The sequence below is a fragment of the Streptomyces sp. NPDC059861 genome (assembly GCF_042731435.1).
GTDB lineage: Bacteria > Actinomycetota > Actinomycetes > Streptomycetales > Streptomycetaceae > Streptomyces.
The window spans coordinates 150,489-206,660 of record NZ_JBHWJQ010000001.1 but is presented as its reverse complement, the minus strand read 5'-3'; the positions used below and the strand labels follow the sequence as shown (position 1 = coordinate 206,660).

At 72.5% G+C, this 56,172-nt stretch carries 50 protein-coding genes and 3 pseudogenes (2 of these 53 running past the window's edge); 23 read left to right on the top strand and 30 right to left on the bottom strand.

Translation table 11 applies throughout. From position 1 onward, the window contains the following. Positions 1-469, top strand: the final stretch of a protein-coding gene (locus ACFV6X_RS00905; RefSeq protein ID WP_385375661.1) for an XdhC family protein. The gene continues 686 nt to the left of window position 1, outside the view; 469 of the gene's 1,155 nt are visible here — the last part of the coding sequence; its start codon lies off the left edge, out of view; it ends in the stop codon at positions 467-469. A 165-nt stretch (positions 470-634) separates the two neighbouring features. Here ACFV6X_RS00905 and ACFV6X_RS00900 read toward each other — a convergent pair whose 3' ends face one another. Together ACFV6X_RS00900 and ACFV6X_RS00895 are read right to left on the bottom strand one after the other, a co-directional pair. After that, positions 635-1,075: an SRPBCC family protein gene (locus tag ACFV6X_RS00900; protein ID WP_385375658.1), complete on the bottom strand. Its 441-nt coding sequence runs from the start codon at positions 1,073-1,075 to the stop codon at positions 635-637. A 74-nt stretch (positions 1,076-1,149) separates the two neighbouring features. After that, on the bottom strand, positions 1,150-2,028 hold the full coding sequence (locus tag ACFV6X_RS00895; protein WP_385375655.1) for a polysaccharide deacetylase family protein: 879 nt from the start codon (positions 2,026-2,028) through the stop codon (positions 1,150-1,152). 107 nt (positions 2,029-2,135) lie between these two features. Here ACFV6X_RS00895 and ACFV6X_RS00890 point away from each other — a divergent pair, with 107 nt between their 5' ends. Both ACFV6X_RS00890 and ACFV6X_RS00885 read left to right on the top strand, forming a co-directional pair. Continuing rightward, a complete protein-coding gene (locus ACFV6X_RS00890) occupies positions 2,136-3,137 on the top strand; it encodes a glycosyltransferase family 2 protein (protein WP_385375652.1) in 1,002 nt (333 codons plus the stop codon). Next, a complete protein-coding gene (locus ACFV6X_RS00885; RefSeq protein ID WP_385375649.1) occupies positions 3,134-3,670 on the top strand; it encodes an HAD-IIIA family hydrolase in 537 nt (178 codons plus the stop codon). Before ACFV6X_RS00890 ends, ACFV6X_RS00885 begins: the two co-directional genes overlap by 4 nt. Here ACFV6X_RS00885 and ACFV6X_RS00880 read toward each other — a convergent pair whose 3' ends face one another. Then, positions 3,671-5,737 (bottom strand): SpoIIE family protein phosphatase, encoded by a 2,067-nt coding sequence (locus ACFV6X_RS00880; protein WP_385375646.1) that lies wholly within the window; start codon positions 5,735-5,737, stop codon positions 3,671-3,673. It lies immediately after the preceding gene. Positions 5,738-5,895: 158 nt separating this feature from the next. Here ACFV6X_RS00880 and ACFV6X_RS00875 point away from each other — a divergent pair, with 158 nt between their 5' ends. Together ACFV6X_RS00875 and ACFV6X_RS00870 are read left to right on the top strand one after the other, a co-directional pair. Continuing rightward, on the top strand, positions 5,896-8,946 hold the full coding sequence (locus ACFV6X_RS00875; RefSeq protein WP_385375643.1) for a SpoIIE family protein phosphatase: 3,051 nt from the start codon (positions 5,896-5,898) through the stop codon (positions 8,944-8,946). A gap of 195 nt (positions 8,947-9,141) precedes the next feature. After that, the gene (locus tag ACFV6X_RS00870; protein WP_385375641.1) at positions 9,142-11,286 is read left to right on the top strand and encodes a SpoIIE family protein phosphatase; all 2,145 of its coding nucleotides are present in this window, start codon (positions 9,142-9,144) and stop codon (positions 11,284-11,286) included. Between the two features lie 9 nt (positions 11,287-11,295). Here ACFV6X_RS00870 and ACFV6X_RS00865 read toward each other — a convergent pair whose 3' ends face one another. Then, positions 11,296-11,430, bottom strand: a complete 135-nt coding sequence (locus tag ACFV6X_RS00865) for a hypothetical protein (protein ID WP_385375638.1) — start codon at positions 11,428-11,430, stop codon at positions 11,296-11,298. 159 nt (positions 11,431-11,589) lie between these two features. Continuing rightward, positions 11,590-13,209 carry an MFS transporter gene (locus tag ACFV6X_RS00860; RefSeq protein ID WP_385375635.1) on the bottom strand — a complete coding sequence of 540 codons (1,620 nt, stop codon included), beginning with the start codon at positions 13,207-13,209 and terminating at the stop codon, positions 11,590-11,592. Between the two features lie 459 nt (positions 13,210-13,668). Between ACFV6X_RS00860 and ACFV6X_RS00855 the strand changes: the two genes are divergently transcribed. Continuing rightward, complete coding sequence (locus ACFV6X_RS00855) at positions 13,669-14,316, top strand: DNA alkylation repair protein (protein WP_385376250.1); 648 nt, start codon at positions 13,669-13,671, stop codon at positions 14,314-14,316. Positions 14,317-14,371: 55 nt separating this feature from the next. Further along, entirely contained in the window at positions 14,372-14,965 is a 594-nt protein-coding gene (locus tag ACFV6X_RS00850) for a MarR family winged helix-turn-helix transcriptional regulator (RefSeq protein ID WP_385375632.1), read from the top strand. 48 nt (positions 14,966-15,013) lie between these two features. Here ACFV6X_RS00850 and ACFV6X_RS00845 read toward each other — a convergent pair whose 3' ends face one another. The 5 genes from ACFV6X_RS00845 to ACFV6X_RS00825 all read right to left on the bottom strand — a co-directional run bounded on the left by ACFV6X_RS00845 (position 15,014) and on the right by ACFV6X_RS00825 (position 20,188). Continuing rightward, complete coding sequence (locus ACFV6X_RS00845) at positions 15,014-15,916, bottom strand: LLM class flavin-dependent oxidoreductase (RefSeq protein WP_385375629.1); 903 nt, start codon at positions 15,914-15,916, stop codon at positions 15,014-15,016. 11 nt (positions 15,917-15,927) lie between these two features. Then, positions 15,928-17,805 (bottom strand): FAD-binding protein, encoded by a 1,878-nt coding sequence (locus ACFV6X_RS00840; protein WP_385375627.1) that lies wholly within the window; start codon positions 17,803-17,805, stop codon positions 15,928-15,930. Positions 17,806-18,051: 246 nt separating this feature from the next. Continuing rightward, complete coding sequence (locus ACFV6X_RS00835) at positions 18,052-18,429, bottom strand: acyl-CoA thioesterase domain-containing protein (protein ID WP_385375624.1); 378 nt, start codon at positions 18,427-18,429, stop codon at positions 18,052-18,054. A gap of 18 nt (positions 18,430-18,447) precedes the next feature. Continuing rightward, complete coding sequence (locus tag ACFV6X_RS00830; protein ID WP_385375621.1) at positions 18,448-19,191, bottom strand: SOS response-associated peptidase; 744 nt, start codon at positions 19,189-19,191, stop codon at positions 18,448-18,450. Positions 19,192-19,234: 43 nt separating this feature from the next. Beyond that, positions 19,235-20,188, bottom strand: a complete 954-nt coding sequence (locus tag ACFV6X_RS00825; protein WP_385375618.1) for an NAD(P)H-dependent flavin oxidoreductase — start codon at positions 20,186-20,188, stop codon at positions 19,235-19,237. A gap of 145 nt (positions 20,189-20,333) precedes the next feature. Between ACFV6X_RS00825 and ACFV6X_RS00820 the strand changes: the two are divergent. Continuing rightward, positions 20,334-20,477 (top strand): annotated as a pseudogene (locus tag ACFV6X_RS00820) (FAD-dependent monooxygenase); the annotation flags it as partial. A gap of 303 nt (positions 20,478-20,780) precedes the next feature. Next, positions 20,781-20,867 (top strand): annotated as a pseudogene (locus tag ACFV6X_RS00815) (hypothetical protein); the annotation flags it as partial. A 105-nt stretch (positions 20,868-20,972) separates the two neighbouring features. On the opposite strand, the gene ACFV6X_RS00810 reads toward ACFV6X_RS00815, so the two are convergent. Next, positions 20,973-21,395 carry a hypothetical protein gene (locus tag ACFV6X_RS00810; RefSeq protein ID WP_385375615.1) on the bottom strand — a complete coding sequence of 141 codons (423 nt, stop codon included), beginning with the start codon at positions 21,393-21,395 and terminating at the stop codon, positions 20,973-20,975. 112 nt (positions 21,396-21,507) lie between these two features. Beyond that, positions 21,508-22,521: a magnesium and cobalt transport protein CorA gene (locus ACFV6X_RS00805; protein ID WP_385375613.1), complete on the bottom strand. Its 1,014-nt coding sequence runs from the start codon at positions 22,519-22,521 to the stop codon at positions 21,508-21,510. A 263-nt stretch (positions 22,522-22,784) separates the two neighbouring features. Between ACFV6X_RS00805 and ACFV6X_RS00800 the strand changes: the two genes are divergently transcribed. Continuing rightward, complete coding sequence (locus ACFV6X_RS00800) at positions 22,785-23,879, top strand: winged helix DNA-binding domain-containing protein (protein ID WP_385375610.1); 1,095 nt, start codon at positions 22,785-22,787, stop codon at positions 23,877-23,879. A gap of 126 nt (positions 23,880-24,005) precedes the next feature. On the opposite strand, the gene ACFV6X_RS00795 is transcribed toward ACFV6X_RS00800, so the two are convergent. Next, on the bottom strand, positions 24,006-24,794 hold the full coding sequence (locus ACFV6X_RS00795; RefSeq protein ID WP_385375607.1) for a S1 family peptidase: 789 nt from the start codon (positions 24,792-24,794) through the stop codon (positions 24,006-24,008). A gap of 227 nt (positions 24,795-25,021) precedes the next feature. Then, a complete protein-coding gene (locus ACFV6X_RS00790) occupies positions 25,022-27,838 on the bottom strand; it encodes an AAA family ATPase (RefSeq protein WP_385375604.1) in 2,817 nt (938 codons plus the stop codon). A 303-nt stretch (positions 27,839-28,141) separates the two neighbouring features. Here ACFV6X_RS00790 and ACFV6X_RS00785 point away from each other — a divergent pair, with 303 nt between their 5' ends. Next, positions 28,142-29,812: an AMP-binding protein gene (locus tag ACFV6X_RS00785; RefSeq protein WP_385375601.1), complete on the top strand. Its 1,671-nt coding sequence runs from the start codon at positions 28,142-28,144 to the stop codon at positions 29,810-29,812. A gap of 37 nt (positions 29,813-29,849) precedes the next feature. Then, positions 29,850-29,984, top strand: a pseudogene (locus ACFV6X_RS00780) (SDR family oxidoreductase); the annotation flags it as partial. Between the two features lie 31 nt (positions 29,985-30,015). Here ACFV6X_RS00780 and ACFV6X_RS00775 read toward each other — a convergent pair. Beyond that, positions 30,016-30,663: a hypothetical protein gene (locus ACFV6X_RS00775; RefSeq protein WP_385375598.1), complete on the bottom strand. Its 648-nt coding sequence runs from the start codon at positions 30,661-30,663 to the stop codon at positions 30,016-30,018. A 167-nt stretch (positions 30,664-30,830) separates the two neighbouring features. On the opposite strand from ACFV6X_RS00775, the gene gcl reads away from it, so the two are divergent. After that, positions 30,831-32,615, top strand: a complete 1,785-nt coding sequence (gene gcl / locus ACFV6X_RS00770) for a glyoxylate carboligase (protein ID WP_385375596.1) — start codon at positions 30,831-30,833, stop codon at positions 32,613-32,615. A 73-nt stretch (positions 32,616-32,688) separates the two neighbouring features. Here gcl and ACFV6X_RS00765 read toward each other — a convergent pair whose 3' ends face one another. From ACFV6X_RS00765 to ACFV6X_RS00745, 5 genes are all read right to left on the bottom strand, one after another. Then, positions 32,689-33,348 (bottom strand): TIGR04222 domain-containing membrane protein, encoded by a 660-nt coding sequence (locus tag ACFV6X_RS00765; protein WP_385375593.1) that lies wholly within the window; start codon positions 33,346-33,348, stop codon positions 32,689-32,691. A 224-nt stretch (positions 33,349-33,572) separates the two neighbouring features. Then, positions 33,573-33,812 (bottom strand): hypothetical protein, encoded by a 240-nt coding sequence (locus ACFV6X_RS00760; RefSeq protein ID WP_365456983.1) that lies wholly within the window; start codon positions 33,810-33,812, stop codon positions 33,573-33,575. A 402-nt stretch (positions 33,813-34,214) separates the two neighbouring features. Beyond that, positions 34,215-35,672 carry a catalase gene (locus tag ACFV6X_RS00755; protein WP_385375590.1) on the bottom strand — a complete coding sequence of 486 codons (1,458 nt, stop codon included), beginning with the start codon at positions 35,670-35,672 and terminating at the stop codon, positions 34,215-34,217. A 191-nt stretch (positions 35,673-35,863) separates the two neighbouring features. Then, a complete protein-coding gene (locus ACFV6X_RS00750) occupies positions 35,864-36,754 on the bottom strand; it encodes a 2-hydroxy-3-oxopropionate reductase (RefSeq protein WP_385375587.1) in 891 nt (296 codons plus the stop codon). Positions 36,755-36,819: 65 nt separating this feature from the next. Then, positions 36,820-37,659, bottom strand: a complete 840-nt coding sequence (locus ACFV6X_RS00745) for a TIM barrel protein (protein ID WP_385375584.1) — start codon at positions 37,657-37,659, stop codon at positions 36,820-36,822. 198 nt (positions 37,660-37,857) lie between these two features. Here ACFV6X_RS00745 and ACFV6X_RS00740 point away from each other — a divergent pair, with 198 nt between their 5' ends. The 7 genes from ACFV6X_RS00740 to ACFV6X_RS00710 all read left to right on the top strand — a co-directional run bounded on the left by ACFV6X_RS00740 (position 37,858) and on the right by ACFV6X_RS00710 (position 43,698). After that, positions 37,858-38,109 carry a thiamine-binding protein gene (locus ACFV6X_RS00740; protein WP_385375581.1) on the top strand — a complete coding sequence of 84 codons (252 nt, stop codon included), beginning with the start codon at positions 37,858-37,860 and terminating at the stop codon, positions 38,107-38,109. After that, entirely contained in the window at positions 38,106-38,468 is a 363-nt protein-coding gene (locus ACFV6X_RS00735; protein WP_385375578.1) for a helix-turn-helix domain-containing protein, read from the top strand. Before ACFV6X_RS00740 ends, ACFV6X_RS00735 begins: the two co-directional genes overlap by 4 nt. Before the next feature lie 162 nt (positions 38,469-38,630). After that, positions 38,631-39,143, top strand: coding sequence for a 2-oxo-4-hydroxy-4-carboxy-5-ureidoimidazoline decarboxylase (uraD, locus tag ACFV6X_RS00730; RefSeq protein WP_385375575.1), 513 nt, complete (start codon positions 38,631-38,633; stop codon positions 39,141-39,143). Positions 39,144-39,147: 4 nt separating this feature from the next. Continuing rightward, complete coding sequence (gene uraH / locus ACFV6X_RS00725; protein WP_385375573.1) at positions 39,148-39,543, top strand: hydroxyisourate hydrolase; 396 nt, start codon at positions 39,148-39,150, stop codon at positions 39,541-39,543. Positions 39,544-39,548: 5 nt separating this feature from the next. Continuing rightward, positions 39,549-40,496 carry a factor-independent urate hydroxylase gene (pucL, locus tag ACFV6X_RS00720; protein WP_385375570.1) on the top strand — a complete coding sequence of 316 codons (948 nt, stop codon included), beginning with the start codon at positions 39,549-39,551 and terminating at the stop codon, positions 40,494-40,496. 129 nt (positions 40,497-40,625) lie between these two features. Further along, the gene (locus ACFV6X_RS00715; protein ID WP_385375567.1) at positions 40,626-42,005 is read left to right on the top strand and encodes an 8-oxoguanine deaminase; all 1,380 of its coding nucleotides are present in this window, start codon (positions 40,626-40,628) and stop codon (positions 42,003-42,005) included. A gap of 346 nt (positions 42,006-42,351) precedes the next feature. Next, positions 42,352-43,698, top strand: a complete 1,347-nt coding sequence (locus tag ACFV6X_RS00710) for a nucleobase:cation symporter-2 family protein (RefSeq protein ID WP_385376247.1) — start codon at positions 42,352-42,354, stop codon at positions 43,696-43,698. Between the two features lie 53 nt (positions 43,699-43,751). Here the strand turns inward: ACFV6X_RS00710 and ACFV6X_RS00705 are convergent, their stop codons facing one another. The 4 genes from ACFV6X_RS00705 to ACFV6X_RS00690 are packed head-to-tail and all read right to left on the bottom strand — an operon-like array spanning position 43,752 to position 46,724. Further along, on the bottom strand, positions 43,752-44,174 hold the full coding sequence (locus ACFV6X_RS00705; RefSeq protein ID WP_385375564.1) for an acyl-CoA thioesterase: 423 nt from the start codon (positions 44,172-44,174) through the stop codon (positions 43,752-43,754). 52 nt (positions 44,175-44,226) lie between these two features. After that, positions 44,227-44,844, bottom strand: a complete 618-nt coding sequence (locus ACFV6X_RS00700; protein ID WP_385375562.1) for a hypothetical protein — start codon at positions 44,842-44,844, stop codon at positions 44,227-44,229. 47 nt (positions 44,845-44,891) lie between these two features. Further along, a complete protein-coding gene (locus tag ACFV6X_RS00695; protein WP_385375559.1) occupies positions 44,892-45,494 on the bottom strand; it encodes a histidine phosphatase family protein in 603 nt (200 codons plus the stop codon). 21 nt (positions 45,495-45,515) lie between these two features. Then, positions 45,516-46,724: a pyridoxal phosphate-dependent aminotransferase gene (locus ACFV6X_RS00690; protein ID WP_385375556.1), complete on the bottom strand. Its 1,209-nt coding sequence runs from the start codon at positions 46,722-46,724 to the stop codon at positions 45,516-45,518. 85 nt (positions 46,725-46,809) lie between these two features. Here ACFV6X_RS00690 and ACFV6X_RS00685 point away from each other — a divergent pair, with 85 nt between their 5' ends. After that, positions 46,810-47,436 (top strand): winged helix-turn-helix transcriptional regulator, encoded by a 627-nt coding sequence (locus ACFV6X_RS00685; protein WP_385375554.1) that lies wholly within the window; start codon positions 46,810-46,812, stop codon positions 47,434-47,436. 68 nt (positions 47,437-47,504) lie between these two features. Here the strand turns inward: ACFV6X_RS00685 and ACFV6X_RS00680 are convergent, their stop codons facing one another. From ACFV6X_RS00680 to ACFV6X_RS00670, 3 genes are all read right to left on the bottom strand, one after another. Further along, on the bottom strand, positions 47,505-48,284 hold the full coding sequence (locus ACFV6X_RS00680; RefSeq protein ID WP_385375551.1) for a hypothetical protein: 780 nt from the start codon (positions 48,282-48,284) through the stop codon (positions 47,505-47,507). Next, the gene (locus tag ACFV6X_RS00675) at positions 48,284-49,546 is read right to left on the bottom strand and encodes a VWA domain-containing protein (RefSeq protein ID WP_385375548.1); all 1,263 of its coding nucleotides are present in this window, start codon (positions 49,544-49,546) and stop codon (positions 48,284-48,286) included. Before ACFV6X_RS00675 ends, ACFV6X_RS00680 begins: the two co-directional genes overlap by 1 nt. 89 nt (positions 49,547-49,635) lie before the next feature. Continuing rightward, positions 49,636-51,129 carry an IucA/IucC family protein gene (locus tag ACFV6X_RS00670; RefSeq protein WP_385375545.1) on the bottom strand — a complete coding sequence of 498 codons (1,494 nt, stop codon included), beginning with the start codon at positions 51,127-51,129 and terminating at the stop codon, positions 49,636-49,638. 113 nt (positions 51,130-51,242) lie between these two features. Here ACFV6X_RS00670 and ACFV6X_RS00665 point away from each other — a divergent pair, with 113 nt between their 5' ends. Together ACFV6X_RS00665 and ACFV6X_RS00660 are read left to right on the top strand one after the other, a co-directional pair. Next, a complete protein-coding gene (locus tag ACFV6X_RS00665; RefSeq protein ID WP_385375542.1) occupies positions 51,243-52,757 on the top strand; it encodes an IucA/IucC family protein in 1,515 nt (504 codons plus the stop codon). 82 nt (positions 52,758-52,839) lie between these two features. Then, positions 52,840-53,841 carry a helix-turn-helix domain-containing protein gene (locus tag ACFV6X_RS00660; RefSeq protein ID WP_385375539.1) on the top strand — a complete coding sequence of 334 codons (1,002 nt, stop codon included), beginning with the start codon at positions 52,840-52,842 and terminating at the stop codon, positions 53,839-53,841. 56 nt (positions 53,842-53,897) lie between these two features. Here the strand turns inward: ACFV6X_RS00660 and ACFV6X_RS00655 are convergent, their stop codons facing one another. The 3 genes in view from ACFV6X_RS00655 to ACFV6X_RS00645 are tightly spaced (at most 37 nt apart) and all read right to left on the bottom strand, a layout consistent with a single transcriptional unit that may run on beyond the window. Further along, positions 53,898-54,656, bottom strand: coding sequence for an SDR family NAD(P)-dependent oxidoreductase (locus ACFV6X_RS00655; RefSeq protein WP_385375536.1), 759 nt, complete (start codon positions 54,654-54,656; stop codon positions 53,898-53,900). 37 nt (positions 54,657-54,693) lie between these two features. Continuing rightward, entirely contained in the window at positions 54,694-55,320 is a 627-nt protein-coding gene (locus tag ACFV6X_RS00650) for an SDR family oxidoreductase (RefSeq protein ID WP_385375533.1), read from the bottom strand. Between the two features lie 23 nt (positions 55,321-55,343). Next, positions 55,344-56,172, bottom strand: partial view of a thiolase family protein gene (locus ACFV6X_RS00645; protein WP_385375530.1) — the 3' portion only. It continues 314 nt past the right edge of the window; the window shows 829 of its 1,143 coding nt (coding positions 315-1,143); its start codon lies off the right edge, out of view; the stop codon is at positions 55,344-55,346.

Sequence of the window (56,172 nt, the reverse complement as noted above, 5' to 3'; positions counted from 1 at the left end):
CGTCACGGTGTGTGACGCCCGCCCCGTCTTCGCGACACGGACCCGCTTCCCCGACGCCGACGAGATCGTCGTCGAGTGGCCGCACACGTACCTGGAGCGCACCGCCGTCGACGGCCGCACGGTCCTGTGCGTGCTGACCCACGACGCCAAGTTCGACGTCCCCCTGCTCCAGCTCGCGCTGCGGCTGCCGGTGGCGTACGTCGGTGCCATGGGCTCCCGCCGCACCCACCTCGACCGCAACAGGCGGCTGCGTGAGGTCGGCGTCACCGACCTGGAGCTGGCCCGCCTGCACTCACCCATCGGCCTCGATCTCGGCGCCCGGACGCCGGAGGAGACGGCGCTGTCCATCGCGGCCGAGATCGTCGCGGGCCGGCGCGGCGGCAGCGGGGTCTCGCTGACCGGCGCGCACACGCCGATCCACCACGACACCGCGTCGGCACCGGCGGGACGCATCGAGTCGGTCGCCTGAGGCAGCCGCTCCGCCGCGAACGGGGTCACGGGTCCGTACGGCGCGAGGGGCCGCACGGCTTCAGGGGGTCGTACGGCTTCAGGGGGCCGAACGACGTCACGGGGCGGGTGCCGCGCAACCGTGCCAGGGTCGTGCGCCGGAGTCCGCGCACCGCTGCGGCGCGGGTCACCGCCCCCGTAGCAGCCGGTTGGCCGCCCGGCCGAACACCAGGCGGGACGCCCGCTCCAGGGTGCCGTCGAGGAAGGCCGGCAGCATGCGTACGCGGAGTTCCTCACGCCAGACCACGTGCGCGCGTCCGCCCGGGCCGGGGCGGACCTCGATCTCCGCCCAGCCGCGCATCACCCGTCCGCGCTTCTCCAGCCGGCACCGGCCGGGGGCGTCGTCGCCCGGCGGCTGCCAGACGGTGACCTCCATCCGGTCGTCGAAGGTGAGCGGCCCGATGCCCGAACGGGCCACGAACTCCGTGCCCTCGTGCGTCGGTCCGGGGGTCAGCACGGTGACGCGGGTCAGCGGGACGACGTCACCGTGCCGGGGCCAGTCCGTGAGCCGGCGCCAGGCCTCGGGCGGGGAGAGGGGAGCCGTGCGTTCGAGCAGGAAGGTCGCCACGCAGGGATCCTAAGGGGGCGGCACCGCACCGGACCGGCAGATTTCGCGGGTGGCGGCGGTGATGTCGGGCGGTCCTAGCGGTAGACCCTGCCCGGTTCGACCTTTCCCGGGGCCAGCAGTTGAGGGACCGTCACGAACACGTACCCGCGCTCCTTCAGCGCGTCGATGATGCCCGGCACGGCCGGCACGGTGCCGTCGTAGATGTCGTGCAGCAGGATGATGCCGTCCCGCTCCGTCTGGTCCAGGACCCGCCGGCGGATCAGGTCGGAGTCCTCGGTCGCGTAGTCCTTGGCGGTCACGCTCCACAGGACCTCGGAGAGGCCGAGTTCGCGGCAGATCTCGTGCACGGTGCCGTCCGTACGGCCCTGGGGCGGGCGCATGAGGGTGGGGCGGCGGCCGGTGAGCCGCTCGATCTCCTCGTTGGGGCGCCGGAGTTCCTCGCGTATCTCGTCCGGCTCCAGCTCGGTGAGGATCTTGTGGTCCCAGGTGTGGCTGGCTGTCTCGTGGCCCTCGTCGGCCATCCGTCGCACCAGCTCAGGGAACTTCTCGATGTGCCGCGCGCCGAGCAGGAAGAAGGTCGCCGGGACCCGCTTCTCCTTGAGGATGTCGAGCAGGCGCGCGGAGTTCTCGCTGGGGCCCGCGTCGAAGGTCAGCGCGACGCACTTGGCGCGCCGGCAGTCGACACTGCCGAAGGCGGCGGTCTTCGCGTCGGACGCGGCCTGCGCGCGGACCGTGCTGGGGGCGGTGGTCTCCAGGGTCGTGCATCCCGACAGGACGGGCGGCAGACACAGGGCCGCCAGCAAAGTGGCGGCGGCACGGAACGCGGTCCCCCGTCTTCGCGTCTTCCCGGTCGGCTCGGTCGGCTCGGTCGGCTCGGTCGGCTCGGTCGGCTCGGTCGGCTCGGTCGGGGAGAGCCCAGGGGTTCCGCGACGTAGTGCAGGTCGTAGTGGCATGGCGAGACTGTACATTGAGTGTATAGACGGGGTTCATAGTGGGTCCCGAGGCCGCCCCGGGTGCCCCCGGGGGTTTGAGGTGGCCGCACACTGGCACCCGGCCATACATGACCACCGCCTACGCCGTGGTGATCCCCACGCTCGCCCATGACACCCTGGCCGACTGTCTCGGCGCGCTGGCCGCAGCCACCGGCCCCTGGCCGCACGAGATCGTCCTGGTCGACGACCGCCCCGACCCGGATCCGGGCACGCTGGAGCACCCGCTGAGCGTCCTCGGCGATCTGCGCGACCGCACGACCGTGCTGTACGGCGGCGGCCGCGGACCCGCCGCCGCCCGCAACACCGGCCTGCGCGCGGTCGCCTCGCCCTGGGTCGCCTTCCTCGACGACGACGCGCAGGTCGGCCCGCACTGGTACGAGCAGCTCACCCAGGACCTGGCCGCCGCGAGCCCCGACACGGCGGGAGTGCAGGGCGTGATCGCCGTACCGCTGCCCGGGTCGCGCCGCCCCACCGACGGGGAGCGCGAGACGGTGGCCCGGGCGCGGGCCCGCTGGGGCACCGTCGACATGGCCTACCGCACCGACGCGCTCAAGCAGGCCCGGGGCTTCGACGAACGCTTCCTGCGCGCCCACCGGGAGGACGTCGACCTGGCCCTGCGGCTCCTCGACGCCGGGTGGGGCATACGGCAGGGGCGGCGCACGACCCGGCACCCGGTGCCGCCGGCCGACCGCTGGGCCTCGCTGGCAGCCCAGCGCGGGCATGCCGACGACGCGCTCATGCTGCGGCTGCACGGCGCCGGGTGGTGGTACAAGGCGGTCGCGCCGCGCGGCCGGGTCCGCAGCCATCTCGCCGTGACGGCGGCGGGCGCGGCGGCCTGTGTGCTCGCGGCGGCCGGGCGGCGCACGGCGGCCGCCGTCGCGGCGTCGTTCTGGGCCGCGGGCACCGCCGAGTTCGCCTGGGCCCGCATCGCGCCCGGCCCGCGCACCCGGGACGAGGTGACCACCCTGGTGGTGACGAGCGTGCTCATCCCGCCGGCGGCCAGCTGGTTCTGGCTGAGCGGACTGTGGCGGCACCGGGGCGTCCGTCCCTGGCGTGAGGTGGCGCCGTGAGCCGGATCCGCGCCGTGCTCCTCGACCGCGACGGCGTCCTCGTCGAGGACCTCCCCGACAACGCCGACCCCGGCCGCGTCCGCCCCGTCGGCGGCGCCCACGAGGCGCTCGCCCTGCTGCGCCTGCACGGCGTCCGCACCGGCTTCCTCACCTTCCAGCCCGGCATCTCCCGCGGCCGGTTCACCGAGGCGGACGTGCGCCGGGTCGACGCCCGCGTCGAGGAACTGCTCGGCCCGTTCGACATCCGCGCGGTCTGCCCGCACGACCCCGTCGACGGTTGCCACTGCCGCCCGCCCGAGCCGGGCCTGGTCCTCTGGGCCGCCGGGCGTATCTGCACGGCCCCCGCCGACTGCGCGGTCATCGGCGACACCGGTGCCCATGTCGAGGCCGCCCGCCGGGCGGGCGCCCGGGGCATCCTCGTGGCGACCGCCCGTGCAGGGCCGCGGGACAGCGCCGGGGACGACGTCCCCGACCTGCGTACGGTGGCGCGGTCACTGGTGTCCGGCAGGACGGTGTCCCGTCCGGCGAGCTGACTACAGGGCGCGCGCCACGAGCAGGGCGACGTCGTCGTGGTCCTCGGGGTGGCGCAGCCCGTACAGCAGGAGGTCGCAGGTCTCCTCGAGAGGCCGGCGGGGTTCGTCGAGGAACGTGAGCAGGGCGTCGAGGCGCTCGTCGATGGGGTGGTGGCGGGTCTCGACGAGGCCGTCGGTGTAGAGGACCAGCAGGTCGCCGGGGGCCAGCTGGACCGTGGTGGCCTCGAAGGGGATGCCACCGATGCCGAGCGGGGCTCCCGCCGGCAGGTCGAGCAGATCAGGGGCGCGGCCGGGGCGGGCCAGCGCGGGCGGCATGTGTCCCGCGTTCGCGATGCGGCACTGGCCGGTGCGGGGGTCGTACACGGCGTACAGGCACGTGACGATGTAGTGCTCCAGATCGCAGGTGATCTTGTCGAGGTGCTGGAGCACCGCCTCGGGGGCCAGGTCGAGGTCCGCGTAGGCGCAGGTCGCCGTCCGCAGTCGGCCCATGGTCGCGGCGGCGTCGATGCCGTTGCCCATGACGTCGCCGACGACCAGGGCGGTCTTGTCGTCGGTCAGGCCGATCACGTCGTACCAGTCGCCGCCCACCTCGCTGGTGGACTGGGCCGGCTGGTAGCGGGAGGCCAGCTCCAGGCCGGTGTGGTGCGGCGCGTGGTCGGGCAGCAGGCTGCGCTGGAGGGTGAGGGCGGTGTTGCGCACGCTCTGGAACCAGCGGGCGTTGTCGATGGCCACCGCGGCACGGCTGGCCAGCTCACCGGCCAGCACGACGTCGTCCTGGTCGAACGGCAGCGGATTGCCGGTGCGCTTGAGGTCGAGGGCGCCGAGCACCTCGCCGTGCGCGATCAGCGGCACGGCGAGATACGAGTGGACGCCGGCTTGCGCCAGCAGCGCGACGGCCTCCGCGTCCCGGGCGATCCGCGGCAGGTCGCGCTCGCCGACATGCCGGACCAGCACCGGTCGGCCGGTGTGCACGCACAGGGTGACCAGGCGGTCCCCCTCGTAGGAGGCCAGATCACCGGGAGGGTCGGCGGCGCGCAGCGCCACCGTCGGGCGGGCCGCCTTGAGGGCGAGGGCGCGGAACAGCTCCGGGCCGTTGTCGGGCGCCCGGGTACGGCGGCAGGCCAGCGCCGAGTCCAGCACGTCGACGGCGACGATGTCGGCCAGCTCGGAGGCGGCGATCTCGGCCAGTTCGCGCGCGGTCCGCTCCACCTCCAGCGTGGTGCCGACCCGGGTGGAGGCGTCGGCGATGAGCGCCAGCCGCCGCCGGGCCCGGTCGGCCTCGGCTGCCGCGCGATGCCGTTCGGTGACGTCGACGACCGAGGTGGCCGCGCCGAGGACCCGGCCGCCGGGGTCCTCCAGCCGGTAGAACGACAGTGACCAGGCGTGCTCGTGCTCGGGGTCGGTCGGCGGGCGGCCCACGTGGTACTGGTCGAGCAGCGGCGTGCCGGTGGTGAGCACCTGACGCAGGCAGGCCTCGATGGTGTCGATGTCCGGCAGGTCCATGATCTCCTTGAGGTGCCGGCCGATGTGGTCCTCGGCGGGCACCCCGTCGATCCGCTCCAGCGCCGGGTTGACGAGCATGTACCGCAGGTCGGGGTCCATGAGGGCGAGACCGATGGGGGACTGGTTGATCAGCCGCTCGCACAGGGCGAGATCGGTCTCCACGCGCTGGAGCAGGTTGTGGTCGGCGGCGAGGCCCAGGGCGTAGACGTCGCCGAGGTCGTCCAGCAGCCGCATGTTGCGGAACTCCGTCAGCCGGCTGCTGCCGTCCTTGTGCCGGATCGGGAAGGCACCCGCCCAGCTCCGGCCGGTCTCCAGCACCTCCATGAACAGCTTCGCCACAGCGGGCAGGTGCTCGGGGTGGACGAACAGCCGTGCCGCGTACGTGCCGAGCGCCTCCTCCGCGGTGTAGCCGAAGAGTTCCTGCGCCTGCGGGGTCCAGAACACGATGCGCCCGTCGGCGTCGACCACCACCGCGCCCACGCTCAGCACGTCCAGCAGGCCGATCGGCCCGGGCGGCGCCGAGCCGTACTCGGCCTCCTCGGACGGGAAGGATTCGGCTGTCATCCCTGATCCTCCTCCACCGGCCGGCGGAAGTGACGATGTGCCCTTCCATGCTGCCCCCGGGCCACTGCCTTGCCCAGTCCGGGGGCCGACGGTGCCCGCCGGGACCGTGCACATCGGACCGACTAGCAGGAACATGGTCGTGTAGAGGATGGGGAGCCATGGACTCTGCGCGACACGGTTCCGAACCGCCGGCGCCCCCCGGTGCGCGCGACCATCTCGACGCGTCCACCGACGCGGCGGCGGTGCTCTCCGGCACCGGCGAGGTGATCGGCTGGACCTGTGCCGCCGAGCAACTCCTCGGGCTCCCGGCGCGTGACGTGGTCGGAGGCTCCGCCGCCCGGCTGCTGGCGGGGGCCGTGGACCCGCTCCGTGCCGGCGGCGTCGCCGAGCGGTGCCGCGCCGGAATGGGGTGGAGCGGTCGCATCCCGCTGCGGCACCGCGACGGCCGCCGGATCGACACCGACCTGCGGGTCTCCGCCTGCTTCCGGATCGGCTCGCAGGAGTGCTTCCTGGTCTCGGCGCGGCAGCAGCGCCGGCAGTGGGCGGTCGGCCAGACCGTCCTCGACGGCTTCCTGACCCGCTCGCCGGTCGGCATGGCGGTGCTGGACCTGGACCTGCGCTACGTGTGGATGAACGACACCCTCGAACGCTTCGGCGGAATCCCCCGGGAGCAGCGCCTGGGCCGCCGGATGAGCGAGCTGCTGCCCGGGCTCCAGGCGGAGACCCTCGAAGGGCTGATGCGCAAGGTGCTGGTCACCGGAGTGCCCGTCACCGACTACGAGTACGTCGGCTGGAGCTGGGCCGACCCGCACCGCCAGCACGCGTACTCCACGTCCTTCTTCCCGCTCGTGGACGGCGGCGACTCCGTCACCGGCGTCTGCTACATGGTCCTCGACGTCACCGAACGCTGGAACGCACGCCAGTTGCTGTCGCTGGTCAACGACGCCGGGACCAGCATCGGCCGGACGCTCGACGTGATGCGCACGGCGCAGGAGCTCGCCGACTTCGCCGTGCCGCGCTTCGCGGACTTCGTCGTCGTCGACCTCCTGGAACCGGTGCTCAGCAGCGAGGGGCACGGGGCGTGGCTGACCGACGCGGGACCGGCGTCCGTCCGGCCGGTGATGCGCCGCGCCGGCATGAAGTCGGTGCGCGCGGGCTGCCCCGAGGCCGTGGCACGGGTCGGGGAGCGGGTGGACTTCCTTCCGCCTCCGCACAACGCGAACGTGCTCATCGAGGGCGAGCCGATCCTCATCCCGGTGCTCGACCCGGCCGACGCCCTGTGGGTCGCCGAGCAGCCCGCCCGCGTGGAGTCCATCCGCGACTTCGGGCTGCACTCCCTCCTCTCCGTGCCGATGCGGGCACGGAACACCGCCCTCGGCCTCACCACGTTCCTCCGGTCGCTCAATCCCGTCCCGTTCCAGCCCGACGACGTCCTGCTGGCCCGGGAACTGGTGGCGCGGGCGGCCCTGTGCGTCGACAACGCCCGCCGCTACACCCGGGAGCACACGGCGGCGATCACCCTCCAGCGCAGCCTGCTGCCACAGGCCCTGACGGGCGGTACGGCGCTGGACGTGGCCTCCTACTACCTGCCGGCCGACCCGAGCGGCGGGGTCGGCGGCGACTGGTTCGACGTGATCCCGCTGTCCGGGGGTCGCGTGGGCCTAGCCGTCGGGGACGTCGTCGGCCACGGGATCACCGCCGCGGCGGCGATGGGACGGCTGCGCACGGCGGTGCAGACCCTCGCCGACATGGAGATGCCGCCGGCCGATCTGCTGGCCCACCTCGACGACCTCGTGCTGCGGCTGAGCGAGGAGAAGACCGACGAGAGCACGACGGCCTTTCTCGGGGCGACCTGTCTGTACGCCGTGTACGACCCGGTCAGCAGGCTCTGCACGATGGCCCGCGCCGGGCATCCGCCTCCCGTCGTCGTGGCGCCCGACGGCCAGGTCTCCTTCCCGGAGCCCCCGGCCGGGCCGCCGCTCGGGCTGGGCGGCATGGGGTTCGAGTCCACCGAGATCGAACTCGCCGAGAACAGTCTCTTCGGCCTCTACACCGACGGCCTCGTCTCCGGAGCCGACCGCGACATGGAACTCGGCATGTCCCGCCTCGGCGATGTACTGGCAGGCCCCGCCACCACCACGGACGAGCCATCCGCCGCCCGCGAGGACCTCCGTCCGCACGCTAATGAGGGTGCTCATGCGGGCGAGGGCGAAGCCGGGGACGAGGGCAGCCGACCGGGCGGGGACGAGGCCCGGAGCGACGACGCCCGTCCGGGCCCGAGCGAGGTGGAGGCCGAGGGCGTTGGCGCGGGCGCGGGTGCCGCGGAGGGCGAGGGCGGTGACGCGGGCGCGGGTGCCGCGCGGAGTGAGGGCGGTCGCTGGGGTGCGAGCGGGGCGGAGGGCGGGCGCGGTCTCGCGAACGGCGGGGGCGATGGTGCGGACGCCGGTCTCGTGGAGGGTGCGGACGCTCGTGGCGCCGAGGGCGAGGACGGTGCGGTCGCTCGTGGCGCCGAGGGCGAGGGCGGGCGCGGTCTCGCGGACGGCGGGGGCGATGGTGCGGACGCCGGTCTTGTGGAGGGTGCGGTCGCTCGTGGCGCCGAGGGCGAGGGCGGTGCGGTCGCTCGTGGCGCGGGGGACAGTTGCCGCGTGGATGCGAGCCCGGCAGGGCCCGGTGGTGGGCATGCGCACGCGAGTGTGGCCGGCGACAGCGGCGCGCGCGCCGGCCGGGCGCCGGGCGGCGACCTCGCGGCCCTGTGCGCGTCCGTGGTGCAGCGGCTCGTGCCCGTGTCCCAGCCCGACGACATCGCGCTGCTCCTGACCCGCACCCACGTCCTGGGCGCCGACCACGTCGTCTCCTGGGACGTCCCCGCCGACCCGGCGGCCGTCGCCGACGTCCGGGCCCGTGCGACCCGCCAGGTCGCGGCCTGGGGCCTGGAGGAGCTGGCCATGACCACGGAGCTGATAGTGAGCGAACTGGTCACCAACGCGGTCCGCTACGCCGAACCCCCCATCCATCTGCGCATGCTCCGCGACTCCCGGCTGACCTGCGAGGTCGCCGACGCCAGCAGTACCGCGCCGCGTCTGCGGCACGCCCGCAGCACGGACGAGGGCGGCCGGGGCCTGTTCCTCGTGGCCCAGCTCGCCCACCGGTGGGGCGCCCGCCACACCCCCGGCGGGAAGATCATCTGGGCGGAGCAGGAGATCCCGTGAGACCTCGGAGCAGGAGCCTCCTCACGGTGCGTGAGACCCGGGCGGAGGCGCTCGACCGGCGGGGTGCCGAGTGCTCCTCGGGGGCGTAACGTCCTCATATGGGCGATTTCGGGCGCGTCCGAGCGTGCGGATGCCGAGCCCTCGGGGGACTGCGCGGCCGGCCACGAGGCCGCCCTCCGTCACTGGAGGTGCCAGGTGACCGGCAGCCGTGACGCGGCCGCCGACGTGCAGGAACTGGACGCCGCGTTCGCGGACGTGGTGCGCGGGACCGGCGCGTCCATCGGCGCCCTCTACCTGCTCGCGGCGGACCAGCAGGTGCTGTGCCTGGACGTGCTGTGCGGTGCGCCGGCCGAGTTCGCCGCACCGTGGGTGCGGGTCCCGCTCGCCACCCCGGCGCCGGTGTCCGTCGCGGTCCGGGAGGAACGCCTGGTCTGGGTGGGCAGCCAGGAGGAGATGTCCCGCACCTATCCGCGGACCGCGATGGTGCTGCCGTACCCGCTCGCCCTGGTCGCCGCGCCGGTCACCGGCGCCCAGCGGTGGGGCGTGCTGCTGCTGATGTGGCCGGCCACCCGCCCGCCGTACATGACCGGACGGGAGCGGGGGAACATCGCGTCCAGTTGCCTGCGTCTGGCCCGCCTGCTGGAGGACGCGGCTCAGTCCGGCAGCTGCCGCGCCGCGGGAGACCGCCCGCGCGTCGTCCCCACCGGGACCGGCCGCCGGTCCACGAGCCCGGCGATGGCGGCCGCCGACTTCGTGGCGCGCCTGCCCGGCGGCAGTTGCGCCCTGGACCTGGAGGGCCGCTTCACCTACCTCAGCGACGGTGCCTGCGAACTGCTGGGCGCCGAGGCGGGCCGGCTGCTGGGCACCGTGCCGTGGCAGTCGCTGCGCTGGCTCGACGACCCGACCTACGAGGACCGCTACCGCGCCGCGGTCCTCACCCGCGAGCCCGTCTCCTTCACCGCGTGCCGCCCGCCGGACCGGTGGCTGGACATCCATCTCTACCCGGACGCCAGTGGCATCAGCGTCCGGATCGTGCCCACCGGTGCGCGGCCCCCACCCGCACCGGCGCCCCGCCACTCCACGCGCCCCGCCACACCGGCCCGCGCGGGCCACCTCTACCAGCTGACGCATCTGGCCGCGGGGCTGACCGAGGTCGTCGGCGTCCAGGACGTCATAGAGCTGGTCGCCGAGCAGATCATGCCCGCCTTCGGCGCCCAGGGCCTGGTCCTGTCCACCGCCGAGGCCGGCCGGCTGCGGATCACCGGGTACCGCGGCTACACCGCGTCCGTCGTCGAGCGCCTCGACGGCCTGCCCCTCGACACCGGCCTCACCCCGGCCGGCAGTGCTCTGACCAGCGGCATCGCCGCCTTCTTCGCCGATCCTGACGAGATGCGGCGGGTGTACCCCGAGGTGCTGCTGATCAGCGGGAAACAGGCCTGGGCCTTCCTGCCGCTGATCGTCTCCGGCCGGCCCGTCGGGATCTGCATCCTGTCCTACGACCAGCCCCACACGTTCCCGGCCGAGGAACGCGCCGTCATGACCTCGCTCGCCGGCCTCATCGCCCAGGCCCTCGACCGCGCCCGCCTCTACGACACCAAGCACGACCTCGCCCACGGCCTCCAGCAGGCGCTGCTGCCTCGCACCCTCCCCGCGATCGACGGCCTCAGGGTCGCCGCCCGCTACCTGCCCGCCACCTGGGGCATGGACATCGGCGGTGACTTCTACGACCTGATCCGGCTCGGCGACACGGCCGCCGCCGCCGTCATCGGAGACGTCCAGGGCCACAACGTCGCCGCCGCCGCTCTGATGGGGCAGGTGCGCACCGGCGTCCACGCCCACGCCACCCTCGGCGCGACTCCCGACCAGGTCCTGCGCGGCACCAACCGGCTCCTCATCGATCTCGCCCCCGACCTGTTCACCAGCTGCCTCTACGCCCACCTCGACCTCGCCCGCCGACGCGTGACCCTGGCCAGCGCCGGTCACCCGCCCCCGCTGCTGCGCCTGCCCGGACGGGACGCCCGGCCCGTCGAGGTGCCGCCCGGACCGCTGCTGGGGATCGACCCTGACGCCGTCTTCCCCGTCACCGAGATCCCGTTCACACCCGGGCTGATGCTCGTCTTCTACACCGACGGCCTCGTCGAGAGGCCGGACGTCGACCTCGACGACTCGATCGCCGGGCTCACGCGGCATCTCGCCGCCGCCGACGACCGTGACCTGGATCTGCTGGTCGACACCCTGCTGCGGCAGTGCGGGACCGCAGCGCAGCGCACCGACGACATCGCCCTGCTCGTGCTGCACGACCGCCCGACCGCGGCCGGTGGGGGTGGCCCGGCGACGTAGCCGGGGGCGTCAGCCCAGGTCGGGCAGCGGACGCCGGGCGCCCTCGCGAGCGTCGTCCGGCGCCGGGCCCAGCATGCGCAGGGTCATCTCGGTCTCGGCGCGGCGTCGGGCGAAGCGGTTGGCGGGCGGGGCTGACGTCGACATGCGCGACTACTACGTCCACCTCGGCGCCGCCCGCCGTGCGGGGCGGACGGGCTGAACGCGGCGCCGGAGCCGGCCGGGGCGGCCGGGGCGGTCGGCGGCGCGGCCGGTCCGCAACGCCGCAGGGCGACGTCTGGCTGACGTCGCCCGGTCGTGCCCTGCTCAGACGGACTCGGCGTGCTCCTTGTCGCGGTCGGCCTGCGTCGCCGCCGGTGTCCCCGTGCGGTGCTTGCCGCTCGCGTGGCGGCCGGGGAGGACGGCCATGACGATCAGCGTTCCGGCGGCCATGATGACGCCGCCGGCCAGGCTGGTCTGCGCGACGCTGTGGGCGAAGGCCTCGTGCACCGCGTCGACCAGGGCCTGCGCCTGCTGCGCGCCGCCGCCCGGGGACTTCGCGACCTCCTCGGCCACCGCCAGCCCGGCGCCCACCGAGTCCTGGGCCGTCTCCAGCGCGGCGGCCGGGAGGTGCCCGCCGACCAGGTCGGTCAGCTCGTCCCGGTACGCCGTGCCCAGGAGGGAGCCCAGCAACGCGATGCCGAGGGAGCCGCCCAGTTCCACCGAGGTGTCGTTGGCGCCGCCGCCGACGCCCAGCTCGGACTCGGGGAAGGTACCCATGATGGTGTCGGTGGCGGGGGAGACGCTCAGTCCGATCGCGAGGCCCAGCATCGTCAACGCGGGCAAGAAGTCGGTGTACGTGGAACCCGTGTCGACCGGGGTGAGCAGGAGGACGCCGATCGTGCCGCTCACCATGCCGGTCACCACCATCGGCTTCATGCCCAGCCTCGGCGTCAGGCGCCCGGTGACCGCGGCGCCCACCACGACGGCACCGGCCAGCGGCAGCAGCCGTACGCCGGTCTCCAGCGGACCGTGGCCGAGGACGAACTGCAGGTACTGGGTGGAGTAGTAGAGCGCGCCGAAGGCGCCGAAGAAGAAGAACAGCACCGCGAGCATCGAGCCGGTGAACGGGCGCTGCGCGAACTTGCGCACGTCCAGCATGGGGTTGGGATGGCGCAGCTCCCAGGCCACGAAGGCGGCCAGGCCGACGCCGGCGACGACGGCCGCGGCGACCGGTCCGGCGCCCCAGCCGAAGTGCGGGCCCTCGATGGTCGCGTACACCAGGGAGCCGATGGAGACGATGGACAGCAGTCCGCCGACGTAGTCGATCCGGCCAGCGCCCGCCGCCTTGGACGGCGGCACCAGTGTCAGCGCGCCGACGACGGCGACGACGGCGATCGGCACGTTGATCAGGAACGTCGAGCCCCAGGCGTGGTCCTCCAGCAGCCATCCGGCCAGCAGCGGGCCGACGGCGACGGCGAGACCGGTGGTGGCGGTCCAGGCCGTGATGGCCTTCGCGCGTTCGCCCCTGGGGAAGATCGCCACCAGCAGGGACAGCGTGGCCGGCATGACCACGGCGGCACCGACGCCCATGATTGCCCGCGCGGCGATGACGAGTTCGGTCCGGTCGACGAGGCTGCCCGTCACCGCGCCGCCCGCGAAGAGCAGCAGGCCGACGACCAGGGCACCGCGACGGCTGTACTTGTCGCCGATCGCGCCCAGGACGAGCATCAGTGCGGCGTACGGGACGGTGTAGCCGTCGATGACCCACTGCAGGTCACTGCTGCTGAGGTCCAGGTCCCAGGTCATGTCGGGCGCGGCCACGATCAGTGACGTGTTCGCCATGACGACGATCAGCAGGCTCAGGCAGAGCACGAGCAGTGCCCACCAGCGCCGGGCGTACGGCCCGGACATCTTCTCGACGGGGGTGGTGGCAAGGAAGGGCACGGGGGACTCCTGGTGGTGCGAAGAGTTATTTGCACATCCATGAGCAGACTAGGTTCTTGCTCGTCCATGTGCAAATATCGCGGTGAGTGCGAGGCGAGCAGCCCGACCACCCCGCCGCCGGTACGTCGACGGCGGGCGACGCGCGCCCACCCGCGCCCGCATCCTGGGCGCGGCCCGCCCGGGGTCCGCCAGGTGATCACCTTGCCGTTGCTGAGCACCTTGACGTGGGCGACGTTCGAACCGTCGAAGGTCTCGTAGTTTCGGCGGGCGCCGGAAGCGGGGCCGGCAGCCGAGGGCGGCCGGCGCGTCCAGGCCTCGCTGCCTCTCGGGCGCCCCTCCGCCTGCAGCTCCTGAGCGCCTCGGTACGGTCGAGGCGGACCGGCCGCCACCCCCCGTAGGCTGGATTTCGTGCGTGACGGACAGGAGGCTGCGGTGACCGAGACGACAGTGGCGCAGGTCATGGCCGATCTTGCCGTGCTCGAGGACCCGAAGATGCGCGCGGTGAACGAGAAGCACGGTGACGATCACGGTGTGAACCTCGGCAAGCTGCGCGCGCTCGCGAAGCAGCTCAAGACGCAGCAGGACCTCGCGCGCGAGCTGTGGGGGACGGGGGACACCGCGGCGAGGCTCCTGGCCCTGCTGATCTGCCGTCCGAAGGCGTTCCAGCGCGACGAACTGGACACCATGCTGCGCGAGGCACGCGCGCCCAAGGCGCACGACTGGCTCGTGAACTACGTGGTCAAGAAGAGCCCGCACTCCGAAGAACTGCGCCTGGCCTGGTTCGGGGACCCGGATCCGGTGGTCGCGAGCGCCGGCTGGGCGCTGACCGCCGAGCGCGTGGTGAAGAAGCCCGAGGGCCTTGACCTCGCCGGACTGCTCGACGCCGTCGAGGCGGAGATGAAGGACGCTCCGGACCGCCTGCAGTGGGCGATGAACCACTGCCTGGCCCAGATCGGGATCGAGCACGCCGAGTACCGCGACCGGGCGACGGACATCGGCGAGCGGCTGGAAGTGCTCAAGGACTACCCGACTCCCCGGAACTGCACGTCCCCCTTCGCCCCCACCTGGATCGCCGAGATGGTGCGCCGCCGGCAGGCGGGACAGTAGAACCCCCGATGCTCTGTCAGGCAGAGCATCTTGGGAATGGACTAAAGTGGGGTGTGTGACTGCGCACCGTGACTCCGGGGAAGAGACCGAGGCCGTGGCGACCGTGACCGGGGACTCCCGCGACGGGTACGGCAACGGATACGACTTCGGGATGGCCGTCGGTGTAGTTTTCCGCGCCTACGCGAAGGCGACGGAAGCCGCGGTCGGGGACCTCCCCGGTGGGCCGCGGGGTTACTTCGTGCTCACGGCCGCGGTGCAGGGTGAGGCGAGCAGTCAGCGTTCCCTGGCCGATCGGTTCGGTGTGGACCGGACGGTGATGACGTACCTCCTGGACGATCTGGAGCGGGCCGGCCTGGTCGAGCGCAGGCCGGATCCGTCCGACCGCAGGAGTCGGCACATCGTCGCCACCGAGCACGGCCGGGAGCGGTGGGCAGAGCTGTCCCGCCGGGTCTCGCTCGTGGAGCAGCACATCCTCGCGCCGCTGCCCGAGGAGTCACGGGCGGGTTTCCAGTCCATGCTGTGCGCACTCGCCGGACACCTGGACGCACACGGTCCCGCAGTCGATCTCTGCCAGGTCGCCGCCGACTTCGACATCACCGGAGAAGGGGACCGCGCACCGCGCCGAGGCCGACGGCGCACCACCGGCTGACACCGACGCGGAACGGCCGACACGTCCGCCCGCGACCGGCCCACCGCATCAGCGCCCCCGTTCCCGCGCCACCAGTTCCCGCGCGGCGGGCGCCACTTCCGCGCCGAAGCGCTCGATCGTGGCCGGGTCGTCGCCGCCGATGACGAAGGCGCTGAGACCGTGCTCGAGGGCGAGGCCGGCGATCTGCTCCGACCATGCCTGCACGGGTCCGTCGAGCAACCCCTGCGAGGTGGGGGAGAACCGGACGTTCATGAAGTTCATCAGCCGGCGGACGGCCGACGGAGAACGCCCGGCAGCCTCGGCCGCCTCGTCGATGCGGGCGTTCATCTCCGGCAGCGACTCGGCTCCCCGCGGCAGGTACTCCACGGAGGGAAGCCAGCCGTCGCCCACGGCGCCGGTGAGGGCGAGCATCCTGGGCTTGTACGCGCCGACCCAGACGGCGATGTCGTGCGCCGGCCGGGGGCCGCGTTTCGCCCCGTCGACCTCGTAGTACCGGCCGTGGTGGCGGACCCCGCCGCGCGTGTCGGTGTCCCAGATGTCGCGGATGACGGCGATCCCCTCGCGCAGCGCCTCGACAGCCTCTCCGGCCGTGAGACGACGGCCTCCCATCGCTTCGATGCCGTCCCAGAAGGCGCCCGCTCCGATGCCGAGTTCGAAGCGTCCCCCGGAGAGGAGGTCCAAGGAGGCGGCCGCGCGCGCCAGGACGGCCGGCGGGCGGAGCGGGAGGCTGGTGACGTTGGCGCTGATGTGGACGTTCTCGGTGCGCGCGGCCACGTAGGCGAGCAGCGTGGAGGTGTCCAGGTACGAGGCCTGGTAGGGGTGGTCCTGGAAGGTGACCAGGTCCAGACCCGACCGGTCGGTGGTGACAGCCAGATCGACGGCCTGCTGGGGCCTGCCTGCGGCCGGTGTGACGAACGAGCCGAAGAGCAGGTCGTGTCCGTAGTCGGTCATGGGGGAGGTCCTTAGCTCGGGAGTGCGTCGGCCGAGGTGGTCCGCGCGTCCGGGTACGGGTCGATGTTGAAGTTGTCCCGGAAGAGGTTTCCCGGGTCGTAACGGCGCTTGATCTCCCGCAGCCGATTCAGGACGGCCGGCGGGAAGGCGTCGTGGAGCCGTTCGGGGCGGCGGTCGGTCTCGAAGCTGAGGTAGAGGCCGTCGAAGTGGTGCCGCAGCGGGTCCCAGAGGCCGTTGACGGTGTCGTGGCCGGCTCCCATCGCGGTGACCTGGAAGGCGGACGCCCGGTGGGGGAAGGCCGTGTCCCCGGCGGGGACGTCGGCGATGGCACCGCCCATCGCGCGGAGTTCGAAGAAGTACACCTTCCCCGTGCGCAGAAGGGCTGCGGCGTCCTGCGCGAACTCGGGGGTGAGCTTGGGGAGGAACGCCGAGCGGGAGACCGGATCGCCGAAGCCCTTTTGGCCCTCGGGCCCGACGTCGGCGGCGGAGGCCATGACCCCCATGTAGGGGGTGACGACGACCTGTTGCTGGGCGAGCAGGCCTGTCTGAGCGAAGGGGGTCAGGCGCTCCACGATGACGTCGGGGTCGGGGTTGTCCACGATGCCGAGGAGCTGGTAGCTCCACTGGCCCTGCCGTGGGCGCCCGGTGATGAAGAAGACGGTGGTGTCCCGGGGCGCCTCGGAGGCGACTCTGCCGAAGTCCGCCAGTGCCTTCGCGATGTCCGTGGTGAGGAACGTGAGATGGGCGTGGCCGACCTGGCCGACCCGGTCCGCCTGGAACTCGAAGGCCGTGCCGACGCCGAAGTTCGCTCCCGCGCCCCGTACCGCCCAGAACAGGTCGGGGTGCTCGTCGGCGCTGGCACGTACCTTGCTGCCGTCGGCGAGCACCAGCTCCACGGCGCGCAGGTGGTCGATGGTGAGACCGTGTGCGCGGCCGAGCAGGCCGATGCCCCCCGCGGTCGCGAGACCGCCGACGCCGACGCCGCCGTAGTCGCCCGAGCCGAGTGCCCAGCCGTGCGGGTGGAGGGCGGCCGCCACCTGCTTCCAGGTCGCACCCGGTCCGATGCGTACCAGGCGCCGCGCGGGGTCGAGCACCTCGATGCCGTTCATCCGCCGCAGGTCGACGACGAGCCCGCCCTTGTTGGTCGAGCGGCCGCTGATGCCGTGGCCGGCGCTGCGGATGCCGAGCGGCAGATGCCTGTGCCGCCGCGCGAATCCCAGTGCGTCGGCGACCTCGTCCGGGGTGCCGGGGCGCAGCACCAGGCCGGGGGACCCGCCGCGCAGGTAGGTGGACCTGACGCCGTCGTAGCCGGGGTCGCCCGGCTCGACCGCGTGGGCGGTCAGGGACTCCGGTACGGACGCGTAGTCGATGCCGGGGCGGCGACGGGAGCGTGCGGCGAGCGAACGCTGCGGGGGCCCGGTCCCGGACACGGCGCTCGCCAGGGCGGCGAGCCGCTGCACGTCCCGCGCCGAGTCCACGGGGACCACCACGGGGCGGCCCTGCTCGGCCAGCGTGGACAGCTCCTCGGCGGATGCCCCACGGGGAGCGGTCACCCAGGCGGAGGCATCGGTGACGAGCCTGCCCGGCGCCAGGGCGTCGAAGCTCTCCCTGGCCTTCGCCACGACCGTCGGCCAGGGCGCGGCGGCGTCCTTCGGTGACGACGCCGGCAGGTCCGGCAGGTCCACGCCGATGCTGATGCCGCGGGTCCGGCCCGCCAGCCAGGTGGCCGCGGTCCACGGGTCCAGACCGGCCGCGGGCCTCGCCGACCCGTCGGATGTCGCCACGACGACCAGAGCGAGACCTCGTTCGTCGGCCAGCACGGCCAGCTCGTCCCACCCGCCCGTGAGAGCCCCGGGGGCCGAAGGGTCGAGGGCGATTCCAAGCTCCATGCCCGTCTCACTCCTACTGTGCGCTTCCGCATATCATATGTGCAGCAAACACTCTGTGTCGCAGCGTATCCCTGATGGATCACTCGGGATGATTGAGCCTGCTCAATGCTCTGAAATCTATACTATCTCCGCAGGATACCAGTGGGCCGTCGGCGCCCCGCTGTGCCCGCCGATGCCCTCGGCGCACGGCGCGTGCCGGGCGGACAAGGGCGAGGAGCCGGGTGTCGGTGGACCAGATGCAGCAGGTCAGCTCGGCGGTGGGTACCGGGCGCGACACGGTCCATACGGCGAACAGGGCGGGCGGCAGCGCGTCGGCGAGGGCCACCAGACTTCTGTGCGGCCTGTGGCCTGCGGCCTGCGCAGCGCATCCACGCGAGGAGTTCGGCGCGTTCGCCGCCGCCCAGCAGGCGGGCGTCGGTGGCCGGGCGGATCTCGAGGTGGGCGGCCCTCGCGCAGGACCTCGGTCGTGAAGTGCAGCGGGCGCTGGTCCACCGGGGCGAGGAAGTGCGCGCCCAGGGTGCGGACCGGAGCGGGCTGCGCGGTCGCTCCCGCCATGCCCTCACGCCTGACCGCGAGGGCGAGAGCCGCGACGTCCGGCTCTGGAAGCTGGAGCTTGGCTCTCATGAACGCGGGATGCGAACGCTACAGGGTCACTTCTTCGAGGAGCTGCGGGCCGTTGTTGCGCACACTGTTGACCTCGGTGGAGACGGGCCGGGCGTCCAGGTGGCCGTCGGCGGGCCGGGTCAGCAGCGCCCGCAGCTCGTCGGGGTCCTGGTGGTGAGGGTCGAGCCAGGCTTCGTAGTGATCCGGGGTGAGAGCGAGCGGCATGCGGGGGTGGACGCGCCCGGCGGCATCGGTGGCCTCGGTGGTGATGATCGTGCAGGTCGTCAGCCATGCCGCGGGGTCGTCGTCCTGCTTGATGTCCGGGTTGCGCCAGTACTCGTACAGCCCGGCGAGCGCCATCACCTGGTCGTCCTCGGGGTGGATGAAGTACGGCTGCTTGCGAACCTTGCCCGTGGTGGGGTCCTTGGCCTGCTGCCACTCGTAGAAGCCGTCGGCCGGCAGCAGGCAGCGGTGTCTGGTGAAGGCCCGGCGGAAGGCGGGCTTCTCGTGCACGGTCTCCACGCGCGCGTTGATCATCCGCGCGCCGACCTTCACGTCCTTGGCCCACGACGGCACCAGGCCCCAGCGCAACGGCCGCAGCTCACGCCCTGCCGGCGCGGCTTCGCCCGCGCCGCGCGGAGCGCGTTCGAGGACGGCCCAGACCTGGTCCGTCGGCGCCACGTTCCAGCTCGGGGCGATCGTCTCCTCGGGGCGCCAGTCGGTGACCTCGAAGAGCTGGACCAGGTCCTCGGGGCTTCGGGTGGATGAGTAGCGGCCGCACATAACGCCACTCTCCCACCACGTCCGTCACCCGCGTCCGAGCCGCTCAGCGGTGTTGCCCGGCCAGGACGGCCTCCGCCTCGCGAACGATCCCGCGCACGATCTCGCCCGCCGGCTGAATGTCATGTACGAGCGCGGCCGACTGTCCGGCGAACGGCATGTACTCGTCGCCCCGGCCGGCGTGCAAGGCCTGCATCAACCGTGGCACGACCTCTTTCGGGTCGATGTCCTCGGGGCTGTCGCGCAACGTGTCCACGAAGGGAGTGCGCAGCGCCCGTGGCACCCCGAAACTGCCGGGGCGGTTGTACGGCGGAAGGATCCGCTCGCTGCCGGCCACCTTCACGGCGTCGGTCGCGGCGGCCGCGAGGATCCGCTGCTTCCACTCGTCGGACGCGGGCATCTCCTTCGACGCGAGGAAGCGGGTGCCCATGGAGACGCCCTGCGCGCCGAGGGCGAGCGCCGCGGCGAGGCCGCGCCCGTCGGCGATGCCGCCGGCCGCGATCACCGGGGTGTCCCCGGCCATGTCCACGACCTGGGGCACGATCACCAGGGTACTGACCTCGCCCCCGTGGCCGCCCGCCTCGCCACCCTGCGCGATGAGGACGTCCACGCCCGCGTCCAGGGCCTCGGCGGCCTGCCGGGCGTCCATCACCTGCTGGATCCAGAGGATGCCCGCGTCGTGTGCCCGGCTGATCAGGTCCTGAGGAACGGCCAGATGGAAGGAGATGACAGCCGGGTGTTCCTCGATCGTGGCCTGGAAGGCGTTCTCGTCCAGTGGCCGGGTCGTGTGGTTGATCGCGAACGGGCGGCTCGTCAGCCGGCGCATCTCGCCCCACTCGCGTTGGAGGTCGGAGACGGTACGGCCGGCCGTACCCAGGCTTCCGAGTCCGCCGGCCTCGCACACGGCGGCCGCCAGCGGGACCTCGCTCCAGGGGCCGAACGGCGCGCAGACGACGGGCAGTTCGATGCCGAGCAGCTCACAGACAGGGGTGCGGAGCACAAGGTGCCTCCCGCTCGATCCGCGGGGCTGTCACGGAACTCCGCCGTGGGCGGACGGTTGGATTCCGCTTCTTTCGTCAGTTTATCCGGGGCCCTGGCGGGAGGCAGAACGTCAGAACATCCCGTCCGTCGAGGGCGTGGCGGACGTGGTCGTTCTCGGTGCCGGGCCGGCTGGGCTGGTGCTCGGAAATCTCCTCCAGCAGAGCGGGATCGACCGCGTCATTCTGGAGCGTGCCAGTCGTGCGCACGTACGGACCCGGGCGCGTGCGGGGTTCCTCGCCGCCAACACCGCCTCTTCGGCGAGAACCACTTCGACCACTTCGCACGCCATCCGAACTCCGAACTCTTCGACCGGTCCATGGCCGCGAGCTCCCGGATGTTCGCACCCCTGCCGACGCACCCGGTCGTCACGGCCGCGAGCCGGGCGTCCGAGCCCGCGATCGTCGTCGACGTGGCGGGCGGCACCGGGGAACTGCTCGGCCGAATCCTCACCGCGAACCCGCGCCTGCGCGGTGTCCTGCTGGAACGTCCGCACGTCATCGAGGCCGGACGACGACCGCTGCCACGAGATTCCGAGCCACTGCGCCCGCGCGATGCCCGCCCACGCCGACCTGCTCGTCGTGGAACGCGTGCTGCCCGCCGACAGCTCGTTCTCGCCGGCCACCGCCTGGGACCTCCACATGTTGTGCAACGTCGGCGGCCGTGAACGAACCACCGCGCACTACGCCCACCTAGCCGCAGACCGTCACGGAGGGCTTCGGCCAGGTAGGGCTCGTCCTCCACGATCAGTACACGCATGTCCGAAGCCTAAGCAGCACCCATGCCGCCGACGTACGCGAGGACGTGTGCGCAGCGGACACCCGGCTCAGCCCGCCGGTGCCGGCGCCGGGCGCGGCCGGTCCGACGGCGCTGTCGCCGTGGTGCGCCACCAGCGGCGCGACGCGAGCGCGGCCAGCACGGCGCCGGCGGCACGCCGGCGCCCACACCACCAGCGCGGCCGACGGCAGCGCGACCAACGTCATGAGCACCACACCGTTGAACGTGTCGAAGCAGCCGTGCCCCCGTCCGGCCAGGCACGTCGGAGCGGACATCATGAGCGGCCGCCGCACGACGAACGCGACGCCCGCCAGGCCGAGGATCGCCAGGCCGAGGAGCACGCTCGCGCGCGTGCGGTGGGACGGTGCCGCCGGGGTTGCGTGATGGTTCATGCCCCCAGGAGAGCCGAAGGGCGGTTGCGGCGGCGTATGCGATTCTCGATACGCCCGCGATACACGAAATCCCCGGCAACGGCGCGACACGGCCCGCTTCTCCAGCGGCCCGCTAGAGCCAGTCCTTCCGTTTGAAGATGACGTACAGGCTCGTACAGACCACCGCCATCAGCACGATCGCGAAGGGATATCCGAACACCCAGTGCAACTCCGGCATGTGGTCGAAGTTCATGCCGTAGATCGTCCCGACCAGCGTCGGGGCGAACAGGATCGCCGCCCACGACGAGATCTTCTTGATCTCCTCGTTCTGCTCGAACCCCGCCTCCGCCAACGCCCGCATCTCCGCGTTCTGTTGCTGTGTCACCAGGGTGGCGTTCACCGTCAGGATGTCGGTCAGGGCCTGGCGGAAGCCGTCGACGCGTTCGCTGGTGTGGGTGACGTGGTCGGCGACGTCCCGGAGGTAGCGCTGGAGTTCCTCGTCCGTGCCGTACTTGGCGAAGCCCGCCATCAGGCCGTGCAGCATGCCGACCAGCGGGCGGGTGGCGCGCTGGAACTCGACCATCTCGCGCGAGAGTTCGTAGATGCGGCGAGAGACCTCCGGGTCGCCGCGGAACACCTCGGTCTCGATCTCGTCGATATCGGTCTGGACGCCCGCCACGACCGGCGCGTAACCGTCGACGACCGCGTCGAGGATGGCGTACAGGACCGCCTCCGGGCCCAGTTTCAGCAGCTCCGGCGTCTCCTCCATGCGGCGGCGGACGGCGGAGAGGTCGGGAGCCGCGCCATGGCGGACCGTGATGAGGAAGTCGGGACCGACGAACACGTGCAACTCGCCGAAGTCGACCTCCTCCGGCGCGTCGAGGTAGCGGGCCGCCCGCAGCACGACGAAGAGGGTCTCGCCGTACCGCTCCAGCTTCGGCCGCTGGTGTGCCTCCATCGCGTCCTCGACGGAGAGCGGGTGCAGGTCGAACTCCTCGGCCAGGGAGAGCAGCTCACGCTCCGTGGGGCGGGCCAGGCCGATCCAGGCCATGCCGGCCGGCTTCCCGTTCAGCTCGCGGTAGGTGTCCGCGAGGGTCGCGGGGGAGGAGACCCGGACGCCGTCCTCGTACAGCGCTGCCTCGACCACGCTGCCGGTCTCCGCCGGCCGCGCGGGTGGCGGTCCGGCCGCGGGTGGCGGTCCGGCCGGTGGCTGCGGCGGCAGGGCGCGGCGCCAGCCGGACCTCTTCGGCGAGTTCTTCCAGGCGATGGGGCACCTCCCTGGTCGGTCTGCGGCCGTGTGATCGTTCGCAAGGATATACGGGGCAAACGGCATCGGGTCGGGATGAGGCGCAGGAAGCCCATGGGAGATGCGGACCGAAGCTGTCCGCAAGCGGCGCTAGCGTGCGGAGCATGACCCAGACGACGGCCGTGCTCGGCACCCGCGCCCTCAACCGCGCCACCCTCGACCGCCAGCTGCTCCTGCGCCGCGCGCCGCTGTCCGCGAAGGCGGCGGTGGAGCACCTCGTCGGACTGCAGGCCCAGGAGGTCAAGCCGCCGTACTACGCGCTCGCCGCGCGCCTCGACGGCTTCCGTCCCGAAGAGCTGTCGGAGCTGCTGGCCGGCCGTGAGGCGGTCCGGATGGTCACCCTGCGCTCCACCATCCACCTGCACACCGCCGACGACTCCCTCACCCTGCGGCCGCTTGTGCAGCCCGCCCGCGACCGGGAGATCAGGATCTTCCGCCAGGGACTCACCGGCGTCGACCTGGAGCGGCTCGCCGGCATCGCCCGTGCGCTGGTCGAGGCCGAGCCGCGCACCATGCGGCAGCTGCGCGAGGCCCTGCTCGCCGAGTGGCCGGACGCCGATCCGCAGGCCCTCGCGATCGCCGCCCGCTGCGCGCTTCCGCTGGTCCAGGTCACCCCGCGCGGACTGTGGGGCCGGAGCGCGCAGGTCTGCCTCACCACCGCCGAGCACTGGCTGGGCCGCCCGAGCGAGCCGGCCGCCACCCCGGAGAGCGCCGTACTGCGCTACCTCGGCGCCTTCGGACCCGCCTCCGTCAAGGACATGCAGACCTGGTCCGGCCTGACCCGGATGCGCCCGGTGTTCGAACGGCTCCGCCCCAGGCTGGTCACCTTCCGGGACGAGACCGGCGCCGAGCTCTTCGACCTTCCGGACGCCCCCCGGCCCGACCCGGAGACTCCCGCGCCGCCCCGCTTCCTGCCCGAGTTCGACAACGCGCTGCTCTCGCACGCCGACCGCACCCGCGTGGTGCCGCCCGCGCACCACGGACGCACCTGGCAGGTGAACACCTCCCACTGCCCGCTCCTCGTCGACGGCTTCCTGGCCGGCGTCTGGCGGCTGCTCGACGGCGCCCTGGTCGTCGAGCCGTTCGGCACCCTCACCCGGGCCCAGCGCGACGAGGTGACCGAGGAGGGCGCGCGCGTGCTCCAGGTGCTGCACGAGGGGGCGTCGTACGACATCCGCTTCGGGACCGTCCTGCCGTGACCGTCCCGGCGCAAAGGAGGGTGACCGTCCCGGCGCATGGAGAGGGGGCGTTGCGGGCCGCTCGTGGAGGCCCGCAACGCCCCCTGGCCTACTCACCTGAGGGGTGCTCAGGAAATCTTGAGGGTGTTACGAGTTGACCTGCGCGGTGACCAGGCTGGAGAAGGTCGTCAGCCGGGTGTAGACGCCCGGGTACCCGGCCTGCGCGCAACCCTCGCCCCAGGAGGTGACCCCGGCGAGGACGCCCCCGATGAGCAGGGGACCGCCGCTGTCGCCCTGGCAGGTGTCGACGCCGCCGGAGGTGTATCCGGCGCACACCATGTCGCTTGCCACGAAGTCGGAGCCGTAGGAGGTGCGGCAGCTGGAGTCGGACACGGTCGGGACGGTCGCGGTCCGCAGCTGGTTGGAGGAGCCGCCGTTCTGGGAGGTGGTGCCCCAGCCGACGACGCGGGCCGTGGTGCCGGCCGCGTACACCGAGGTCTGCGAGGAGGAGACGTACTTCGCGGTGGTGTACGGCATCGACGTCGACAGCGTCAGGACGGCCACGTCGTCGCCGTTGGTGACGTCGGAGTAGCCGGGGTGGATCCAGATCTTGCTGACCCGGCTCACGGTGCCGTTGGTGCCGTTCAGGTACGTGCGGCCGCCGACGACGCGAACGCTGCCGGTGGTCTCACCGACCATGCAGTGGGCGGCGGTCACGACCTTCGTCGGCGAGACCAGCGTCCCGCCGCAGAACTGATTCTGCGAGGCGTCCGTGATCTGCATCATGAACGGGTACGCGGTCGTGGTGGTGGTCGTACCGCCGACGATGGGCTGGGGGGCGGCGACGGCGGCGGGGGAGGCGAGCAGCGCGGTCGCGGCGGCGGCGGTCGCCGCGACGAGGGCGGCGGTCTTTCTCGCACGGGTGAGCCCGAACATGAGTCTCCTCAAGGGGGTTGCCGGTGGGGGGTCGCGCGGGTGGGGGGTGGAGCACGAGGGACTCGGGTCCGGCCCCCGTGTGCCCGGCGAGCGGCACAAGCCCAAGCTAGGCCGGGGCACACGCACGTCCCAATGAGGGAACCCCCTAGCGGAGTCGGGGCAGGGAAAACCCTCGGTCCGGTGTACCTCGTCCGGCGCAGCCGTGGCGTAAAGGCCTGTGCAGGGCCCTACTTGACGTGCCGTCCCGCCGCGAGTCGGACGATGTCCACCCGGGATCGGATCCCCAGCTTGCGGTAGACCCGGGTGAGCGTCGCCTCGACCGTCTTCACGCTGATGAACAGCCGCCCGGCTATCTCCCGGTTGGTCGCGCCCTCCATCACCAGCTCCGCGACCTGACGCTCCATCGAGGCGAGCCCCTCCAGCACGGCCGTAGCGGGCGCCGGGGGCGGCTGCCGGTCCGGCGTCGCGCCCGCCGCCGCGGCCGCGTCGACCTGCCGCAGCCAGGGCAGCGCCCGGCACCGCCGGAACAGCCGCGCCGCCTCGTCGTACGACGTCGGACCCGGCCCGTGCCCGGCCCGCAGCAGTGCCAGTTCGAAGGCGGCACGTGCCTCTTCGAGACCGTAGCCCAGCTTGCCGAGCCGGTCCCGCACCGACGTCAACTGGCCCATCGCCACCTTGTGTTCGCCACCGGCCGCCCGCACCAGTGCCTCCGCCCGGTCGAGCACGGCCAGCACGCTCTCCCGTCCCAGCCGCAGCGCCTGCTCGCGCGTCACGTCGATGACGTCCTGGGCCTCCGCGAGCTCGCCGATCCGCACCAGCGCCTCCGCGAGGTCCCCGTGCCAGCGGCCGCGCGCCGGGTCGGTGACGCCGAGCCCGTGCTCCAGCTCCCGCACCCTGCGCAGCGACCGGACGGTGCCCTGCGCGTCCCCGGCGACCAGCTGGACGTATCCGAGGGCGGCCAGCGCGCGGGAGACGTAGATCTGGTCACCGTCCTCCTCGGCGTGCTGCACCGCCTCCCGGGCCAGCGTCAGCGCCTCGTCCACGCTGTCGCCGGAGGCCTCGGCGAGTGAGGTGAGCATCGCGGACGCCACTTCGCCGATGCCGGAGTCGCGGGCCAGCCGCAGGCTCTCGCGGGCCAGGTCGAGGGCGCGGCCGCAGTGTCCGGAGCGCAGTTCGGTCTCGGCCAGCAGCCGCAGGAAGTGCACCTCGCTCTCGACCATCCCGCGCCGCCGGACCTCACGCAGCAGCGCGGTGACCGTGTTGCGCGCCTCCGGCAGCTGGTCGCTCATCAGCAGCCAGCGGAAGCGGGTGGACCCGGCCCCGTTGTGGTGACACGCCACCTGCGGGTCCTGAGGCTCCTTCAGCGCCCGTTTGATGGTCGCGGGCGCGTCCGGATGGCCCATCAGGGTCTCGGCCTGGGCCTGGAAGGCGAGCGCCAGCAGTTCGGTACGCCGGTCCCCGGCCCGCGCCGCCAGGTCCGCGGCGTGCGCGGCCTCCTCGCGGCCCTCGGCGAAGTCGCCCTCGACGACCAGCGCCCGCCAGGCCAGCTGGTAGTGGACCAGGGCGAGCAGCCGCGGGTCGTCGCCCGCGTCGGCGAGCGCCTGCGGGAACACGGCGTCGACCTCACCGAGCGCCTGTCCGGCTGCCTCGATCACCACCATCCAGGCCCGCACCCGCTCCGTCGCGGCCGTGGCCCGGGTGAGCACCTCACGCGCGATGTCCCGGGCGAGGTCCACCTCGCCGGCGGTGATCGCGTCCTCGGCGGCCTGGAGCCGCCGCTCGTCCGGCCCCGGCACACTCTCGGCCGGGGCGTGCCGTGCCGCGAGCAGCCCGAGGGAGGCGGCCACCGATGGCGCGCCACGGTCCCGGGCCAGCATGGCGGCCCCGGCGAGCCGCGCCGCGACTTCCGGATCCGTCCCGGTCGTCGCCAGTGCCAGATGCCGGGCCCGCTCGATCGGATCGGAGGCCGCCGTGGACAGCGCGGCGTGCGCCGCCCGCCGCTGGTGCGCGGGCGCCTCCGCGTACAGCGCGGCCGAGACCAGCGGATGCGCGAAGCGTACGGCGGGGCCCTCCGGTTCCGTGGCCAGCAGACCGAGTTCGGCCGCGCGGGCGGTCTCGGCCTCGGCGTTCTCCCGGCCGGCGGCGTGCAGCAGGGAGAGCGTGGGCCGGGCGCCCGCGCTGGCCACGAGCAGCGTGTGCCGGGCTTGGGCGGAGAGCATCTCCAGCCGGCTGAGGACGAGGGCCCGCAGCGAGGTCGGCACCGGCAGCGGCTCGCCGGGGCGCGGCGGCGTCGGGTTCTCGGCGAGGGCGCGGCCCAGTTCCAGCGCGAAGAGCGGATTGCCGCCGCTGGTGCGGTGGATGTCCCGGACCGTGGAACGCGGCAGGCCGGTGTAGCCGCGGTGGTCGAGCAGGCTGGAGACCTGGGCGCGGGAGAGCGGGCCCAGCCGGACGGGGAGGGTGTCCGGGGGAGAGGTGCGCAGGTGGCGGTCGTACTCCTGGCCGTCGGTCCGTACCGCGCACAGCATCGTGACGGGCGTGTCGCCGAGGCGGCGGGCGGCGAAGCCGAGCAGCTCCGAGCTGGCCGAGTCCAGCCACTGCACATCGTCCGCGACGACCAGGACCGGGCCCTCGGCGGCGAGCGCGCGCAGCGCGGACAGCACGGCGAGGCGCAGCGCGAGGCCGTCGCGCTGAAGGGTGGACTCGCCGCGGCCGGTGAGCGCCGACTCCAGCGCCGTGCGCTGGGCGGCGGGCAGCTTGCCGGACACCTCGTCCAGCACCAGGCCGAGCAGGTCGGCGAGGGCCAGGAAGGGCAGATGCGATTCGGACTCCGTCGCCGAGCAGCGCAGCACGGTCCGTGCCGCCTCGGCGTAATCCGCGGCCAATGCCCGCAGCACGGTCGACTTTCCTATTCCCGCGGGCCCGTGGAGCAGCACGCTGCCCCCGCGGCCGAGCTGTTCACGCGCCGCCGTGAACAGCTGCTCCTGGCCGATGACCAGCTCGGGGCGGCTCCTGGCAGGCTCCTCGAAGTCCTGTCGCACGGTCACCGCTCCCTCCGTGTGTCGTGTCCGGGCCAAATTCTAGGCAACAACTCATTGAAATCCGGAGCGCCGAGATGGTGAGGGAAATAACAACAGGGATGCATGGGCAAATTCAGACGACGGTCAGGTGAATGGTCTGCCCGTACCGAGGGCCGCCTACGCGTGGGCGCCGGGGTGTCTGCGGCCCTGCGTGGGAGGAGCACCCTCGGCACGCGGCACACACCGCTGTCGCGGGGTGGTGACACCTGGGTCACGCGGTACACGATGTGAGCGAGCCGCCCGGCGACGGTCCGGCACCGAGGAGGACAGATGACGACGGCGACGGAGCAGTTCCGCGAGGCCCGGGACTTCCTGCTGCGACACCGCGAGGACTACGACACCGCCTGCGCGGGATTCCGCTGGCCGCGTCCGGAGCACTTCAACTGGGCGCTGGACTGGTTCGACGTCGTCGCGGACGGCAACGACCGCACGGCCCTGCACATCGTCGAGGAGGACGGCACCGAGCTGAAGCTCTCCTTCGCCGCCATGGCCGAGCGGTCGGCGCGTGCCGCCAACTGGCTGCGCGCCCGCGGCGTCGGCGCCGGTGACCGGATCCTCGTGATGCTGGGCAACCAGGTCGAGCTGTGGGAGACGGCCCTGGCCGCGGTGAAACTGCGCGCCGTGGTCATCCCGGCCACGCCGCTGCTCGGCCCGGCGGACCTGCGGGACCGGATGGAGCGCGGGCGCGTCCGGCACGTGCTGGTCCGCGCCGAGGACAGCGGCAAGTTCGCCGACGTGCCGGGCGACTGGACGCGCATCGCCGTCGGGGGCGCGCCCGAGGGCTGGCTGCGCTACGAGGACGCCTACGCGGCCCCCGCCGGCTTCACGCCCGACGGTCCCACCCACGCCGACGACACGCTGATGCTCTACTTCACCTCCGGGACGACGGCCCGCCCCAAGCTGGTCGAGCAGACCCACACGTCGTACCCGATCGGGCACTTGGCGACCATGTACTGGATCGGCCTCAAGCCCGGCGACGTGCATCTGAACATCTCCTCACCGGGCTGGGCCAAGCACGCCTGGTCCAACCTGTTCGCGCCGTGGAACGCCGAGGCGACCGTCTTCCTGCACAACTACGCCCGTTTCGACGCGCCTCGCCTGATGGCGGAGATGGACCGGGCGGGCGTGACCACCTTCTGCGCCCCGCCGACGGTGTGGCGGATGCTGATCCAGGCCGACCTGACCCAGCTGCGCACGGTGCCCCGGGAAGTGGTGGCCGCCGGGGAGCCGCTCAACCCCGAGGTCATCGAGCAGGTGCGGCGGGCGTGGGGGGTGACCATCCGGGACGGGTTCGGGCAGACGGAGACCGCGGTGCAGGTGTCCAACAGCCCGGGGCAACCGCTGAAGACGGGCTCCATGGGCCGTCCGAGCCCCGGCTACCACGTGACGCTGCTGGATCCGGTGACCGGTGCGCCGGGTGCCGCCGAGGGCGAGATCGCGCTCGACCTGTCCACCCGCCCGGTCGGCCTGATGACCGGCTACCACGGCGACGCGGACCGCACGGCGGAGGCGATGGCGGGCGGCTACTACCACACCGGCGACATCGGCTCCCGTGACGAGGACGGATACATCACCTACGTCGGCCGCGCCGACGACGTCTTCAAGGCCTCCGACTACAAGATCTCCCCGTTCGAGCTGGAGAGCGCCCTGCTGGAACACGAGGCGGTGGCCGAAGCGGCCGTCGTGCCCGCCCCCGACGAGCTGCGCCTCGCCGTCCCCAAGGCGTACGTCGTCCTCGCCGAGGGCTGGGAGCCGGGGCCCGACACGGCGAAGGTGCTGTTCGAGCACTCCCGTGACACCCTCGCGCCGTACAAGCGCATCCGCAGGCTGGAGTTCGGGAGCCTGCCGAAGACCGTCTCCGGCAAGATCCGCCGTATCGAGCTGCGCGAGGCCACGGCCGCGGGCTCGGTGGACGAGTACCGCGAGGAGGACTTCCGCTGACGTCGGCGCGCGCCTTCGCGCGTATTTCACCCGGTTCCCCGAGGTCGTCCCGGCCCTCGCCGCGAAGACCGCGCTGGGCCGGGTCGGCGAGCCCGACGACATCGGCGCGATGATCGCCACCCTCTTCTCCGACGAGAGCCGCTGGGTCACCGCCCAGAACCTTGAGGTGTCGGGCGGCTACAACCTCCAGGGCGTGCGCCGGCTCAGTCCAGGGTGGCGTGCAGGGCGTCGGCGGGCTGGTTCACCGGGCGCGGGGGGCCGGTGGGGTCGTCCACGGCGAACAACGGGACGCCGAGGGTGTCGGCGCGGGCGCGGGCCTCGACGGCGTATCCGGAGAGCGAGAAGTACACGCAGCGCACGGACTCCGACATGGCCATCAGCCACAGGCACTCCACGTCCCGTACCGTGGCCGGGCGCTCGGAGGGGTCGACCTGGGCCAGCAGGCCGTGGGCCGAGAGCCCTATCCCGGACGGGGGCCGCTGGTCGGCACGGCGCAGGTCGCGGTGGCCGAGGCGATGCAGATAGAGGGCGGCGGCCGTGACCGCGTCGCGGGCGGTGCGCAGGGCGATCGGCGGCCGGGGGCCGGGGGCCGGGACCGCCACCGGCAGGCGCAGCACCGCTCCGCAGGGGCAGCCCAGTTCCGGGCGCGGCCACTGGTTGCGCCGGCCGCACGGGGCGCAGGCGACCTCGACCCACTCCTCGTCCCAGCTGCGGTGCGCGACGTGCTCCGGCGCGGCGTGCGGGTCCGGCGCCGGGCCGGCGGGGGCGCCGCAGGCACAGGGGTAGGACGGCGCGGTGTAGAGATGCTCGCGCCGGCAGGCCGGGCAGCGCACCGGCAGGCTCTCGGGCATAGCCACATGGTGCCCCTGTCTCCCCCCGCCTGTCCGTCCCTTGACGGCATTTGGCGCCGAGCCTTACATTGCTTCCAGATCGTAGAAGTTACTTTCCGCTATACGGAAGTGCTCACCGGCGGGGCGCGACGGGAGTACGCATCCGACAGCCGAAGCAGGAGTACTCAATGGCTCGTATGACCGCTGCCCGCGCGGCAGTCGAGATCCTCAGGCGCGAGGGCGTCACGGACGCGTTCGGTGTGCCGGGCGCGGCGATCAACCCGTTCTACGCGGCACTCAAGGCGTCCGGCGGCATCAGCCACACCCTCGCCCGCCACGTCGAGGGCGCCTCGCACATGGCCGAGGGCTACACCCGTACCCACCCCGGCAACATCGGCGTGTGCATCGGCACCTCCGGCCCGGCCGGCACCGACATGATCACCGGCCTGTACTCCGCGACCGGCGACTCGATCCCGATCCTGTGCATCACCGGCCAGGCGCCGACCGCGGTGATCCACAAAGAGGACTTCCAGGCCGTCGACATCGCCTCCATCGCCAAGCCGGTGACCAAGATGGCGGTCACCGTGCTGGAGGCCGCCCAGGTCCCGGGCGTCTTCCAGCAGGCGTTCCACCTGATGCGCTCCGGCCGTCCGGGCCCGGTCCTCATCGACCTGCCGATCGACGTCCAGCTCACCGAGATCGAGTTCGACCCGGAGACGTACGAGCCGCTGCCGGTCTACAAGCCGGCCGCCTCCCGCGCCCAGATCGAGAAGGCGATCGGGATGCTGAACGCCTCCGAGCGCCCGCTGATCGTGGCCGGCGGCGGCGTCATCAACGCCGACGCCGCCGAACTCCTCGTGGAGTTCGCCGAGCTCACCGGCACTCCGGTCGTGCCCACCCTGATGGGCTGGGGCACCGTCCCGGACGACCACGAGCTGAACGCCGGCATGGTCGGCCTGCAGACCTCGCACCGCTACGGCAACGCGACGTTCCTGGAGTCCGACTTCGTCCTGGGCATCGGCAACCGCTGGGCCAACCGCCACACCGGCAGGATCGACGTCTACACCGCCGGCCGGAAGTTCGTGCACGTCGACATCGAGCCGACCCAGATCGGCAAGATCTTCGCGCCCGACTACGGCATCGCCTCCGACGCCAAGGCCGCGCTGGAGCTGTTCGTCGAGGTGGCCCGGGAGCTGAAGGCGGCCGGCAAGCTGCCCGACCGCTCCGCCTGGTCCGCCGCCGCGCAGGAGAGGAAGGCCACCCTCCAGCGGCGCACCCACTTCGACAACATCCCGATCAAGCCGCAACGCGTGTACGAGGAGATGAACAAGGCCTTCGGCCCGGAGACGCGGTACGTCACCACCATCGGCCTCTCGCAGATCGCCGGCGCCCAGATGCTGCACGTCTACCGCCCGCGGCACTGGATCAACTGCGGCCAGGCGGGCCCCCTCGGCTGGACCATCCCGGCGGCGCTCGGCGTCGCCAAGGCAGACCCGGAGGCTTCCGTGGTCGCCCTCTCCGGCGACTACGACTTCCAGTTCATGATCGAGGAGCTGGCGGTCGGCGCCCAGCACCGCATCCCGTACGTGCACGTCCTGGTGAACAACTCCTACCTGGGCCTGATCCGCCAGGCGCAGCGGGCGTTCGAGATCGACTTCCAGGTCAACCTGGAGTTCGAGAACCTCAACTCGCCCGAACTCGGCATCTACGGCGTCGACCACGTCAAGGTCGCCGAAGGCCTCGGCTGCAAGGCGATCCGGGTGACCGACCCCAGCGAGCTGGGCGCGGCCTTCGAGCAGGCCAAGAAGCTCGCCGCCGAGTTCCGGGTGCCGGTGGTGGTCGAGGCGATCCTGGAGCGGATCACCAACATCTCCATGTCGGCCACGAACGACATCAGCAACGTCGTGGAGTTCGAGGAGCTCGCGACGGAGCCCGGGCACGCGCCGACGTCGATCAGGACGCTGAAGGTCTGACACGCGGTCCGTCCCGCACGCAGGTCGAGGGCGGCTCACCCGAGGGTGGGCCGCCCTCTCGGCGTGCCGTGGCTCAGTCCCCGCCTCCGCCGCCTCCGCCGCACCCGTGGCCCCCGCCTCCGCCGTGGTGGCCACCGGACCAGCCGTCGCCGGGCGTGTGGTCCTCCTCGGCGCCGAAGGTGCGGCGCAGGTCGGTGCCCCGGCCGAACGGGAAGCGTCCCTCGTCCGCGAGGGTGCCACGACCGGCCAGCCCCGAGGCGCGGGTGAAGTGCGGTAGGAGCGCCGTCAGGGCCCGGCCGCCGTGGAGGGCGACCGCGAGGAGCATCTCCTCGTCGGTGAGGCCGTCGGGGGCGGTGGGAAGCGGGTGCCGGGCGCGCAGCGCGGTGAGGTGCCGGCGTCCGGTGCGGGTCGGGCCGGGCAGCCCCGAGCGCAGCAGCCCGTCCGCGGTGAGGTCGCCGCGCATCCGGGCGAGGGCGAGGCGCACGGCCGCACGCGTGGGTAACTCCCTAATGCCGGCGGGGCGGTGGAGACCGACGCGGACCGCCTTCTCCAGCGGGTGGTCGGGTGCGGGGAAGGCCGCCGCCCGGCGCAGGGTGCCGGGCCGTCCCGCCTCGACGAGGCCCCGCAGATGCAGGCCCAGCACGGCGACCGTGACGGCGCCCCGTGGGCCGCCCCGCAGCAGGCCGATCTCGTGCGGTCCCAGCCGCTCCGTGCGCGCTTCGTGGCTCGTCACAACCCACCCCCGTGAGCCGGGGCCCGCCGCCCCCGTGCCGGCGGGCCCCGGCGTGTGAGGAGTATGTGCCCGCCCCAGGGCGCACTCGAAGCATCCCGGGACGCCTTCAGAGCTGGATTTGAGGGAGCCGTACCCGGCGTACGCACCCTGGCGTACGCGCGGCCGGCCCGCCCCGGCTGCTCGTGATGTCTGTGATTCGCGGGGTGGCTTTGCTGCTGGTGGTGTTAGTGGTGCTCGTGGTGCTCCGACAGTCCGGGCCAGTCCTCCGGGCCGCCGCCCTGCCACTCGATGAAGTCGGTGTCCTCGACGTCGGTCACATAGAGGTCGGCGAGCCGCAGGATCTCGCCGACGTCGTCCAGGTGCGTGGCGACGCCCAGTGTCTCGTCGCCCTCGGTGACCCGCCGCGAGCCGTCCAGGGCCGGCGGATGCACCACCACGTGCGGGTGCTCCGGTGGATGTGCCATGCCTTCAGGGTGCTGCGGCCGGAGCGGTTTCGCACCCCCGTGCCCGGAGCCCCGGACACGGGGAAGCGCGGGGTACGGGACCGTCCGTACCCGGCACTTCCCGGCCGGTGAGGTGTGGCCGTCCGGCGGTGCGAGGCTGGGCGCGACAGGACATTCGCGCCGCCGGACGGAGTCTGTGTGGCTGGGACCGCGGCGGACGGCGACAGCACCGGGTTCCTTCCCCTCAGGTCGAAGAAGGAGCTCCGGGACCTTCACCACCGCACTGGCTCGCACGCCGCCGCGGTCCTCGCCTTGCCCGCCCGGCCGCCGGTCGACCACCCCTCATCCGGGTCGCCGGTGGCCTGGCGGGCGGTGCGTCCGGACTTCTGACCTCCCGTCAGGGTCCGGGCGCAGCCCTTGGGTTCAGTCCTCGCGCAGGGCGCGGACCGCCTCCTCCACGCGCTTGCCGTACTCGGGGTCGGCGGCGTGGAAGTGGGCCAGGTTCTTCTCGACCACGTCGTCGCGGGAGACCTGCGAGAGGCTGCCGGCGATGTTGGCGATCAGCCGGGACTTCTCCTCGGCGGACATCAGGCGGTACAGCTCGCCCGCCTGGACGAAGTCGTCGTCCTTGGTGTGCGGCGGCGCCACATGGGTGCCGGTGTGGCCGGACACCGCCAGCGGGGCCGACAGCGGGCGGCCGGTCTCGACCGGGCCGTCGTAGGAGTTCGGCTCGTAGTTCTTGGCGTGCCGGCCCTGGGCGTTGTTCGCCATGAAGCCGTCGCGGCCGTAGTTCTGCGCGGTGGTCGCCTTCGGGGCGTTGACCGCGAGCAGCGTGTGGTTGACGCCCAGGCGGTAGCGGTGCGCGTCCGCGTAGGCGAACAGGCGGCCCTGGAGCATCTTGTCGGGGGAGGGGCCGATCCCCGGAACGAAGTTGTTCGGGGAGAACGCGGCCTGCTCGACCTCGGCGAAGACGTTGTCCGGGTTGCGGTCGAGGACCAGGCGGCCCACACGCTGCAGCGGGTGGTCCTTGTGCGGCCAGACCTTGGTCAGGTCGAACGGGTTGAAACGGTAGTCCGCCGCCTCGGCGGCCGGCATGACCTGCACGTACAGGGTCCACGACGGGTTGACGCCCCGCTCGATGGCCTGGAGCAGGTCCGTCTGGTGCGAGCTCGCGTCCTTGCCCGCGGTCTCGGCGGCCTGCTCGGTGCTCAGGCAGCGGATGCCCTGGTTCGTCTTGAAGTGGTACTTGACGAAGAAGGCCTCGCCGTCGGCGTTGGTCCACTGGTAGGTGTGCGAGCCGTAGCCGTTCATGTGGCGGTACGAGGCCGGGATGCCGCGGTCGCCCATCAGCCAGGTCACCTGGTGGGTGGCCTCGGGGGCGTGCGCCCAGAAGTCCCAGACGTTGTCCGGCTCCTGGCGGCCGGTGAACGGGTCGCGCTTCTGCGAGTGGATGAAGTCGGGGAACTTGATCGGGTCTTTGACGAAGAAGACCGGCGTGTTGTTCCCGACGAGATCGTAATTGCCCTCTTCCGTGTAGAACTTGACGGCGAAGCCGCGCGGGTCGCGCACGGCGTCCGCGCCGCCCAGCGAGTCCGCGACGGTCGAGAAGCGCACGAACGTCTCGGTGCGCCTGCCGACGGTGCTCAGGAAGTCGGCGTGGGTGAAGCCGGTGACGTCGTCGGTCACCTCGAAGTAGCCGTACGCGCCCGAGCCGCGTGCGTGCACCACGCGCTCCGGGATGCGCTCGCGGTTGAAGCGCGCCAGCTTCTCCAGCAGGTGCTGGTCCTGGAGCAGGAGCGGACCGCCGACGCCGGCGGAGGCGGAGTTCTGGTTGTCGGCGACCGGGGCGCCGGACTCGGTGGTGAGCACGCGCTTCGACATGGAGACCTTCCGTACGATGGGCAGCGGAAAAAGACTTCCACTTCGTGGAGTATCCGCTTTGTGGAGCCTAGGTTCGGGGCGATCGCGACGTCAACAGTTTGTTGAAGTCGAGGGGGGTTCCGGGCGGCGCCACCGCCTGGGCGCGACAGGACAGGTGTCAGCGGCGGCGCCGCCCGGAAGTCTCGAAAGGGTCAGACCTGGGCGCCGGACAGGCGCTCCACGGCCCGCAGCAGCGCGGAGTGGTCCAGGCCGCCGTCGCCCTGCGTGCGCAGGGAGGCCACCAGCTGGGCGACCACGGCGCCGACCGGCAGCGCCGCCCCGACGTTGCGGGCCGCGTCGGTGACGATGCCCATGTCCTTGTGGTGCAGGTCGATCCGGAAGCCCGGCCTGAAGTCCCGGTTCAGGAAGTTGTCCTTCTTCCGGGTCAGCACGGTCGAGCCGGCCAGCCCGCCGTTGAGGACGTCCAGCGCCGCCTTCAGGTCCACGCCGGACTTCTCCAGGAAGACCACGGCCTCGGCGCACGCCTGGATGTTCACGGCGACGATGAGCTGGTTGGCGGCCTTCACGGTCTGGCCGGAGCCGTGCGGACCGCACAGCACGATGGTCCTGCCCAGCGCCTCGAAGATCGGCTTGGCCTGGTCGAAGTCGGCCTGCTCGCCGCCGATCATGATGGACAGCACGGCCTCGACGGCGCCGGCCTCACCACCGGACACCGGGGCGTCCAGCACCCGGATGCCCTTGTCGCGGGCGGCGGCTGCCAGGTCCACGGAGGTCTGCGGGGTGATCGAGGACATGTCGATCAGCAGGGCGCCCCGCTGCGCGTTCTCCAGGATGCCGTCCGGGCCGTACGCGATGGCCTCGACCTGCGGGGACGCGGGCACCATGGTGATGACCACGTCGGCGTCCCGGACGGCCTCGGCGATCGAGGGGGCGGCGGAGCCGCCGGCGGCGGCCAGCCGGTCCAGCTTCTCCTGCTCCAGCGTGAAGCCGGTCACGTCGTAGCCGGCCTTGATCAGGTTCTCCGACATGGGGGAGCCCATGATGCCGAGGCCGATCCAGGCGATCTTGGGAAGGGTGCTCATTTTGAGGGTGCCTCTCTGAACTGCTGTGATCCGTCGATGATGTGACGCCAGGTCAGGGCTTCGGGTCAGCGCGCGGCGCGGGCCTCGGCCGGCAGCCATGCGAAGGCCTCGGCGCTCGGCCGGTCGCCCGGCTTGTACTCCAGACCGACCCAGCCGTCGTAACCGGCCTTGGCGAGTTGGTCGAGGAGGTCCTCCAGCGGCAGCGCGCCCGTGCCCGGCGCGCCCCGGCCCGGGTTGTCGGCGATCTGCACATGGCCGGTCTTCTCGGCGTACGCGGCGATCACCTGCGGCAGGTCCTCGCCGTTCATCGACAGGTGGTAGAGGTCCATCAGGAACCGGGCGTTGCCGAGGCCGGAGGCCTCGTTGACCTTGTCGACGATGCCGATCGCGGCCGGTGCCGACACCAGCGGGTACAGCGGCGACTCCGGCTTGTTGAGGGCCTCGATCAGCAGGATCGCGCCGATCTGGTCGGCGGCGCGGGCCGCGAGGACCAGGTTCTCCACGGCGAGGGCGTCCTGCTCGGCCGGGTCGACGCCCGCCACACGGTTGCCGTAGAGCGCGTTCAGTGCCTTGCAGCCGAGGGACGCGGCGAAGTCGGCGGCCACGTCGATGTTCGCGCGGAACCGCTCCGACTCCTCACCGGGGACCGACAGGGCGCCGCGGTCGGGGCCGGGGAGTCGGCCGGCGTAGAAGTTCAGGCCGGTGAGCTGGACGCCCGCCTCCTCGATCGCCCGCTTCAGGGCGTCGAGCTCGGACCGCTCGGGGGCGGGGGAGTCGACCCAGGGCCACCACAGCTCGACCGCGGTGAAGCCGGCCGCGGCGGCCGCGGCCGGGCGCTCCAGGAGCGGGAGTTCCGTGAAGAGGATCGACAGGTTGACGTTGAAGCGCTGGTCTGCGAATCCCATCGGGGTCGGCGCTCCCTTCCTGCTGGACGTTTCCGTATTGCGGAAGTTGATTTCTGCTTAACGGAAGAGTGCCCGCGGTGGGTGAGGGCTGTCAAGGCCGACCGGCAAAAAACGCCTCCCGCGGATCCGGCGGTCCGTCGCGGGATCGGTACCGGCACGGGCTGCCCGGAAGGCAGTGGGGCGCGTTAGGTTGAGCGCGTGCGACTGAGAGTGGAATTCACGACCGAACCCTTCGACCTCGACGAGGCACCCGCGCACGCGCTGGTGGCCCGCGAGGTCATCGAGGCGGCCGAGTTGGACGCCGTGGACGTCGGTCCCTTCGGCAACACCGCCGAGGGCGGAGTCGACGAGGTGCTGACCGCCGTGGACGCCCTGCTGCGCAGGGCCCTGCAGGCCGGCGCCACCCGTGTCTCGCTCCAGGTCAACGTGGTCGGGGAGGGTGATAAGTGACCGGCAACGAGTCCTTCATCGCCGCGGTGAAGCCACTGGTCGACGCCATGGGCGGCGTGCTGATCGCCCCGGACGAGGCGAGCGCCGACGACGTCGTGCTGGCCTGGGAGGGTGTCGACGTGGTCGGTGTGCGGCTGCCTCAGCTCGCCGACTCCCTCGACCACATCCTCGCGGCCATGGAGCGTCGGCAGGGCAAGCCGCTGTCCGAGCTGGACCGCAGGTCCAAGCAGGAGGTGGTGCGCATACTGGAGGCGCGGGGCGCCTTCTCGGTGCGGCACGGTGTGGAGACGGTGGCGGGTGCGCTCGGCGTCAGCCGGTTCACCGTCTACAACTACCTGAACCGCGACAAAGAGGCCTGACCTGGGCTTTTCCTCCGGTGTGCGACCGCCGTCCCGTGCAGTGCGGGGGCGGCGGTTTTTTTTGCCCCGAATTTTCAACAAACTGTTGACGTGATGTTTCGGAGGGCGTTAGCTGTCCGCAGCCCGTTCAGTACGAAGGCCGACAAGGCCACGGAGGCTCCCGTGACGTCCACTTCCACGCCGCCGGGCCTGGCCCGCTTCAACGCCCTGGAGGAGCACGCGGCCCTCACCGCGCTGCGCGAGGCGTGTGCTTCCACGGCCTGGGCGAACCGGCTCCTCGCCGCCCGCCCCTACGCCACCACCGAGGACCTCTACGCCGCCGGTGACGCCGCGACCGCCGGGCTGACGGCCGGGGACCTCGACGAGGCGATGGCCGGACACCCGCCGATCGGCCGCCCCAAGCCGGGCGACCCCGCCTCGGCCCGGGAACAGCGCGGCATGGCCGGCGCCTCCGAGGAGCTCAAGGCGGAGATGCTGGAACTGAACCTGGCCTACCAGGAGAAGTTCGGCCATGTCTTCCTGATCTGCGCCACCGGGCGCACCGGCGAGCAGATGCGCGACGCGGTCAAGGAGCGCATCGGGCACTCGCCGGAGCTGGAGCGGGAGATCGTCCGCACCGAGCTGGGGAAGATCAACCGCATCCGACTGGCCCGACTCGTCGAAGAGGACGCCTGACACCATGAGCACCAGCACCACCGCCTCCGTGTCCACCCACATCCTGGACACCTCCGTCGGCCGCCCCGCCGAGGGCGTCGCCGTCCAGCTCTCCGCCCGTGCCGGGCGCGCGGCGGACTGGGAGGCGCTCGGTGGTTCCGCGACCGATGCCGACGGCCGGTGCAAGGACCTTCCGGCCCTGCCGGAGGGGACGACCCACGTACGGCTCGACTTCGCCGTCGAGTCGTATTTCGAGAAGAAGCAAGCCGATGCGCAGCAGGACGCCCCCGCGAATCGGGACAGCGGACCTGGGGTGTTCTTCCCGGAGGTGGCGATCACTTTCGCCGTCGTGCCGGGCGAGCACTACCACGTACCGCTGCTGCTCAACCCGTTCGGCTACTCCGTTTACCGAGGGAGCTAGCAGACATGGCACTCAATTCCCGCCCTGCCCACCCTGTGATCCTGGGACAGAACCAGTACGGCAAGGCCGAGAACCGAGTCGTGAAGATCACGCGGGACGGCGCCACCCACCACATCAAGGACTTGAACGTGTCGGTCGCCCTGAGCGGCGACATGGACGAGGTCCACTACTCGGGCTCCAACGCCAACGTGCTGCCGACCGACACCACCAAGAACACGGTGTTCGCGTTCGCCAAGGAGTACGGGATCGAGTCCGCCGAGCAGTTCGGCATCCACCTCGCCCGGCACTTCGTCACCTCGCAGGAACCGATCCACCGGGCCCGGATCCGCATCGAGGAGTACACCTGGGAGCGGATCGCGACCTCCGACGCCAACTCGAAGTTCATCGGCGCGGACGAGGTCAAGCACTCCTTCGTCCGCCAGGGCCAGGAGACCCGGCTGACGCAGATCACCTACGACGGCTCGTCGTGGGAGGTCGTCTCGGGCCTGAAGGACCTGGTCGTGATGAACTCGACCAACTCCGAGTTCTGGGGCTTCGTCAAGGACAAGTACACGACGCTCCCTGAGGCCTACGACCGCATCCTGGCCACCCAGGTCTCCGGCCGCTGGCGGTTCAACTGGAACGACGACGAGCAGAAGATGCCCAACTGGGAGAAGTCCTACGAGCAGACCAGGAAGCACATGCTCCAGGCCTTCGCCGAGACGTACTCGCTGTCGCTGCAGCAGACGCTGTACCAGATGGGCTCCCGCATCATCAACCACCGCAGCGAGATCGACGAGGTCCGCTTCAGCCTCCCGAACAAGCACCACTTCCTGGTGGACCTGGAGCCGTTCGGTCTGAAGAACGACAACGAGGTGTACTTCGCCGCCGACCGTCCCTACGGCCTGATCGAGGCCACCATCCTCAGGGACGGCTGCGAGGCGAGGATCCCGACGGACCTCACCAACCTCTGATCGACCCCCCTTTCGGCACCCGCGGCCGGCGGAGACGCAGATTTCCGGCTCCCCGGCCGCGGCACTCAAAACTCCCAGGGTCCTGCCGTGCCCACTCCAGCAAAGTCCGCTGAGCGAAAAGGACGAACCATGGCAGCAGCCCAGCGCATCGTCATCGAGAACTGTGCGATCGCGACCGTCGACGCCGACGACACCGAGTACGCCTCCGGACACGTCGTCGTCGCCGGCAACCGCATCGAGGCGCTCGGCTCGGGCAAGGCCCCCGAGGGCCTGGAGAACGTAGTACGCCGTATCGACGCCTCCGGCCACCTCGTGACCCCCGGACTGGTCAACACCCACCACCACTTCTACCAGTGGATCACCCGGGGCCTGGCCACGGACCACAACCTCTTCGACTGGCTCGTCGCCCTGTACCCGGTCTGGGCGCGCATCGACGAGCAGATGACCTACGCGGCCGCACAGGGCTCGCTCGCCATGATGGCCCGCGGTGGCGTCACCACGGCGATGGACCACCACTACGTCTTCCCGCGGGGCTCCGGCGACCTGTCCGGCTCCATCATCCGTGCCGCCCGCGAGACCGGCGTCCGCTTCACCCTCGCCCGCGGCTCGATGGACCGCGGCGAGAAGGACGGCGGCCTGCCCCCGGACTTCGCGGTCGAGACCCTCGACGGCGCGCTCGCCGCGACCGAGGAGACCGTCAGGCAGCACCACGACGCCTCCTTCGACGCCATGACCCAGGTCGCCGTCGCGCCCTGCTCCCCGTTCTCCGTCTCCACCGCCCTCCTGCGCCAGGGCGCCGAACTGGCCCGCCGGCTCGGCGTGCGCCTGCACACCCACGGCTCGGAGACCGTGGAGGAGGAGAAGTTCTGCCACGAGCTGTTCGGCATGGGCCCGACCGACTACTTCGAGTCGACCGGCTGGCTCGGCGAGGACGTGTGGATGGCGCACTGCGTCCACATGAACGACTCCGACATCGCCGCCTTCGCCCGGACGAAGACCGGCGTCGCCCACTGCCCCTCCTCCAACGCCCGCCTGGCAGCCGGTATCGCCCGGGTGCCGGACATGCTCTCCGCCGGCGTCCCGGTCGGCCTCGGCGTCGACGGCACCGCGTCGAACGAGTCCGGCGAACTCCACACCGAGCTGCGCAACGCCCTGCTCATCAACCGTCTCGGCGCCCACCGCGAGGCCGCCCTGAACGCCCGTCAGGCGCTGCGACTCGGCACCCACGGCGGCGCCCAGGTGCTCGGCCGCGCCGACCAGATCGGCTCCCTGGAGCCCGGCAAGCTGGCCGACCTCGTGCTGTGGAAGCTGGACACCCTCGCCCACGCCTCCATCGCCGACCCGGTGACCGCGCTGGTCTTCGGCGCGGCGGCCCCGGTCACGCTGTCGCTCGTCAACGGCGAGGCGGTCGTCGAGAACGGCCGGCTGCTGCACGTCGACGAGGACGCGATCGCCCGCTCCACGCGGGACGAGGCGCGGCGGCTGGCACGGATCGCCGCCCAGGGCTGAACCGGGCGAAGACTCCGGCCGGGAGGGACGGCTTCCGGCCGGCAGCCGTGGACCCGAGCGGGGTCCATGGCGGCCGTATCCGGGGCGCACGCGTCCGCGTGCGCCCCGGACCGGTCCCCCTACCCCTCTCGCACACCCGTCACGGTTCCTCCCCCGAGCTCTCGGCTTCGCTCGAGCAGGGAGGTACCCCCATGCCCATACGCACCACCTCCCTGAAACCCACGTCGGAGCCGACGTGTACCCGACCGGAGGAGCCGCCGTGGCCGCTCAGCCCGATGCCGTACCGCCCACCGTCCCCGAGCAGCGAGCCGTCCACCCCGTCGACGAGAAACTCCCCCTCCTCAGAATGGCGACCACGGGCCTGCAGCACGTGGCCGCGATGTACGCGGGAGTCGTCGCCCCACCCCTGATCGTCGGCGCGGCCATCGGCCTGTCCGGCACGGAACTCACCTTCCTCACCGGCGCCTGCCTGTTCACCGCCGGCCTCGCGACCTTCCTCCAGACGCTCGGCATCTGGAAGATCGGCGCCCGCCTGCCGTTCGTCAACGGCGTCACCTTCGCCGGTGTCGCCCCCATGACCGCCGTCGTCGCCTCCACCGGGGACAAGTCCGACGCGCTGCCGATCATCTTCGGCGCGGTCATGGTCGCCGGTCTGCTCGGCTTCCTCGCGTCGTCCGTCTTCTGCAAGGCCGTCCGCTTCTTCCCGCCGGTCGTCACCGGCACCGTGATCACCCTCATCGGGGTCTCGCTGCTGCCGGTCGCCTTCGGCTGGGCGCAGGGCGCCAGTCCCACGGCGGACGACTTCGGTTCCCGGACCAACCTGGGCCTCGCGGCGGCGACCCTGGTCGTCGTGCTGCTGCTGCGCCGCTTCACCCGCGGCTTCGTCAAGCAGATCGCCGTCCTGCTGGGCCTGGTCGTCGGAACGCTGCTGGCGATCCCGTTCGGGGTGACGGACTTCTCGCCGGTCGCGGACGCGGACATCGTCGGCTTCCCCACGCCGTTCCACTTCGGCGCCCCGCAGTTCCAGCTGGCCGCGATCGTCTCGATGTGCGTGGTCATGGTGGTGTCGATGACCGAGTCGACCGCCGACATGCTGGCGCTCGGTGAGATCGTCGACCGCAAGGCGGACGAGAAGACCATCGCGGCGGGCCTGCGCGCCGACACCCTCGGCTCGGCGGTCAGCCCGATCTTCAACGGCTTCATGTGCAGCGCCTTCGCCCAGAACATCGGCCTGGTGGCGATGACCCGGATCCGCAGCCGCTTCGTGGTCGCCACCGGCGGCGCGTTCCTGGTCCTGATGGGCCTGTGCCCGGTCGCGGCCTCGCTCATCGCCGTCGTACCGCGTCCGGTGCTGGGCGGCGCGGGCGTGGTCCTGTTCGGCTCGGTCGCCGCGAGCGGCATCCAGACCCTGGTCCGGGCCGGCCTCGACAAGGACAACAACGTCCTGATCGTCGCCGTCTCCCTCGCCGTCGGCATCATCCCGATCACCGCGCCGGAGTTCTACCACGCCTTCCCGGAGACCGCGAAGATCGTCCTCGACTCGGGCATATCGACGGGGTGTGTGGCGGCGGTCCTGCTGAACATGGTCTTCAACCACCTCGGCAGGGGCCGGGACGCGCAGGACGTCACGCATCCGATGGAGGCGGGGGAGGAGATCACCGGAGCGGCGACCCGGGCCCCCGCCACGCCATGAGACCGGAGTGTCGCGGGCCGGCGCCGGACCACAGGGTGCGGCGCCGGCGGGTCCTACAGCCCGAACAGGCTCGGGTCGGTCGCCAGCTTCTTGAAGTACGCCTGCGGCTCGGCCAGCAGCCTGCGCTCCTTCAGATCCAGCAGCCCACCGACGCCGACCAGTTCGGCCGCGACCGTGCCGTCGGCCTTGCGGATCGTCTGGCGCATCCGGAACGTCTTGCCCTCGCCCCACTCGAAGACGCAGGTGACATCGACCTCGTCGCCCGCCAGCAGCTCCCGCAGGTAGCGGATGTTCGTCTCCAGGGCGACCGGGCCCACGCCCGTCGCCACCAGGCCGGCCTGGGTGATCCCCGCCGCCCGGAGCAGCGACCAGCGGGCGTGCTCGGCGTAATTCAGATAGACGGCCTGGTTGAGGTGGCCCTGCACATCGGTCTCGTATCCGCGGACCGTCACCCGGACGGAGAACGGTTCGGTCATGGCTTCCCCCTGTCGTGGCCGGCGCCGTGCGCCCTCGATCTCGGCATGCCCATCATGCCCTCCGCGGAGACGCCAGCAGATATCGCGCCCGCGTCCGTGGCTCGGTGTACTCGCCGACCTGCCAGCCCGCCCGCTCCAGCGTGGCCGCACAGGCCCGCAGTGCCCCGGCGTCCGGTTCGTACACGGCGACGGCCTCCGGCTGCGGGGTGGCCCGCACCCGGTAGCCGGCCAGGTCCTGACCGGCCGGGCGATGGTCCGCGGCCTCCAGCGCCAGCGCGGCGGCCTGCACCAGATGCGTCCGCTCCCAGCCGCACGGCCGGTCCGTGGCACCGTCGGGGTTCGTCATCCGGCGCAGCTCCAGCAGGCCCTGCCACGCGCTGTGCACCTCGCGGACACGGAACGGTCCGGCGTCCGGCGGAGCCTCCTCGCCCCCGATTCGTGCCGCGAACACACCGGTGGACGCGGGGACCTCGGGCTTCGCCGGCTCGGCCTCCCGTATCCGGTGCCCCGCCGGCGTCAGGAAGTGGTCGTGCGGCGGCCGGGGATGGCGGAACGCCAGCCCTCGCCTCACCAGCGCCGCGAGCTGCGCCTCCGTGCCCCTGAGCCGCCCGGTCACCGGATCGGCGGCGTCGATGACACGCCGCTGGGCGGCGGTCGGCGGTCGTGTCACGGGGTGCTCCCTCCGGGCGCTGGGCAGTCCTCCCACCGCTTCGAAGGCTACGACCCGGCTCTGACATTCCACCCGGCGACGACGGGCCGCCCGTGCTCGCTGCCCAGCCGGCCCAGCGCGCCCGTCGCCAGCTGGAACAGCGCGCCGTCCTGCGGCGGCAGCCCCAGCCGCCGGGCGGTCAGCACCCGCAGGAAGTGCCCGTGCGACACCAGCACCACCACGCCCTCGGTGTTCGCGAGGGCGGCGTCGACCTTGCCCAGCATCCGGTCGGCCCGCGCGCCGACCTGCCGCACGCTCTCCCCGGGATGCTCCGGCGGCCCGGGCGTCACCCCGTCGGTGAACAGGAACCAGCCGGGGCGCTCCCGCTGGATCTCCACGGTGGTGATTCCCTCGTAGCCCCCGTAGTCCCACTCCAGCAGATCGGCGTCGACCCGCACCGCGCCGTGCAGCCCGATCAGCTCGGCCGTCTGCCGCGCGCGTTGCAGCGGGCTGACGAAGCAGGCGCCGATCCGATGCGACCGGATCAGCGGCACCAGCGCGCGTGCCTCCTCCCGGCCGTGCTCGGTCAGCGGGACGTCCGTCAGGCCGGTGTGCCGCCCGGAGCGCGACCACTCGGTCTCCCCGTGCCGCACCAGCAGTAGATCACCCATGCGGCACACGCTAAGTGGCCGCTACTGCCGGTACCCGCCGAGGAATCGCCCGATCCGCCCGATCGCCGCCTCCAGATCATCCGCGTGCGGCAACGTCAGGATCCGGAAGTGGTCCGGTGTCGGCCAGTTGAAGCCCGTCCCCTGGACCACCTGGATCTTCTCCCGCAGCAGCAGGTCCAGGACGAACCTCTCGTCGTCGTGGATCCTGTGCACCTCGGGGTCGATGCGCGGGAACGCGTACAGCGCGCCCTTGGGCTTCACGCACGACACACCGGGGATCTCGTTGAGCTTCTCCCAGGCCACATTGCGCTGTTCGTGCAGGCGACCGCCCGGCGCCGTCAGCTCGTGGATGGACTGCCGGCCGCCGAGCGCGGCCTGAATGGCGTACTGCGCGGGCGCGTTGGAGCACAGCCGCATGGAGGCCAGCATGGTCAGGCCCTCCAGATAGTCCCTGGCGTGCTGCCTGGGCCCGGTCACCACCAGCCAGCCGGAGCGGAAGCCCGCCACCCGGTACGTCTTCGACAGGCCGCAGAAGGTCAGGACCACCAGGTCGGGGGCGAGCGCGGCGGCCGAGTGGTGCACGGCGTCGTCGTACAGGATCTGGTCGTAGATCTCGTCGGCGAAGACCATCAGGCCGTGCCGGCGGGCCAGGTCGAGGATGCCCTCGACGATCTCCTTCGGGTAGACCGCGCCGGTGGGGTTGTTCGGGTTGATGAGGACCACGGCCTTGGTCCGGTCCGTGATCTTCGACGCCATGTCGTCCAGGTCGGGGTACCAGTCGGCCTGCTCGTCGCACAGGTAGTGGACCGCCTTGCCGCCGGCGAGGGTGGTCACCGCGGTCCAGAGCGGGAAGTCGGGGGCGGGGATCAGGATCTCGTCGCCGTCCTCGACCAGCGCCTGGACGGCCATCGACACCAGCTCGGAGACGCCGTTGCCGAGGAAGACGTCGTCGACGCCGACCTCCAGGCCCAGGGTCTGGTAGCGCTGGGCCACCGCGCGGCGGGCGGAGAGGATGCCGCGCGAGTCGGTGTAGCCGTGCGCCTGGGGCAGCATCCGGATCATGTCCTGGAGGATCTCCTCCGGCGCCTCGAAGCCGAAGAGCGCGGGGTTGCCGGTGTTGAGGCGCAGCACGCTGTGACCCGCCTCCTCCAGCGCGTTGGCGTGCTCGATCACCGGGCCGCGGATCTCGTAACAGACCTCGCTCAACTTGTTCGACTGCCGGAACTCCATGCGGTGCGCCCCTCCGGTTGTGGTGTTGCTTGGTTTTACCAAGTGTCAGCTTGGAAAGTCCAACGACATGTCTAGACTGCGTCGCATGCCACCTCGTCGAAGTTACGACCAGTACTGCTCCGCCGCCCGTGCGCTCGATGTCGTGGGCGACCGCTGGACGCTGCTGATCGTCCGTGAACTCCTCGCCGGTCCGCGCCGTTACACGGACCTGCACGCGGACCTGCCGGGCGTCAGCACGGACGTACTCGCCTCGCGGCTGAAGGACATGGAGCGCGACGGGCTGACGACCAGGCGCCGGCTGCCGCCGCCCGGTGCGGCGTACGTGTACGAACTCACCGCGCGTGGGCGCGAGTTGCTGCCCGTGCTCCAGGCGCTCGGCGGCTGGGGGCAGGCCGAGCTCGGCGAGCGGCGGCCCACGGACGCGGTCCGGGCCCACTGGTTCGCACTGCCCCTCCTGCGGGCCCTGGAAGGCGAGGGGCTCGTCGAAGTGCGGCTGGAGGAGGGCGACTTCCATCTGTACGTCGGTGCCGAGGAGGGTGCCGTGTACGGCGACGGGCCGGCGCCCGGCGAGCCCGACGCCCTGCTGGTCCTCGGCACGGACACGTGCACTGCGGTCGCCCGCGGCGAGGTGGGCGTGGCCGAGGCCGTACGGGACGGCCGCATCACGGTGTCCGGCGACAGCACACTGGCCAAGGCGCTGCGGGAGGCGTGAGGAAAAGCAGGAGGCCCGCACGGGGCGGGCCTCCTGGTCGGGCGTCGGCAGCCCTGGGGCTCAGGGCATCAGACTCCGGTCGGCCGTCCCGCCCCCCGCGTCAGCGCGTACCCTCCGATGCCGGCCAGCGCGGCCAGCGCGCCGCCCACCGCGGTCCACACCCACCGGTCGGACCACCAGCCGGAGGCCCAGCCGTCCTCGGGCTCGATGCTCGACAGCACCGCCGAGTCCTCGTCCTCCTCCTGCGACTTGACGGCGGCCCCCGGCACCAGCGGCTCGGCCAGCGAGCCGTCCACCGCGGCGGCGCCGCCGATCTCCTTGGCCTCCACCCGCACCTCGGCGCCCACCGGCAGACCGAGGTCCGTCGTCGGCAGGCCCACCGCCGTGAGACGGATGTAGTACGTGCCGGGCAGCGGGTCGTTGGCCCAAGGCTCCGACCACGCACGGACCGTGCGCAGCGTGCAGGCCAGCTCCAGCGATGCCGCGTCGGCGGCGGCGGTGCGCGTCTGCGACCCGTACTGGCAGGCCTGGCGGCGCCGCAGACCGTCGTACACGTCGAGCTGCCAGGTCTCGGCGGCGTGCGTCTGCGGCAGCTTCACCGTCGCCCTGACGGTGGGACGCTGCCCGGCGTCGGCGGGGAACGACCAGTACAGGTAGTCACCCGCGGAGGCGTCCGCGGTGGCCGTCCGCCCCTGGTCGAACTCGGCCGCCGTACGGAACGACGTGCCCGCCTGGACCGGCGTCGCGCCGTCCTGCGACGGGGCCGGTGACGGGGAGTCGGCCGCGGCCGGGACGGCGGCCCATCCCAGCGCCAGCAGCGCCACTCCCAAAGCCCTCACGATACGCATCAGTTGGTCCTCCAGACCGCGACCCGCCAGCGTGACAGCCAGCCCCAGAGCACACCGGCGACAAAACCGGTCAGGACGAGAGCGCCGAGCAGCCACCAGCCGCGCCCGAGACCGAAGGCGGCCACGTCGTCCGCCGCGGAGGGCCCGTCGACGACGTCGATCGTCAGTTCCAGCGGCAGGCCCGGCGTGGTCTTCACACCGGAGGCCGCCGAGAACGAGTGGGTGATCTGCAGGCACACGCTCTCGGCCACGGGCTCGTCCTCGTCGCTGTCGCGCTTCGGGTAGCGCAACCCCGTCGAGATCACATCCGTACGGCCGTTGCCCGCCGCCTCGCCCCGGACGATCTCGCGGCCCTTCGCCGTGACCGCCCGCAGCAGCACACCGTGCGCCGGGGTGACGTCCCGGTCCGCGGACACGCTCACGGAGGCGCGCAGTTCCTGGCCGGGCAGCACGTCCACCCGGTACCAGCGCTGCTGCCCGAACTCCTCGCGGTCGGTGAACAGGCCCGACTTCAACGTCGGCGCCTGCGCGCACTGCTCCGCGCCCTCGGTGGCCACCGGCGTCACCACCGGATCGGCCGCCCGGTCCACCAACTGGTTCACCCGGTCGGTGAGTTCGTCCGTGTGCTGCACCGACGTGTACGTGCCGCCGGTCGCCTCGGCGATGCAGCTCAGCTGCCGGCGCATCTTCGTGTTGGGCACCAGGCCGAGCGTGTCGATGGTGAGACCGATGCCCTTGGCGGCGATCTCGCGGGCCACCTCGCACGGGTCGAGCGGGGCGCAGGTGTCCTCGCCGTCGCTGATCAGCACGATCCGCTTGGAGCCGGTGCCGCCGTCGAGGTCGCCGGCCGCCTTCAGCAGCGCCGGGCCTATCGGGGTCCAGCCGGTCGGCGCCAGCGTGGCCACCGCCGCCTTGGCCTCGGTGCGGTCCAGCGGGCCGACCGGATAGAGCTGGGCGGTGTCCTTGCAGCCCGTCTTCTGGTCGTCGCCGGGGTAGTTGGCGCCGAGGGTGCGGATACCGAGCTGCACGTCCTCGGGCGTGGCGTCCAGCACCTCGTTGAACGCCTGCTTCGCCGCCGCCATCCGTGACTGGCCGTCGATGTCCCGCGCCCGCATCGAACCGCTGACGTCCAGTACGAGGTCGACCTTGGGCGCGGCGGCCGTGGTCTCGTCGGCGAGCGCCGTCGACGGGAGCGCGATCCCGGCCGCCAGCGCGGCGAGCAGGGCGCAGGCCCCTGCCGCCAGCCGTTGTCTTGTGATCATCGGCGGATCCTATTGATCAGAGGTGTCGCACTCCAAAACAGGAGATCGTCGGGCCCGCACGGAAGGCCGTCCGGATCCGGAACAGCCGGTCAAAGAAGCGGGTTGGGCAACTCCGCCCACAGATCGCCGACCCCCCCCGGCGACAGCCGCATCAGCGTCAGCGCCTTCGTCGGCAGCGGCTCCTCACGCAGCGCGGCGAGGTCGGGGGAGCGCGGCAGCTCTCGTACGGCCGTCTCCAGTGCCGCCGCCAGCGTCGGCCCCGACCCCGCGGTCCCGGCCAGCGCGCCCGCCACCAGCGAGCCGAACAGCTTGCGCCGCAGCGCCGTCACGTCGTCCGTGACGATCCGGGCGGGCAGCTCCGGATCCGGGATGCCGTGCCGGGCCAGACGGGCCGGACTGACGCGGATGTCGGCCAGGTCGCGGTAGACCAGCCGCACCGGCGCGCCGCTCCCGGACAGCACGACGAGGAGGTTCTGGCCGTGCGCCTCCAGTGCCACGCCCAGCTCCAGCAGCCGCAGCCCGACGGCGAGGGCGAGCCGCGCGAACTCGCCGAGCCAGGCCGCGGACCGCGTGAGTTCCGTGGTCGCGAGCGCCGCCACCGGCAGCACCCGCTCACCGGGGCCCGCGTACTCCCGCGGCGACTCCCGCAGCACGGCCGCCAGATCCGGCGACCCGTCCGTGGCCGCGCCCAGCGTGCGCGTGACGTGCAACAGGCCGTCCGTGCGGGCCGCCAGCTCCTCCGCGAACGCCGAAAGGGTCATGGACGCGGCGACCGACGGCACCGAGATGTCCCGCACGGACGACGTCAGACGCGCGCTGAGCGCCGTCTTGACGTGCGCCCCGTCGTCCAGGGCGAGGGTGCGCAGGGACATCAGCGGGTGCCCGGTGAGCCGCTCCTCGCACGGCCGCTTCAGCACATGCGCCGCCTGCCACGGATGCACCGGGAGCAGCACCCGCTCCCCGTCCCGCATCCGGTCCGGCCACGCCCCCGTCACCAGACACGTCTCCGCCGGGACCGGCACCAGACCGAGCCCCACCAGCGGGCGGTGCTCGGGGGCGTGGGCGAGTTGCTCGGCCACCGAGAATCCCGGCCGGGAGCGGCAGTTCGGGTGGTACGGATGCCCGTCCACCACCCGCTGCTCCCACTCCCAGTCGTTTTCGGGCCACTCTTCCGGGTGAGTCGGCTGTGCCGCCCTTGACAAGGCCAGGGAGGCGGCACTGTGGTCGAGTTCCACGGCGAGTTCCGCACCGTGCGGTACGGCGAGATCCGTCATCAGCCGTGCCGGACGGTCGTACGGCACACCGTCCAGCCGTACGGCGGTGACATAGGCGGCGGTCGCGTACGGGTCCGGCGCGGGGCCGTGCAGCCGGCGCCCGTCGCGCAGCCGCAGGGTGACGCCCTCCGGCCCCGGCACGCGGCCCTCGATCCAGGGGAGCGGCTCATGGGTGAGCGCACGCCACAGGCGCGTCAGTACGGCCGCCCGGGCGGCGGGCAGTTCGGCCGCGTACCGCGCGGCGAGGTCCGGACGGACGACGGACAGCTCGTCGGCGACCTCGGCCTCGGCGGTGGGGGGACGGTGCACGGGCGGGCTCCTCGGGAACGGGTCGGGGGCAGGCCGGCCTGACCTCCGCGGTCACTGCGGGCGTGACGACCGCGATACTGATCGTCTCCGCCTGAATGAACCGTAGGGAACGAGTGGAACGCGTGGACCTCATCCCCCCACCCGTCGGCGCCGACGCCGCGGCACCCGACGACGTCGCCGATCTGGCCGACGCCCACGCGGCCGCGCCGCTGCTCAACTGTCTGTTGCGCGAGGTGGCGCGGCCCCTGCCGGGCCGGGAAGGGGTCTACCGGCTGCCCGGCGGTGACCGGTTGCTACGGGTGCGCGGCGGCCGGCGGCCCACCGCGCCCGAGGTGCACACGCCTCACGGCTGGCACCGCCTCGACCACACCGAGCTCGTCGAACTCGTCACCGAGGAACTGCGCCGCCACACCGGCCTGTCCAACCACGAACTGCCCGCCGAGATGACCGAAAGCCGGGAAGCCGTCGCCGCCATCCTCGCCGCACGCGCGCGTGCCACCCCCTCGGACGACCCCTACCTGCGCTCCGAGCAGTCCCTGGTCACCGGTCACCCCCACCACCCCGCCCCCAAGGCGCGCGGCGGCGGACCGGCCGCGGGCTGGCTCCCGTACGCCCCCGAGGCGTACGCCCGCTTCCCCCTCGTCCTGCTCGGAGTGCGCGAGGACACCGTCGTGGAGGAGGGCGACACCTCGGCGCTCGACACGCTCGGCGAACCCCCGCCCGGCTACCGGTTGCTGCCCGCCCACCCCTGGCAGCTCGACCTGACCGCCCGAGAGCTCGCCCCCGCCTTCGCCGACGGCCGGCTGATCCGGCTGGGCAGCACCGCCGCCCCGGTCTGGCCCACGGCCGCGATCCGCACGGTGTACGCCCCGGAGCGTGATCTCTTCCTGAAGTTCAGCCTCGACGTGCGCATCACCAACGACGTACGGCGGCTGTGGCGGCACGACCTGCTGAAGCTGCGCCGCACCGACGCCGCCGCGAGCCGGGCGCTGACGGGAGGTACGGCGGCCTGGCTGTCCGACCGGGGCTACCGCACCGCCGGCTTCGCCTTCGAGGAACTGGCCGTCCTGGTCCGCGACGGGCTGCGCGGCCACGTCCTGCCCGGCGCGACCCCGTTCCTGGCCGCCGGGCTGGTCGAGGGCTTCACGGGCAGCCCGCTGGACGGCCCGATGGACCCGGAGCGCTGGTGGGAGGCGTATCTGCGCCAGGTGGTGCCCCCCGTCCTCGCGGCCTTCGCGGGCCACGGCGTCGTGCTGGAGGCGCATCTGCAGAACTCGCTGGTGGCCTGTGACGCCGACGGGGCGCCGGTGCAGGCGCTGTTCCGGGACGCCGAGGGCGTCAAGCTGCTGCCGGACGTGGAGCGGGCCGCCGGGTGGGAGCGGCTGGTGTACTGCCTGGTCGTCAACCACCTGGCGGAGCTCGCCGGGGCACTCGCCGAACGGCACCCGGGGCTGGACCCCTGGCCCGCCGTCCGCCGCGAACTGTCCCGGCACGACCTGCCCGAGATCGCCGGCCTGCTCACCGCGCCGGCACTCCCCGCGAAGACCAACCTGCTGTTGCGCTGGACGGGAGCGGACGGCGCCGACGCCCGCTACCGGCCGTTGCCCAACCCGCTGGCCCAGGGATAGGCCCCGGCCACCTGTTCGCCCACCTGGCTTACTCTGACCGGTGTGCCGCGCGGTGGCCGGCCAGGGGCGGGAAGGGCAGAGCATGCTGGAGCCGGTAGGTCTCACGGACATCGAGACCGACGCGTATCGCGCCCTCGTCCTCGCCGTCTCGGCGTCGGTGACGGACGTGTCCGCGGCGACGGGCACGGACGCCGAGGCCGCCCGGCGCCTCCTCGCGGCGCTGGAGGAGAAGGGCCTGGCCCGCGCTGTGGAGGGCGCACCGGGGCGGTTCGTCGCCAACCCGCCCGATGTGACCCTGCTGCCCCGGCTCGAACGCCGGGCCGGTGACCTGGACAAGGCCCGCGCCGTCATCTCCGAGCTCATGGAGGCCTATCGCCACCATGCCTGGGCCCGGGACGCGGGGGAGGTCGTCGAGATCATCACGGGCGCCGGGGCGCTGCGCCAGCGCCTCCAGCAGATCCAGTCCAGCGCCCGCCGTGAACTGCTCTGGTTCTGCAAGGCGCAGTACGTCGCGATGCCGTCGGGCACCAATCAGGCCGAGTTCGAGGCCATGGCCGAGGGGGTCGCCTACCGGGTCCTGTACGAGCAGGCGTTCTTCGACGACGCCGGCGCCGTCGACAACGTCGTCAGGGCCGTGCGGGCGGGTGAGGTGGCGCGCGCCGTGCCCGCGCTGCCGCTGCGGATGGCCATCGCCGACCGGTGCCTGGCCATCTGTCCACTGGCGCCGGCCGGCCCGGCGGGCGACCCCCGTGACGTGACGGCGGCAGTCATCCGCGGCAGCAGCCTGCTGGGGGCGCTCGTGGCGTTGTTCGAGCGCTACTGGGAGATCGGCGTTCCCCTGCATGTGACGCCGGAGGGCCGGCTCGGCGGATCCGGCGCGCAGGCCGACCCCACCGCGCTCACCGCGGACGACCGGCACCTGCTCTCGCTGATGGTGGCCGGACTCACGGACCAGGCCATCGCCGGCCAGCTCGGCATCAGCCGCCGCACCGTCCAGCGGCGTATCCAGGGCCTGATGAGCCTCGCGGGTGTCGCCACCAGGATGCAGCTCGGCTGGCACGCCGCCCGCCGCAACTGGATCTGAGCCCCCGGTGCCTGGACCCGCGCGTCGACGGCGGGTCCACGCACCAGGGGGCGTGCTCAGGCGCGGGCGGGCTGGGCGTACAGGCTCTTGCCGCCGCACACGTACAGCACCTGCCCGGTGACCGACCGGCTCGCGGGCGAGGCGAAGTACCGCGCGGCCCAGGCCACGTCGGCGGGTTCGCCGAGGGTGCCCATGGGCTGGGCGAGCAGCAGCCGGTCCATCACCTCCTGGGGCTCGCGGCGCAGCAACGGCGTGTCGATCAGGCCCGGCGCGAGGCAGTTGACGGTGATGCCGTACTTCGCCAGCTCGATGGCGAGGGACCGGGTGGCGGAGACGACAGCGCCCTTGGAGGAGGCGTAGGCGAGCTGCCCGTACCAGCCGAGCCAGGCCCGGGACGCCACGTTGACGATGCGTCCGGTCCGCCGCGGGATCATGGAGGTGGCGGCGGCCTGGCTGCACAGGAAGACGCCGGTCTGGTTGACGGCGACGGTCCGGGCCCACTCCTCGTCGGTGATGTTGCGGACGCCGTGGTCGATGCTGATGCCCGCGTTGTTCACGAGGACGTCCACCGGGCCGAGCCGCTCCTCGACGGCGGCGAAGAGCCGCGTCACCGCCTCGCGGGAGGCGACGTCCACGGGCAGTCCGACCGCCTTGGCGCCCAGCTCACTCAGTTGCCGGGCGGCGAGCTCCGCCCGGTCGGCGTCGATGTCCGCGAGGGCCACGCTCGCTCCGGCGGTGGCGAACTCGCGGGCGATCTCCAGCCCGATGCCGCTGCCGGCACCGGTCACCACGGCGACCTGTCCGCCGAGATCCATGGGGTTTCCTTCGTTCTGGGTCATCGTGCTTCCGGTTTCAGACGGACAGGCTGGACAGCAGGCTCGCGCCGCCGCAGACGTACAGGACCTGGCCGGTGACGTAGCCGCTGCGGGCGTCCGCGAGGAAGGCGGCGGTCTCGGCGATGTCCTGCGCGGTCACCGGATGCGGGGTGAGTGCCTCGGGCTCGTACAGGTGGGTGTTCTCGGGGCGGCCGGAGTCACGCAGCGGGCTGCCCTCGGGCGGGAGCGCGGCGACCACGTTCACCGTGACCCCGCGGCGGCCCAGGCGCAGGGCCAGGCTGCGGGCCGTGGCGACCAGCGCCCCGCTCTCGGCGGCCAGGTCGGGGCGGCTCGGCCAGCCCAGCCCGTCCCGGCTCGCGACGACGACGACACGGCAGCCGCCGTCCTGCCGCGGACGAAGACGCGGGCCCAACCGGTCGAGGGCGGTGTAGAGCTGGTCCGCCGGGCGGCCGGAGAGCTCGTCGTCGAGCAGGCCCGGCTCGTGGACGACGACGTCGAGAGGACCGGCCGGTTCGGCCGGGGCTTCCACGGCCGTCTCGACGTCGTGGCCGGCGGACCTGAGCCGGGCGGCGATCGCGCGCGCCGTGGCGGTGCCGGCCGGGTCCAGGACCAGGGCGCGGCGGGGGGAGGTGGTGTCGGACATGGACAGAGGGCCTTTCGGTCGGCTCAGTCGGAGGTGAGGATGTGGACGGAGCACGCCCCGTTGTCGACGCCGAAGATGCCGCCGCCGGTGACATGCGTGAGAGCCACGGAGGCGTTCGGCACCTGGAGATCGCCGGCCTGGCCGGTGAGCTGCCAGTACGCCTCGCAGATCTGGGTGGCTCCGGTGGCCCCGACCGGGTGGCCGCGGGACATCAGCCCACCGCTGGGGCTGACGGCGACGCGCCCGTCGCGGTCGAACTCGCCGTTCCTGACGGCTTGGTGGGCCTTGCCGCGCTCCGCGATGCCGAGGGCCTCGGAGTGCAGGAGCTCGGCGATGCTGAACGCGTCGTGCAGCTCGACCAGATCGAGGTCGCCCGGCATGAGCCCGGCCATGTCGAAGGCGGCCCGGGCCGCGCGCTCGGTGATGTCGGGCCAGGTCATGTCCCGGTACGCGGTGTGGAAGGTGCCGGACCGCACGACACTGGCGCGCATGCGCACGCTCGGCGTCCCCAGCTCGCGGGCCACCTCCTCGGTGCACAGCAGCACCGCGGCGGCGCCGTCGCTGTTGGGGCAGCAGTGCAGCAGCCGCAGCGGGTCCGCGACCGGACGCGAGGCGGCGACGTCCGCCTCGGAGACCTCGCGCCGGAAGTGGGCGCGGGGATTGAGCGCGCCGTTGCGGCGGTTCTTGACGGACACCGCGGTCAGGTCGTCCACCGAGGCGCCGAAGTCGTGCAGGTACCGCTGGGCGCGCATGGCGTACGCGGCGGGCATCACCATGCCCTGCTCGATCTCTATGTCGTTGGTCGTCAGCGGGAGCGTGCCGCCGCCGAACCCGGAGAGGTTCTCCGCACCG

What these genes read in the sequence shown, in the direction of transcription:
- ACFV6X_RS00895 (WP_385375655.1), bottom strand. Translation starts at nt 2,028, where the DNA reads ATGCCACTACGACCTGCACTACGTCGCGGAACCCCTGGGCTCTCCCCG.
- ACFV6X_RS00890 (WP_385375652.1), top strand. Translation starts at nt 2,136, where the DNA reads ATGACCACCGCCTACGCCGTGGTGATCCCCACGCTCGCCCATGACACC.
- ACFV6X_RS00880 (WP_385375646.1), bottom strand. Translation starts at nt 5,737, where the DNA reads ATGACAGCCGAATCCTTCCCGTCCGAGGAGGCCGAGTACGGCTCGGCG.
- ACFV6X_RS00875 (WP_385375643.1), top strand. Translation starts at nt 5,896, where the DNA reads ATGGACTCTGCGCGACACGGTTCCGAACCGCCGGCGCCCCCCGGTGCG.
- ACFV6X_RS00865 (WP_385375638.1), bottom strand. Translation starts at nt 11,430, where the DNA reads ATGTCGACGTCAGCCCCGCCCGCCAACCGCTTCGCCCGACGCCGCGCC.
- ACFV6X_RS00855 (WP_385376250.1), top strand. Translation starts at nt 13,669, where the DNA reads ATGGCCGATCTTGCCGTGCTCGAGGACCCGAAGATGCGCGCGGTGAAC.
- ACFV6X_RS00845 (WP_385375629.1), bottom strand. Translation starts at nt 15,916, where the DNA reads ATGACCGACTACGGACACGACCTGCTCTTCGGCTCGTTCGTCACACCG.
- ACFV6X_RS00840 (WP_385375627.1), bottom strand. Translation starts at nt 17,805, where the DNA reads ATGGAGCTTGGAATCGCCCTCGACCCTTCGGCCCCCGGGGCTCTCACG.
- ACFV6X_RS00835 (WP_385375624.1), bottom strand. Translation starts at nt 18,429, where the DNA reads ATGAGAGCCAAGCTCCAGCTTCCAGAGCCGGACGTCGCGGCTCTCGCC.
- ACFV6X_RS00830 (WP_385375621.1), bottom strand. Translation starts at nt 19,191, where the DNA reads ATGTGCGGCCGCTACTCATCCACCCGAAGCCCCGAGGACCTGGTCCAG.
- ACFV6X_RS00810 (WP_385375615.1), bottom strand. Translation starts at nt 21,395, where the DNA reads ATGAACCATCACGCAACCCCGGCGGCACCGTCCCACCGCACGCGCGCG.
- ACFV6X_RS00800 (WP_385375610.1), top strand. Translation starts at nt 22,785, where the DNA reads ATGACCCAGACGACGGCCGTGCTCGGCACCCGCGCCCTCAACCGCGCC.
- ACFV6X_RS00795 (WP_385375607.1), bottom strand. Translation starts at nt 24,794, where the DNA reads ATGTTCGGGCTCACCCGTGCGAGAAAGACCGCCGCCCTCGTCGCGGCG.
- ACFV6X_RS00785 (WP_385375601.1), top strand. Translation starts at nt 28,142, where the DNA reads ATGACGACGGCGACGGAGCAGTTCCGCGAGGCCCGGGACTTCCTGCTG.
- ACFV6X_RS00775 (WP_385375598.1), bottom strand. Translation starts at nt 30,663, where the DNA reads ATGCCCGAGAGCCTGCCGGTGCGCTGCCCGGCCTGCCGGCGCGAGCAT.
- gcl (WP_385375596.1), top strand. Translation starts at nt 30,831, where the DNA reads ATGGCTCGTATGACCGCTGCCCGCGCGGCAGTCGAGATCCTCAGGCGC.
- ACFV6X_RS00760 (WP_365456983.1), bottom strand. Translation starts at nt 33,812, where the DNA reads ATGGCACATCCACCGGAGCACCCGCACGTGGTGGTGCATCCGCCGGCC.
- ACFV6X_RS00755 (WP_385375590.1), bottom strand. Translation starts at nt 35,672, where the DNA reads ATGTCGAAGCGCGTGCTCACCACCGAGTCCGGCGCCCCGGTCGCCGAC.
- ACFV6X_RS00750 (WP_385375587.1), bottom strand. Translation starts at nt 36,754, where the DNA reads ATGAGCACCCTTCCCAAGATCGCCTGGATCGGCCTCGGCATCATGGGC.
- ACFV6X_RS00745 (WP_385375584.1), bottom strand. Translation starts at nt 37,659, where the DNA reads ATGGGATTCGCAGACCAGCGCTTCAACGTCAACCTGTCGATCCTCTTC.
- uraH (WP_385375573.1), top strand. Translation starts at nt 39,148, where the DNA reads ATGAGCACCAGCACCACCGCCTCCGTGTCCACCCACATCCTGGACACC.
- pucL (WP_385375570.1), top strand. Translation starts at nt 39,549, where the DNA reads ATGGCACTCAATTCCCGCCCTGCCCACCCTGTGATCCTGGGACAGAAC.
- ACFV6X_RS00715 (WP_385375567.1), top strand. Translation starts at nt 40,626, where the DNA reads ATGGCAGCAGCCCAGCGCATCGTCATCGAGAACTGTGCGATCGCGACC.
- ACFV6X_RS00710 (WP_385376247.1), top strand. Translation starts at nt 42,352, where the DNA reads ATGGCGACCACGGGCCTGCAGCACGTGGCCGCGATGTACGCGGGAGTC.
- ACFV6X_RS00705 (WP_385375564.1), bottom strand. Translation starts at nt 44,174, where the DNA reads ATGACCGAACCGTTCTCCGTCCGGGTGACGGTCCGCGGATACGAGACC.
- ACFV6X_RS00695 (WP_385375559.1), bottom strand. Translation starts at nt 45,494, where the DNA reads ATGGGTGATCTACTGCTGGTGCGGCACGGGGAGACCGAGTGGTCGCGC.
- ACFV6X_RS00690 (WP_385375556.1), bottom strand. Translation starts at nt 46,724, where the DNA reads ATGGAGTTCCGGCAGTCGAACAAGTTGAGCGAGGTCTGTTACGAGATC.
- ACFV6X_RS00685 (WP_385375554.1), top strand. Translation starts at nt 46,810, where the DNA reads ATGCCACCTCGTCGAAGTTACGACCAGTACTGCTCCGCCGCCCGTGCG.
- ACFV6X_RS00680 (WP_385375551.1), bottom strand. Translation starts at nt 48,284, where the DNA reads ATGCGTATCGTGAGGGCTTTGGGAGTGGCGCTGCTGGCGCTGGGATGG.
- ACFV6X_RS00675 (WP_385375548.1), bottom strand. Translation starts at nt 49,546, where the DNA reads ATGATCACAAGACAACGGCTGGCGGCAGGGGCCTGCGCCCTGCTCGCC.
- ACFV6X_RS00660 (WP_385375539.1), top strand. Translation starts at nt 52,840, where the DNA reads ATGCTGGAGCCGGTAGGTCTCACGGACATCGAGACCGACGCGTATCGC.
- ACFV6X_RS00655 (WP_385375536.1), bottom strand. Translation starts at nt 54,656, where the DNA reads ATGGATCTCGGCGGACAGGTCGCCGTGGTGACCGGTGCCGGCAGCGGC.
- ACFV6X_RS00650 (WP_385375533.1), bottom strand. Translation starts at nt 55,320, where the DNA reads ATGTCCGACACCACCTCCCCCCGCCGCGCCCTGGTCCTGGACCCGGCC.